Source organism: Streptomyces sp. ADI96-02, assembly GCF_003846185.1.
Classification (GTDB): Bacteria; Actinomycetota; Actinomycetes; order Streptomycetales; family Streptomycetaceae; genus Streptomyces.
Genome location: NZ_ML123034.1, coordinates 2594067 through 2651142, shown reverse-complemented (window position 1 = coordinate 2651142; position 57076 = coordinate 2594067). Strand labels below are relative to the sequence as shown.

The 57076-nt window shown below is 71.9% G+C and carries 46 protein-coding genes and 4 pseudogenes (1 of these 50 running past the window's edge); 34 read left to right on the top strand and 16 right to left on the bottom strand.

Features of this window, described 5'->3' with window-relative positions; genetic code table 11:
• Positions 1-629, top strand: partial view of an exodeoxyribonuclease III gene (locus EES43_RS11440; RefSeq protein ID WP_124268635.1) — the 3' portion only. The gene continues 187 nt to the left of window position 1, outside the view; only the last 629 of its 816 coding nucleotides appear in the window; its start codon lies off the left edge, out of view; its stop codon occupies positions 627-629.
• Between the two features lie 93 nt (positions 630-722).
• Here the strand turns inward: EES43_RS11440 and EES43_RS11435 are convergent, their stop codons facing one another.
• Entirely contained in the window at positions 723-1367 is a 645-nt protein-coding gene (locus tag EES43_RS11435) for a MerR family transcriptional regulator (protein ID WP_124271915.1), read from the bottom strand.
• Positions 1368-1549: 182 nt separating this feature from the next.
• Here EES43_RS11435 and EES43_RS11430 point away from each other — a divergent pair, with 182 nt between their 5' ends.
• From EES43_RS11430 to EES43_RS11415, 4 genes are all read left to right on the top strand, one after another.
• Positions 1550-3175 (top strand): flavin-containing monooxygenase, encoded by a 1626-nt coding sequence (locus EES43_RS11430; RefSeq protein WP_124268634.1) that lies wholly within the window; start codon positions 1550-1552, stop codon positions 3173-3175.
• Positions 3172-4122 carry an alpha/beta fold hydrolase gene (locus EES43_RS11425; protein ID WP_124268633.1) on the top strand — a complete coding sequence of 317 codons (951 nt, stop codon included), beginning with the start codon at positions 3172-3174 and terminating at the stop codon, positions 4120-4122. Before EES43_RS11430 ends, EES43_RS11425 begins: the two co-directional genes overlap by 4 nt.
• Positions 4119-5012: an SDR family oxidoreductase gene (locus EES43_RS11420; protein WP_124268632.1), complete on the top strand. Its 894-nt coding sequence runs from the start codon at positions 4119-4121 to the stop codon at positions 5010-5012. The genes EES43_RS11425 and EES43_RS11420 overlap by 4 nt, the downstream gene beginning before the upstream one ends.
• Before the next feature lie 162 nt (positions 5013-5174).
• Positions 5175-5381 carry a hypothetical protein gene (locus EES43_RS11415; RefSeq protein WP_124268631.1) on the top strand — a complete coding sequence of 69 codons (207 nt, stop codon included), beginning with the start codon at positions 5175-5177 and terminating at the stop codon, positions 5379-5381.
• Between the two features lie 199 nt (positions 5382-5580).
• Here EES43_RS11415 and EES43_RS11410 read toward each other — a convergent pair whose 3' ends face one another.
• A complete protein-coding gene (locus EES43_RS11410) occupies positions 5581-9060 on the bottom strand; it encodes a S41 family peptidase (RefSeq protein WP_124268630.1) in 3480 nt (1159 codons plus the stop codon).
• Between the two features lie 167 nt (positions 9061-9227).
• On the opposite strand from EES43_RS11410, the gene EES43_RS11405 reads away from it, so the two are divergent.
• Entirely contained in the window at positions 9228-9800 is a 573-nt protein-coding gene (locus tag EES43_RS11405) for a TetR/AcrR family transcriptional regulator (RefSeq protein WP_124268629.1), read from the top strand.
• 168 nt (positions 9801-9968) lie between these two features.
• Complete coding sequence (locus EES43_RS11400; protein ID WP_124268628.1) at positions 9969-12200, top strand: MMPL family transporter; 2232 nt, start codon at positions 9969-9971, stop codon at positions 12198-12200.
• A gap of 296 nt (positions 12201-12496) precedes the next feature.
• Here the strand turns inward: EES43_RS11400 and EES43_RS11395 are convergent, their stop codons facing one another.
• Positions 12497-12892 (bottom strand): SsgA family sporulation/cell division regulator, encoded by a 396-nt coding sequence (locus tag EES43_RS11395; protein WP_124268627.1) that lies wholly within the window; start codon positions 12890-12892, stop codon positions 12497-12499.
• 263 nt (positions 12893-13155) lie between these two features.
• Here EES43_RS11395 and EES43_RS11390 point away from each other — a divergent pair, with 263 nt between their 5' ends.
• The 6 genes and pseudogenes from EES43_RS11390 (at position 13156) to hemC (ending at position 18724) form a co-directional block, all read left to right on the top strand.
• A complete protein-coding gene (locus EES43_RS11390; RefSeq protein ID WP_124268626.1) occupies positions 13156-14259 on the top strand; it encodes an energy-coupling factor ABC transporter permease in 1104 nt (367 codons plus the stop codon).
• Between the two features lies 1 nt (position 14260).
• Entirely contained in the window at positions 14261-15022 is a 762-nt protein-coding gene (gene cbiQ, locus EES43_RS11385) for a cobalt ECF transporter T component CbiQ (protein ID WP_124268625.1), read from the top strand.
• Positions 15010-15813 (top strand): energy-coupling factor ABC transporter ATP-binding protein, encoded by an 804-nt coding sequence (locus EES43_RS11380; protein WP_124268624.1) that lies wholly within the window; start codon positions 15010-15012, stop codon positions 15811-15813. The genes cbiQ and EES43_RS11380 overlap by 13 nt, the downstream gene beginning before the upstream one ends.
• A gap of 115 nt (positions 15814-15928) precedes the next feature.
• Positions 15929-17143, top strand: coding sequence for a serine hydrolase domain-containing protein (locus tag EES43_RS11375; protein ID WP_241192378.1), 1215 nt, complete (start codon positions 15929-15931; stop codon positions 17141-17143).
• Positions 17140-17964 carry an SDR family NAD(P)-dependent oxidoreductase gene (locus EES43_RS11370; RefSeq protein ID WP_124268623.1) on the top strand — a complete coding sequence of 275 codons (825 nt, stop codon included), beginning with the start codon at positions 17140-17142 and terminating at the stop codon, positions 17962-17964. The genes EES43_RS11375 and EES43_RS11370 overlap by 4 nt, the downstream gene beginning before the upstream one ends.
• 38 nt (positions 17965-18002) lie before the next feature.
• Positions 18003-18724, top strand: a pseudogene (hemC, locus tag EES43_RS11365) (hydroxymethylbilane synthase).
• Between the two features lie 46 nt (positions 18725-18770).
• Here the strand turns inward: hemC and EES43_RS11360 are convergent.
• The 3 genes from EES43_RS11360 to EES43_RS11350 all read right to left on the bottom strand — a co-directional run bounded on the left by EES43_RS11360 (position 18771) and on the right by EES43_RS11350 (position 21158).
• Positions 18771-19262 (bottom strand): GNAT family N-acetyltransferase, encoded by a 492-nt coding sequence (locus EES43_RS11360; protein ID WP_124268622.1) that lies wholly within the window; start codon positions 19260-19262, stop codon positions 18771-18773.
• A 74-nt stretch (positions 19263-19336) separates the two neighbouring features.
• Entirely contained in the window at positions 19337-20410 is a 1074-nt protein-coding gene (locus EES43_RS11355) for a hypothetical protein (protein ID WP_124268621.1), read from the bottom strand.
• A gap of 313 nt (positions 20411-20723) precedes the next feature.
• A complete protein-coding gene (locus EES43_RS11350; protein WP_124268620.1) occupies positions 20724-21158 on the bottom strand; it encodes an ATP-binding protein in 435 nt (144 codons plus the stop codon).
• Between the two features lie 164 nt (positions 21159-21322).
• On the opposite strand from EES43_RS11350, the gene EES43_RS11345 reads away from it, so the two are divergent.
• Both EES43_RS11345 and EES43_RS11340 read left to right on the top strand, forming a co-directional pair.
• On the top strand, positions 21323-22237 hold the full coding sequence (locus EES43_RS11345; RefSeq protein ID WP_124268619.1) for a helix-turn-helix domain-containing protein: 915 nt from the start codon (positions 21323-21325) through the stop codon (positions 22235-22237).
• Positions 22234-22443 carry a DUF397 domain-containing protein gene (locus EES43_RS11340; protein ID WP_124268618.1) on the top strand — a complete coding sequence of 70 codons (210 nt, stop codon included), beginning with the start codon at positions 22234-22236 and terminating at the stop codon, positions 22441-22443. Before EES43_RS11345 ends, EES43_RS11340 begins: the two co-directional genes overlap by 4 nt.
• 56 nt (positions 22444-22499) lie before the next feature.
• Here EES43_RS11340 and EES43_RS11335 read toward each other — a convergent pair whose 3' ends face one another.
• Entirely contained in the window at positions 22500-23681 is a 1182-nt protein-coding gene (locus EES43_RS11335) for a methyltransferase domain-containing protein (RefSeq protein WP_241192377.1), read from the bottom strand.
• A gap of 542 nt (positions 23682-24223) precedes the next feature.
• Positions 24224-25121 (bottom strand): annotated as a pseudogene (locus tag EES43_RS11330) (IS5 family transposase).
• 154 nt (positions 25122-25275) lie between these two features.
• Between EES43_RS11330 and EES43_RS11325 the strand changes: the two are divergent.
• The 5 genes and pseudogenes from EES43_RS11325 (at position 25276) to EES43_RS11305 (ending at position 28991) form a co-directional block, all read left to right on the top strand.
• Positions 25276-25746: a hypothetical protein gene (locus EES43_RS11325; RefSeq protein WP_241192376.1), complete on the top strand. Its 471-nt coding sequence runs from the start codon at positions 25276-25278 to the stop codon at positions 25744-25746.
• A 204-nt stretch (positions 25747-25950) separates the two neighbouring features.
• Positions 25951-26232: pseudogene (locus tag EES43_RS11320) on the top strand (DUF6879 family protein); the annotation flags it as partial.
• The gene (locus tag EES43_RS11315; protein ID WP_124268617.1) at positions 26229-27095 is read left to right on the top strand and encodes a helix-turn-helix domain-containing protein; all 867 of its coding nucleotides are present in this window, start codon (positions 26229-26231) and stop codon (positions 27093-27095) included. The pseudogene EES43_RS11320 and the gene EES43_RS11315, both read left to right, overlap by 4 nt.
• Before the next feature lie 273 nt (positions 27096-27368).
• The gene (locus EES43_RS11310; protein WP_124268616.1) at positions 27369-28451 is read left to right on the top strand and encodes an ArsR/SmtB family transcription factor; all 1083 of its coding nucleotides are present in this window, start codon (positions 27369-27371) and stop codon (positions 28449-28451) included.
• A 159-nt stretch (positions 28452-28610) separates the two neighbouring features.
• Entirely contained in the window at positions 28611-28991 is a 381-nt protein-coding gene (locus tag EES43_RS11305; RefSeq protein ID WP_124268615.1) for a hypothetical protein, read from the top strand.
• Between the two features lie 178 nt (positions 28992-29169).
• Here EES43_RS11305 and EES43_RS11300 read toward each other — a convergent pair whose 3' ends face one another.
• A complete protein-coding gene (locus EES43_RS11300; RefSeq protein ID WP_124268614.1) occupies positions 29170-30786 on the bottom strand; it encodes a penicillin-binding transpeptidase domain-containing protein in 1617 nt (538 codons plus the stop codon).
• A gap of 973 nt (positions 30787-31759) precedes the next feature.
• Between EES43_RS11300 and EES43_RS11295 the strand changes: the two genes are divergently transcribed.
• The 5 genes from EES43_RS11295 (at position 31760) to EES43_RS11275 (ending at position 38984) form a co-directional block, all read left to right on the top strand.
• Positions 31760-33598 (top strand): 1-deoxy-D-xylulose-5-phosphate synthase, encoded by a 1839-nt coding sequence (locus tag EES43_RS11295; protein WP_241192375.1) that lies wholly within the window; start codon positions 31760-31762, stop codon positions 33596-33598.
• Positions 33595-34746, top strand: a complete 1152-nt coding sequence (ispG, locus tag EES43_RS11290) for a flavodoxin-dependent (E)-4-hydroxy-3-methylbut-2-enyl-diphosphate synthase (protein WP_124268613.1) — start codon at positions 33595-33597, stop codon at positions 34744-34746. The genes EES43_RS11295 and ispG overlap by 4 nt, the downstream gene beginning before the upstream one ends.
• Complete coding sequence (locus tag EES43_RS11285) at positions 34743-35864, top strand: polyprenyl synthetase family protein (RefSeq protein ID WP_241192374.1); 1122 nt, start codon at positions 34743-34745, stop codon at positions 35862-35864. Before ispG ends, EES43_RS11285 begins: the two co-directional genes overlap by 4 nt.
• Complete coding sequence (locus tag EES43_RS11280; RefSeq protein ID WP_124268612.1) at positions 35861-36886, top strand: 4-hydroxy-3-methylbut-2-enyl diphosphate reductase; 1026 nt, start codon at positions 35861-35863, stop codon at positions 36884-36886. Before EES43_RS11285 ends, EES43_RS11280 begins: the two co-directional genes overlap by 4 nt.
• A 334-nt stretch (positions 36887-37220) precedes the next feature.
• Positions 37221-38984: a hypothetical protein gene (locus EES43_RS11275; RefSeq protein WP_124268611.1), complete on the top strand. Its 1764-nt coding sequence runs from the start codon at positions 37221-37223 to the stop codon at positions 38982-38984.
• A 158-nt stretch (positions 38985-39142) separates the two neighbouring features.
• Here EES43_RS11275 and EES43_RS31255 read toward each other — a convergent pair.
• Both EES43_RS31255 and EES43_RS11270 read right to left on the bottom strand, forming a co-directional pair.
• A pseudogene (locus EES43_RS31255) lies at positions 39143-39271 on the bottom strand (IS3 family transposase); the annotation flags it as partial.
• A gap of 48 nt (positions 39272-39319) precedes the next feature.
• A complete protein-coding gene (locus EES43_RS11270; protein WP_124268610.1) occupies positions 39320-41086 on the bottom strand; it encodes a dolichyl-phosphate-mannose--protein mannosyltransferase in 1767 nt (588 codons plus the stop codon).
• Positions 41087-41139: 53 nt separating this feature from the next.
• Between EES43_RS11270 and rsmI the strand changes: the two genes are divergently transcribed.
• Positions 41140-42024 carry a 16S rRNA (cytidine(1402)-2'-O)-methyltransferase gene (rsmI, locus tag EES43_RS11265; protein ID WP_206430033.1) on the top strand — a complete coding sequence of 295 codons (885 nt, stop codon included), beginning with the start codon at positions 41140-41142 and terminating at the stop codon, positions 42022-42024.
• A gap of 203 nt (positions 42025-42227) precedes the next feature.
• Here the strand turns inward: rsmI and EES43_RS11260 are convergent, their stop codons facing one another.
• From EES43_RS11260 to EES43_RS30600, 5 genes are all read right to left on the bottom strand, one after another.
• Positions 42228-43253 (bottom strand): serine hydrolase domain-containing protein, encoded by a 1026-nt coding sequence (locus EES43_RS11260; protein ID WP_164493334.1) that lies wholly within the window; start codon positions 43251-43253, stop codon positions 42228-42230.
• 134 nt (positions 43254-43387) lie between these two features.
• Positions 43388-44311 carry a DUF6895 family protein gene (locus EES43_RS11255; RefSeq protein ID WP_124268608.1) on the bottom strand — a complete coding sequence of 308 codons (924 nt, stop codon included), beginning with the start codon at positions 44309-44311 and terminating at the stop codon, positions 43388-43390.
• Positions 44308-45411 carry a DUF6895 family protein gene (locus EES43_RS11250; RefSeq protein ID WP_241192373.1) on the bottom strand — a complete coding sequence of 368 codons (1104 nt, stop codon included), beginning with the start codon at positions 45409-45411 and terminating at the stop codon, positions 44308-44310. Before EES43_RS11250 ends, EES43_RS11255 begins: the two co-directional genes overlap by 4 nt.
• Positions 45408-46184: a hypothetical protein gene (locus EES43_RS11245; RefSeq protein WP_124268607.1), complete on the bottom strand. Its 777-nt coding sequence runs from the start codon at positions 46182-46184 to the stop codon at positions 45408-45410. The genes EES43_RS11250 and EES43_RS11245 overlap by 4 nt, the downstream gene beginning before the upstream one ends.
• 10 nt (positions 46185-46194) lie before the next feature.
• A complete protein-coding gene (locus tag EES43_RS30600) occupies positions 46195-46371 on the bottom strand; it encodes a hypothetical protein (RefSeq protein ID WP_164493156.1) in 177 nt (58 codons plus the stop codon).
• Between the two features lie 438 nt (positions 46372-46809).
• On the opposite strand from EES43_RS30600, the gene EES43_RS11240 reads away from it, so the two are divergent.
• The 8 genes from EES43_RS11240 to EES43_RS11205 form a co-directional block, all read left to right on the top strand.
• The gene (locus EES43_RS11240) at positions 46810-47181 is read left to right on the top strand and encodes a hypothetical protein (protein ID WP_124268606.1); all 372 of its coding nucleotides are present in this window, start codon (positions 46810-46812) and stop codon (positions 47179-47181) included.
• A 233-nt stretch (positions 47182-47414) separates the two neighbouring features.
• Positions 47415-48281, top strand: a complete 867-nt coding sequence (locus EES43_RS11235) for a TatD family hydrolase (RefSeq protein WP_124268605.1) — start codon at positions 47415-47417, stop codon at positions 48279-48281.
• A gap of 120 nt (positions 48282-48401) precedes the next feature.
• Complete coding sequence (rsmA, locus tag EES43_RS11230; protein ID WP_124268604.1) at positions 48402-49304, top strand: 16S rRNA (adenine(1518)-N(6)/adenine(1519)-N(6))-dimethyltransferase RsmA; 903 nt, start codon at positions 48402-48404, stop codon at positions 49302-49304.
• Positions 49301-50194, top strand: coding sequence for a 4-(cytidine 5'-diphospho)-2-C-methyl-D-erythritol kinase (locus EES43_RS11225; RefSeq protein ID WP_124268603.1), 894 nt, complete (start codon positions 49301-49303; stop codon positions 50192-50194). Before rsmA ends, EES43_RS11225 begins: the two co-directional genes overlap by 4 nt.
• 104 nt (positions 50195-50298) lie before the next feature.
• Positions 50299-52122, top strand: a complete 1824-nt coding sequence (locus EES43_RS11220; RefSeq protein ID WP_124268602.1) for an ABC-F family ATP-binding cassette domain-containing protein — start codon at positions 50299-50301, stop codon at positions 52120-52122.
• Between the two features lie 351 nt (positions 52123-52473).
• Positions 52474-54201, top strand: coding sequence for an outer membrane protein assembly factor BamB family protein (locus EES43_RS11215; RefSeq protein ID WP_124268601.1), 1728 nt, complete (start codon positions 52474-52476; stop codon positions 54199-54201).
• Positions 54202-54286: 85 nt separating this feature from the next.
• On the top strand, positions 54287-56179 hold the full coding sequence (locus tag EES43_RS11210; RefSeq protein WP_124268600.1) for an outer membrane protein assembly factor BamB family protein: 1893 nt from the start codon (positions 54287-54289) through the stop codon (positions 56177-56179).
• A 211-nt stretch (positions 56180-56390) separates the two neighbouring features.
• Positions 56391-57076: helix-turn-helix transcriptional regulator (locus EES43_RS11205; protein WP_164493155.1), on the top strand; the 686-nt coding region annotated here is incomplete at its 3' end.

Here is a 57076-nt window from a genome sequence, read left to right as displayed (position 1 = left end):
CCAAGGGGCGCGCCGGGGTCGCGCTCTACTCGCGGCAGGCGCCGGAGCGCGTCCAGGTCGGCTTCGGCGGCTTCGGTGCGCCCGGCGCGGAGGAGTTCGACACGAGCGGCCGGTACGTGGAGATCGACCTGCCCGGCGTCACCGTCGCGAGCCTGTACCTGCCCTCCGGCGAGGTCGGCACGGAGCGGCAGGACGAGAAGGAGCGCTTCATGGCGGCTTTCCTGCCCTACCTCCAGGGGCTGAAGGAGCGGGCGGCGGCCGGCGGGCGCGAGGTCGTGGTCTGTGGTGACTGGAACATCGCCCACCGCGAGGCCGACCTCAAGAACTGGAAGGCCAACCGCAAGAGCTCCGGCTTCCTGCCCGAGGAGCGGGCCTGGCTGGGCCGGGTCTTCGAGGAGGCCGCGTACGTGGACGTGGTGCGCGCGCTCCACCCGGACGTCGAGGGGCCGTACTCGTGGTGGTCCTACCGGGGGCGGGCCTTCGACAACGACGCCGGGTGGCGCATCGACTACCAGATCGCGACGCCGGGGCTCGCCGCCCGCGCGGTCAAGGCGTGGGTGGAGCGCGCCGCTACGCACGGCGAGCGCTGGAGCGACCACGCGCCGGTGACCGCCGTCTACGAGCGCTGACGCGACCCTCCCGGCCGCCCCGGCCGCCCCGCTCCCGTGCCCTCGGCTGCCCGGCCGCCCCGACCGCCCCGCCCCAGGCCCCCGGGGCGGCCGTCAGTCGGACTTCGGGGGCTGGGTGCCGTCCGCGCGGCGCAGGCGGCGGTCGAGCGCCATGGAGAGTTCCGCGTCCACCACCGCGCGCGCCAGCGGCCTCAGTTGGGCGGGTTCGGTCTCCGCCGTGTGGGCATGCAGTACGCGTACGAAGATTTCGGCGAGCGCGTCCGCGTGCTCGCGGACGCGGCGGCCCGAGGAGAGCACCGTGGACAGCGGCACCCCTTCCCGTACGAGCTCCGCCGACACCTCCAGGAGACGTCGGCTGATGTGCACGATCTCCTCCCCGTCGGTGGCGAGATAACCCAGATCGAGCGCGGTGGCGAGGTTCTCCGGGGTGACCTCGCCCTCGAAGTGGTCCGCGAGCTGTTCCGGCGTGAGGCGGACCGGGGTCTCCTCGGTCGGCTCGCCCAGTCCCAGCACCTCCGCGACGTCGCGCCCGCTCTCGAAGGTGGCGACCAGGTCCGCGACGCCGTTGAGGGTGTGGCCGCGTTCCAGCAGGCCCGTGATGGTCCGCAGTCGGGCCAGATGGCGGTCGTCGTACCAGGCGATGCGGCCCTCGCGGCGAGGCGGCGGGATCAGACCGCGCTCCCGGTAGAAGCGCAGGGTCCGCACGGTGATGCCCGCCTCGGCGGCCAGTTCCTCCATGCGGTATTCGCGGTGCTCGCGTCCTTCAGCCACAGGGGCACCCTATGTGGTGCCACCGATGTTGTACCGCCGGTAACTTTCCTCGGTCCGCCCCCTACCCATCAGTACGAGCCTGCTCTACTCTCCGAACAATGCCAGTGATTGCTGGCAGAGTCGTGTGACGTACCGCGGGAGGCGGCAGCATGGCCCAGCAGGAGCACGTACGCGTGGCGGTGATCGGATCCGGATTCGGGGGCCTGGGGGCCGCCGTCCGGCTGCGCCGCGAAGGCATCACCGATTTCGTCGTGCTGGAGCGGGCGGACTCGGTCGGCGGCACCTGGCGCGACAACGACTACCCGGGCTGCGCCTGCGACGTACCGTCCCATCTGTACTCGTTCTCCTTCGCGCCCAACCCCGACTGGCCCCGTACCTTCTCCGGGCAGCGCCACATCCGGGCCTACCTGGAGGGCGTCGCCGACACCTTCGGACTGCGCCCCCACATCAGGCTGAACCACGAGGTCACGCTGATGCGTTGGGACAAGGAGGAGCTGTACTGGGTGATAGAGGCGGCGAACGGGACCACGATCCGCGCCGACGTCGTCGTCTCGGCGACCGGGCCGCTCTCCGACCCCAGGACGCCCGACATACCCGGCCTCGACTCCTTCCCCGGCAAGGTCTTCCACTCCGCCCGCTGGGACCACGACTACGATCTGACCGGCAAGCGCGTCGCCATGATCGGCACCGGGGCCTCCGCCATCCAGATCGTCCCCGCCATCCAGCCGAAGGCCGGACGCGTCACGCTCTTCCAGCGGACTCCGCCCTGGGTCATGCCGCGCATGGACCGCACGATCAGCGCCGCCGAACGCGCGCTGCACCGGGCCGTACCCGCCACCGGCACCGTCCGGCGCGGACTCCTGTGGGGCATGAGGGAGTTGCAGGTGAGCGCCTTCACCAAGCACCCCGAACAGCTCGGCCTGGTCGAGAAGATAGCCACGTCCAACATGGCGCGGGCGATCAAGGACCCGGCCCTGCGGGCCAAGCTGACCCCCTCCTACCGCATCGGCTGCAAGCGCATCCTGCTCTCCAACGCCTACTACCCGGCGCTCGCCCAGCCCAACGTCGACGTCGTCGCCTCGGGGCTGAGCGAGATACGCGGCTCCACGGTGGTGGCCGCCGACGGCAGCGAGGCCGAGGTCGACGCCATCGTCTTCGGCACCGGCTTCCACGTGACCGACATGCCGATCGCGGAACGGGTGGTGGGCGAGGCGGGCGTCACGCTCGCCGAGTCCTGGAAGGACGGGATGAGCTCGCTGCGCGGCGCGACGGCCGCCGGGTATCCCAACTGGATGACGATCATCGGCCCGAACACCGGGCTCGGCAACTCCTCCATGATCCTCATGATCGAGTCCCAGCTGAACTACATGGCCGACTACCTGCGCCAGCTCCGCGTACTCGGCGGCCGGGCCGCACTCGGCGCCCGCTCCTCCGCCGTCACCGCGTGGAACCACCGCGTCCAGGAGCGCATGAGGCGCACCGTGTGGAACACCGGCGGCTGCACCAGCTGGTATCTGGACGCCGAAGGGCGCAACACCACGGTCTGGCCCGGTACGACCGCCGAGTTCCGGCGCGAGACGCGATCGGTGGACCTCGCGGAGTACGACGTCATACGGGCCGGGAGGCCCGGCGGGGCGCGACCGGCCGACGATACGGGGCTGGCCGGCGATAGGCAGCTGTCCGGCGGGACCGGGCTGTGCGGCGGGACCGGGCGGGTGCCCGAACAGCCGGGCCGGGCCGACCGCGAGACCGTCGCCGAGGAGGCCGCGCGATGAGCCGCCTCCTGCACCGCGCCGCCGCCGCGCCGGTGCCCGCCGAAGAACTGACCGTGCGCTCCGCCGACGGGGCCCGCGTCCACGTAGAGCTTTACGGGCCCGAGGACGCCCCGGCGGTGGTGCTGGCCCACGGCTGGACCTGCAACATCCGCTTCTGGGACGCGCAGATCCGCGACCTCGCCGCCGACCACCGGGTCATCGCCTACGACCAGCGCGGCCACGGGCTCAGCCCGGAGCCGGGCCCCGGCGGCTACGGCACCGAAGCCCTCGCCGACGACCTCGAAGCGGTGCTCGCCGCGACCCTCGCCCCGGGCCGCCGGGCGGTGCTCGCCGGGCACTCCATGGGCGGGATGACGCTGATGGCCGCGGCCCGCCGCCCCGGCCTGCGCGACCACGCCGCCGCCGTGCTGCTGTGCTCCACCGGCAGTACGCGGCTGACCGCCGAGGCCACGGTCGTGCCGATCCGGGCGGGCGCGCTGCGCACCCGGCTCACCCGCATGATCCTTGGCGCGAAAGCGCCCCTGGGGCCGGTCACACCGGTTTCCCGGAAGCTGCTCAAGTACGCCACGATGGGACCGGGTTCGGCCCCGGACCGGGTCCGGACCTGCGCCCGGATCGTGCACGCCTGCCCGCGCCGCGCGAGAGTGGAGTGGGGCCGTGTCCTCGCCGACCTGGATCTGGCGGCGGGCGTACGCGAACTGCGGACGCCGACCGCGGTGATCGCCGGCACCGCCGACCGGCTGACTCCGCCGCTCCACGCGCGGGCCGTCGCGGCGGCGCTGCCGCTGGGGCTCGGGCTGACCGAGCTGGCGGGTATGGGCCACATGACGCCGTTGGAGGCGCCGGAGGCCGTCACGGCGAAGCTCCGGGAGCTCGCCGCCCGGTACGTCGCCGAGGGCGCGGTGACGGCACAGGCCGCCGCGGCCGACAAGGAGGATGTCGCATGAGCAGCAGTCGGAGTCTCGAAGGACAGGTCGTCGTCGTCACCGGCGCGGCCCGCGGCGTCGGCGAACTGCTGGCCCGCAAACTCTCCGCGCGCGGCGCGACGCTGGCACTGGTCGGCCTGGAGCCGGACGAGCTGAAGCGGGTCTCCGAGCGGCTGCACGGCGAGAGCGGCCACTGGTTCGCCGACGTCACCGACCACGAGGCGATGGCCCGGGTCGCCGCCGAGGTCAAGGAGCGCTTCGGCAAGGTCGACGTGGTCGTCGCCAACGCGGGCGTCGCCTCGGGCGGCCCGTTCGCCGACTCGGACCCGGACGCCTGGCGCCGGGTCATCGAGGTGAACCTGATCGGCGGCGCGGTCACCGGGCGGGCGTTCCTGCCGGTGCTGATGGAGAGCCGCGGCTACTTCCTCCAGATCGCGTCCCTGGCCGCGATCACCCCGGCCCCGATGATGACCGCGTACTGCGCCTCGAAGTCGGGGGTCGAGGCGTTCGCGCACAGCCTGCGGGCCGAGGTCGGCTACAAGGGCGTGCGGGTCGGCGTCGGCTACCTCTCCTGGACCGACACCGACATGGTGCGCGGCGCGGACCAGGACGACGTGATGCGCGAGCTGCGCGCGCGGCTGCCGTGGCCGGCGAACCGCACCTACCCGCTGGGCCCGGCCGTCGAGCGGATCGTGGCCGGGATCGAGCGGCGCTCCTCGCACGTGTACGCGCAGTGGTGGCTGCGCGGCATGCAGTCGGTGCGGGGCTACCTGCCCTCGCTCATCGGGGTGGTCGGGCAGCGCGAGATGCGGCGGTTCGAGCCGAGGCTGCGGAGCATGCCCAAGGGCCTGGTGGGCGCCGGGGGAGCGGCGGACCAGGACGCCCGCGCGGAGCGCGCTGACCGAACGTAACGCTCCGAAATGCGGTGCGTGTGGGTGCGTGCGAGGCTGAGCGGGGCCACGGGGTCACGGCGAGGGGCCGGTTCGCCTCTCCTCCCCTCGGTTCCACCTGGTTCCCCTCGGTTTTACGACGACACCGGCATCGGCACCGGCATCCCGACAGGAGTGAACAGCATGGGCATCGCAGACCAGTTCAGGGACAAGGCGCGTCAGCTCGCCGACCGGGCCGAGAAGAGGAGGGGCGAGGGCGAGGACCGGGCCCGGGACCGCGCGCCGGACGCCGGCGACCGGGAGCCGGAGCACGGCCCCGACGCCTCGACCCGCCTGCGGGACCGGTCCCGGGACGTGACGGAGCAGACGCGCGAGCGTTTCGACCGTTGACGGCCGGTTGGTGAGGTGGGACGCGTGCGCGCTGCGGTTCGGGCGTGCGCGTCGCGTCAGGAGGCGCACCCGGGACCGGGTGCGCCTCGTCCTCGTGCCGGGGGTCGGCCCGGTCGGCCGGGCCGGCGGTTCTTCCTGTTCTTCGGCTCGAACCTTGGAGCTCGTGTCCCGGGGCTCGGCCTCCGGCCTCCGCCCCGGGTCAGCGCGGCGGTAGCGGCGGGCGGCTCAGGTCCGGGGCGGTCTCGTAGCCCGGCGGAGTCGACGCGGGGGCTTGCGCCAGCAGGTCCAGTGCCACCCGCACCGCGTCGTCCAGGACCGCGTACCGCCCCTCCGCCCAGTCCAGCGGGGTGCGCAGGGCCTCCACGTCCGGTTCCACGCCGTGGTTCTCCACCGACCAGCCGTACGCGTCGAACCAGGCCGCGTTCATCGGCACCGTGATCACCGTGCCGTCGCCCAGCCGGTGCCGCCCGGTCATGCCGACCACGCCGCCCCAGGTGCGCCGGCCCACCACCGGGCCCAGCCCCAGCAGCCGGAACGCCGCGGTGATCATGTCCCCGTCGGAGGAGGTCGCCTCGTCGGCCAGGGCGACCACCGGGCCGCGCGGCGCGTTGGACGCGTAACTGACCGCCTGCGCGTTGCGGGTGAGGTCCCAGCCGAGGATCTTCCGCGTCAGCTTCTCCACCACCAGCTCGCTGATGTGGCCGCCCGCGTTGCCGCGCACGTCCACGATCAGCGCGGGCCGCGCCACCTCCAGCCGCAGGTCCCGGTTGAACTGGGCCCAGCCCGAGCCGCCCAGGTCCGGGATGTGCAGGTAGCCGCACTTGCCGCCGCTCAACTCCCGTACGACGTCCCGGCGTTTGGCGACCCAGTCCTGGTAGCGCAGCGGGCGTTCGTCGATCAGCGGCATGATCGCCACCCGCCGCGAGGGCCCGCCGCCCTCCGGGGCGAAGGTCAGCTCCACCGTGGTGCCGCCCGCCGCCGTCAGCAGCGGATACGGTCCGGCCACCGGATCCACGGGCCGCCCGTCCACGTGGGTGAGCACCGCGCCCTCCCTGATCCCGGTACCGGCCAGCGGCGAGCGTGCCTTGGAGTCGGAGGAGTCGCCGGGCAGGATGCGCCGGAGCGTCCACGCGCCGTCCCGGCAGACCAGGTTGGCGCCGAGCAGCCCGATCGCCCGCTGGTAGTGCGGCGGGCCCTCGTTGCGGCGGGCGGGGGAGACGTACGCGTGCGAGGTGCCCAGCTCGCCCAGCACCTCGCGCAGCAGATCGGCGAACTCGTCGGGGGAGGAGACCCGTTCGAGCAGCGGGCGGTACTGGTCCAGCACCCCGTCCCAGTCGATGCCGCACATGTCCGGCTCCCAGAAGTAGGAGCGGATGATCCGGCCCGCCTCGCCGTACGCCTGCCGCCACTCCGCCGCCGGGTCCACGTCGTGCAGGATGCGGCGCAGGTCCAGGTAGACGGTGGAGTCGCTGTCGCCGCTCTCCGTCGCCGGTACGGCGCGCAGTTCGCCGTCGTCCATCACCACCAGGCGGGTCGCGTCCCCGCTGACCGCGAACCAGTCGAGGTGGTCGACGAGTTCGGTACGGCGGGCCTTGGCGATGTTGAAGTGCTCCAGGGTGGGGCGGCCCGACGTGTCGGCCGGGTTGGCGAACGTCTCGCCCAGCGCTCCGGAGATCGGCCAGCGCAGCCAGACCAGGCCGCCGCCGCTGACCGGGCGCAGCGCGGAGTACTTCGAGGCGGGGACCGGGAACGGTGTGACCCGGCTCTCCAGCCCCTCGAACTCGACCATGACCGTGGACCCTTCGGCCGCACCCGCCCCGGGCACGTCCACCGGATCCAGGCCGCCCGCCGCCGGACGTCCGTCGGGTGACAGCGCGAAGGGCGACGGGGTGGCCGAGGAGAGCGGCACCAGGTAGGGGCGGCAGCCCAGCGGGAAGGAGAGGTCGCCGGTGTGGACGTCGTAGACCGGGTCGAAGCCGCGCCAGGACAGGAACGCGAGGTAGCGGCCGTCCTCGGTGAAGACCGGGTTCTCGTCCTCGAAGCGGCCGTTGGTGACGTCGACGATCACCGGCGCGCCGGGGCCGGAGATCCGGGCCAGTTTGATCTGCCGCAGCGATCGGCCGACGCCGGGGTGCGACCAGGTCAGCCAGTCTCCGTCGGGGGAGAACGCCAGGTCGCGGACGGGGCCGTTGACCGACCGGATCAGCTCGGTGGCCTCGGGCCGGTCGCCGCCGGGCACGGCCGCGCCGGTCGCGGCGTACAGGTCGGCGCGGGTGGAGCCGCGCGGGGAGTCACGGGTGGAGCCGCGCGGGGAGTCACGGGTGGACTCCGCGTCCGCCGTGCCCGGCTCGTCCGCCGCCTCTGCCTCCGCCGCCGTTGCGGTAGCCCCGTCCGCTGCCTCCGCTGCCTCCGCTGCCTCCGCTGAGGCCGGTTCGGCCGTGTCCAGCAGGAGCAGGCGGCCGTCGTGGGAGGCGATGGCGAGGCGTTCGCCCTCGGGGTCGGAGATCATCTCGTGCACCCGGCCCAGCTGCCCGGAGGCCAGTCGGCGCGGCGCGCGGTCGCCGCTGGCCCGGGGCAGGTACGCGATCTCGACGGCGTCCTCGCCGTCCGCGTCGGTGACGTAGGCGACCCGGCCGCCGCTGCCCAGCATCTCCGGCTGCCGCACCCGGACGCCGGGGGTGTCCGCGATGGTGCGGGCGGGGCCGTCGCGGTGGGTGAGCCAGTAGAGGCTGCCGCGCACGGTGACGGCGCTGGCCCTGCCCGTCTCGTCGACCGAGAGCGAGTCGACGTTGGTGGCGGCGGGCACCTGGTGGACGCGGCGGCCGGTGCGCTGCCCGCCGAGCCGCACCTCCAGCAGGCGCGGGACGGCGCCCGGCGACTCCAGGTCCTCCGCCAGCCAGAGCTCGCCGCCGCACTGGTACACCACGCGGTGTCCGTCGCTGGAGGCGTGCCGGGCGTAGAAGGCGTCGTGGTCGGTGTGGCGGCGCAGGTCGGTACCGTCCATCAGGCACGAGTAGAGGTTGCCGACGCCTTCGTGGTCGGAGAGGAACGCGATACGGCGGCCGACGAACATCGGCGAGGCCAGGTGGCCGCCGATGTCCGGCAGCAGGCGCTCGCCGTGCAGCCACAGGCGTCCCGTCGCGCCGCCCCGGTAGCGCTTCCAGGCGGCCGGTTCGTGCGGGGGCGTGCCGGTCAGCAGCAGGGTGCGGCGCTCGCCGTCGATGTCCGCGACCGCGATGTCGGAGACCGGGCCCCACGGCAGCCTGCCGCCCGGACCGCCGTCGGTGGGCACGCTGTAGGCCCAGGAGAAGTACGAGAACGGCTGGTTGTGCGAGGAGACGGCGAGGATCTGCGCCGAGTCGTCCGGATCGGGGCTCCAGCCGCAGACCCGGGCGTCGGTCGAGCCCCAGTAGGTGAGCCGGCGGGCCGGGCCGCCCTCGACGGGGGCGAGGTGGATCTCGGGGTCCAGGGAGCGCCAGGTCGTGTACGCGATGGAGCCGCCGTCGGGCGAGAAGCGCGGCGGGCCGACCCGGGTCCGGTCGACCGTCACCCGCCAGGCGCGTCCGGGGCGGTGCCCGGCCGGGACGAGGGGCGAGACCCACAGGTCGTCCTCGGCCACGAAGCAGAGCAAGTCCTGATGGAGGTGCGGGAACCGGAGATACGCGACGTCGTCACTCACGCCTCCATGCTTTCCGCGCGGGGGGTCCCGGGCAACTTGTGGTGCAGCACACAAGCGAAACGGTTCCGTTTCGCTTGGCGCCGGAGGTACGGTCTGGTGTACGAAACAGTTTCGTTCGAATCCGGACGGAGCTCCGGGAGCGCGGACGGATCCGAGGAGGCCGGCTGATGGCACGCACCAGGCTCACCCCTGAGCGCGAGGGCGAGATGTACGGCGCCGTCCTGGACCTGCTCCGCGAGGTCGGCTACGACGCCCTGACGATGGACGCCGTCGCCGCCCGTACCCGGTCGAGCAAGGCCACCCTGTACCGCCAGTGGGGCAGCAAGCCCGAGCTGGTCGTGAAGGCGCTGCGGCACAACAAGCCGGTGAGCCTGACCGAGATCGACACCGGGTCGCTGCGCGGCGACATCCACGCCGTGCTGACCCGGACCGACGACTGCCAGATGGAGAAGGACGCCGCACTGCTGCGGGGTCTGAGCCATGCCGTCCACGAGAGCCCCGAACTGCACCAGGCGCTGCGCGAGCTGCTGATCGAGCCGGAGATGACCGGTCTCGACGAGCTGCTGCGCCGGGCCGTGGCCCGGGGCGAGGTGGCGCCGGACAATCCGGCGCTGAAGTACATCCCGCACCTGGTGGTCGGCGCGCTGGCCACCCGGCAGCTGATCGAGAACCGTCCTGTCGACCAGGCGTTCCTCATCGACTACGTGGACTCCGTGGTTCTCCCCGCCCTCGGCGCCTGACGTACCCGTCGCGGAAGGGCACGCCCTTCCCTGACGCCCCCGTACCGCCCCCGCCCCACCACACGTACCGCCCTCTCCCCGCCGCTCCACCTGACACGCCGCTCTCGTCGTCGGGCCGGCACCTCACGCCCTCTTCCACGCACACGACCTGACCGGGAGTACGCCCCCGTGGCCACATTCCTCTACAAACTCGGACGGCTCGCCTTCCGTCGCCGCCGCTTCGTCGCCCTGATCTGGGTGGCGCTGCTGGCGGTCGCCGGAGTCGGTATGGCCACCGCGTCCACCGCCACCTCCAGTTCCTTCTCGATTCCCGGTACGGAGGCGCAACGCGCCTTCGACCTGCTGGAACAGCGCAACCCCGGCATCAGTGCCGACGGCGCGACCGCACGTGTCGTCTTCAAGGCGCCCGAGGGCGAGAAGGTGACCGCGCCCGCCAACAAGGGCGAGATCACCGGAATCGTCAAGGAACTGCGGTCCGGATCGGACCAGATAGCCTCGGTCGCCGACCCGTTCCAGACGCGGGCCGTGAGCCAGAACGGCTCGACGGCGTACATCTCGGTCTCCTACGAGGTCAGCTCCATGGAGCTGACCAAGAAGACCACGGACGCCCTGAAGGACGCGGCCGAGGACGCGCAGAACAGCGGAATGAAGGTGGAGGTCGGCGGTGACGCCCTCCAGGTCATGCCGCAGACCGGGACCGCCGAAGTCATCGGCGTGGCCATCGCCGCCGTCGTCCTGTTCATCACCTTCGGTTCGCTGGTGGCCGCCGGACTCTCGCTGCTGACCGCGATCGTCGGGGTCGCGATCGGGGTCGCGACGATCACCGCGCTGGCCAACGTGCTGGACCTGGGCTCCACCACCGCGACCCTCGCCACGATGATCGGACTGGCGGTCGGCATCGACTACGCCCTCTTCATCGTCTCCCGCTACCGCGCCGAACTGGCCGAGGGCCGGGAGGGCGAGGAGGCCGCCGGGCGGGCCGTCGGCACCGCCGGATCCGCGGTGGTCTTCGCCGGCCTGACCGTGATCATCGCCCTGGTCGGCCTCTCCGTCGTCAACATCCCGATGCTGACGAAGATGGGCCTGGCCGCCGCCGGGACCGTCGCCATCGCCGTGCTCATCGCGCTCACCCTCGTCCCGGCCGCCCTCGGCTTCGCGGGCAAGCGGGTCATGGGCCGCAAGGCGCGCAAGGCCGCCGAGGCGGAGAACAGCCCCGACGCCAAGCCGAACATGGGCACCCGCTGGGCGCGGTTCGTGCTGCGCAAGCCGGTCTGGGTCATGCTGGCCGGAGTCCTCGGCCTCGGCGTCATCGCCGTACCGGCCGCCTCGCTGGAGATGGGCCTGCCCGACGACGGCGCGCAGCCGAAGTCGACCACGCAGCGTCAGGCGTACGACATGCTCTCGGACGGCTTCGGCCCCGGGTTCAACGGGCCGCTGCTGGTCGTCGTCGACACGGCGAACAGCTCCGACGGCAAGGCCGCCGCCGCGCGGGTCTCCGAGGAGATCGAGTCCATCGGCGTCAGCGCGGTCACCCCGGCCGCCTTCAACAAGGCCGGCGACACCGCCACGATCACGGTCATCCCCAAGGACCGGCCCAGCTCCGTCGAGACGGAGAACGTCGTCCACTCCATCCGCGACTCGGGTGCGGACATCACATCCGACACCGGGGCCGAGGTGCTGGTCACCGGCGCCACCGCGATGAACATCGACTTCTCGCAGAAGATGAACGACGCGCTGCTGCCCTACCTGGCGCTCGTCGTCGGCCTGGCGTTCCTGCTGCTGATGCTGGTCTTCCGCTCGATCCTCGTCCCGCTGAAGGCGGCCCTGGGCTTCCTGCTCTCGGTGGTCGCGGCCCTCGGCGCGGTCGTCGCGGTCTTCCAGTGGGGCTGGCTCGGCTCGCTCTTCGGAGTCGAGCAGACCGGTCCGATCATGAGCCTGATGCCGATCTTCATGGTCGGTGTGGTCTTCGGACTCGCGATGGACTACGAGGTCTTCCTCGTCACCCGGATGCGCGAGGCGTACGTCCACGGCGAGAGCCCGGGTCAGGCCATCGTGACGGGCTTCAAGCACGGCGCCCGGGTGGTCACGGCGGCTGCGGTGATCATGATGGCGGTCTTCGCCGGCTTCATCGGCTCCGCCGAGCAGATGGTCAAGATGATCGGCTTCTCGCTGGCCGTCGCCGTCCTCTTCGACGCCTTCGTGGTGCGGATGGCCATCGTGCCCGCCGTGCTGGCCCTGCTCGGCAAGCGGGCCTGGTGGCTGCCGCGCTGGCTGGACCGGGCGCTGCCCGATGTGGACGTGGAGGGCGAGAAGCTGCGGAAGCGGCTGACCGACGAACCGCGCGCGGAGCAGGGGCCGGGCGAGGGCGGCGACGGGCAGCGGGAGCTGGCCCGCGTCTGACCCTTCGGGCCGGGGCGGTGTCGGACCACCCTTCTTACGGTCCGGCCTTCCCACGGTCCGGCCTTCCCACGGTCCGGCCCTCTTACGGTCCGACCGCTCTCTTACGGTCCCCGGGGCCGCGGCTGAGTGGATCGCGGCCCCGGAAAGCGCCGGCCGACCTGTGGGGACGGGGAGGCCGAGGCGCAGGCAGCCCCCGTGCGGTGAGCACGGGGGCTTCCGGCGTATCCGGATGCGTATGCGGCGGGGTGCTGGGGCGGGGCCGGTCTGCCGTGCCCAGCCACCGTCCTCTGCCGTCCTCAGCCGCGCGAGGCGGACGGCGCGCCCGTGGCCGGCCGCGCCTTTCCGAGCGGTTCGGCGGAGTCCGGGGCCTGGCCCCGCGTGCGGGCCAGGAAGCGGATGAGCGTGGCGATGTCGAACTGGAACACCTCGACGCCGTCCGCCGAATGCAGCTCCACGATCAGCTGCGCCCGGCCGCACGGCCAGACCGATACCGCGCCGCGCTCGATCGGGGTGCGCAGACCGCGCTCCAGCAGATCGCGGCCCATCGCCCAGTCCGCTCCGCCGGGCAGCCTGATGTGCACCGTGCGCGGGTCGTCGGCCGCGTCGTACCGCAGCTCGACGGGGACCGGGCGGGTCAGAGGGCCGTCCGTGATGAGCCGGGCGCGGGCATGTTCTTCAATCACAGGGGACATGAGCCGGCTCCTCAGATATGTAAGACTTTGCCCTCATATCTCTCATATTCCATGTCTGCAGCGGGACGGGCGAACGCAGGCAGGTCGGCCACCTGCGGATCGGCGCCCGGGAAGGCGTCCATCGATGCCGAGCAGGTGCGAACTTCCTGCTCTTGCGCTCTGTTCGCAAGAGGGCACAGTATTGACGGGTTCATGACCTCGCCCCCTGGACCGAGTCCGCGCGGGCGCGGAACCCGCGCGGAACCGCAGGAGCGGAGCCTCCCATGCATGTACCCGATGGATTCATCGACGCACCTGTCTCGGTGGCCGCCGGGGTGGTCGCCGCCGGAGCCGTCGCCGTCAGCCTCCGCGGCGCCCGGCGTGAACTCGACGAACGCATCGCCCCGCTCGCCGGTCTGGTCGCCGCCTTCATCTTCGCGGTCCAGATGCTGAACTTCCCGGTGGCCGCGGGCACCAGCGGCCACCTCCTGGGAGGGGCGCTCGCCGCGATCCTGGTCGGGCCGTACACCGGAGTGCTCTGCATCGCGGTGGTCCTCCTGATGCAGGGCGTCTTCTTCGCCGACGGCGGCCTCACCGCCCTCGGCGTCAACATCACCGTCATGGGCGTGGTCACCGTCGTCGTCGCGTACGGGCTGTTCCGGCTGCTCAGCCGTGTGCTCCCGCGCACCCGGGGCGCGGCCACCGCCTCCGCCTTCGTCGCCGCCCTGGTCTCCGTACCGGCTGCCGCCGCCGCGTTCACCCTCCTCTACGGCATCGGCGGCACCACCGACATCCCGATCGGCAAGGTCCTCACGGCCATGGTCGGCGTCCACGTCCTGATCGGTATCGGCGAGGGCGTCATCACCGCGCTGACCGTGGGCGCGGTCCTCGCGGTCCGCCCCGACCTCGTCCACGGCGTCCGGGGACGCACCGCCCCGCTCAAGCTCCGGGTCGACGGCGAACTGGTCGACGCCCCGGCCGCCACCCGCGACCCCGGCCCCGTGCCCGGCCCCGACTCCGGCCCCGGCCCCGAGCCCGTCCGCTCCGCCCGCGGCGTCTGGGCCACCGGCCTCGTGGCCGCCCTCGTCCTCGCCGGCTTCGTCTCCTTCTACGCCTCCGCGAACCCCGACGGCCTGGAGAAGGTCGCCGCCGACCAGGGCATCGACGAGAAGACCGAGGAACACGGCGCGGCCGGCTCCCCGCTCGCCGACTACGGGGTCGCCGACATCGCGAACGCCCGGATCTCCGGCGGCCTCGCCGGAGTGATCGGCGTCAGCGCCACCGTCGTCGTCGGCACCGGGATCTTCTGGACCGTGCGCCGCCGCCGCACCGGCGATCCCGGCACGGGCGGACCGCGAACCGGCCCGCGCGACCACGAGAACGCCTGACATGGGTGCGGGCCACGCCCACAAGCTCTACCGGCACGGACACTCGCCGGTCCACCGGCTGCCCCCGCACTGCAAGCTCGCCGCCGTCTTCTGCTTCGTCCTCGTGGTCGTCTCCACCCCGCGCGAGGCGATGTGGGCCTTCGCCCTCTACGCGCTGCTCCTCGCCGCCGTCGCGGGTCTGGCCCGCATCCCGGCCCGGTTCCTGCTGGGGCGGCTCGTCATCGAGGTGCCGTTCGTCGCGTTCGCGCTGCTCATGCCCTTCGTGGTGCCGGGCGAGCAGACCGAGGTGCTGGGCCTCTCCGTCAGCGTTCCCGGCCTCTGGGGCGCCTGGAACGTCCTGGCCAAGGCCACCCTCGGCGTCGCCGCCTCGGTGATCCTGGCCTCCACCACCGAACTGCGCTCCGTCCTCCTCGGCCTCCAGCGGCTGAGGCTGCCCCCGCTGCTCGTCCAGATCGCGTCCTTCATGATCCGCTATGGGGACGTGATCGCCGACGAGATGCGGCGGATGTCGATCGCCCGCCGCTCCCGGGGCTTCGAGGCGCGCGGCGTACGCCACTGGCGCGTCCTGGCCACCTCGGCCGGCGCGCTGTTCATCCGCTCCTACGAACGCGGCGAACGCGTCCACCTCGCCATGGTCAGCCGCGGCTACACCGGCAGCATGCCGGTCGTCGACGAGGCGAGCGCCACCCGCACCCAGTGGGCCGCCGCCGCGGCCCTCCCCGCCCTCGCCCTCGCCGTCTGCCTGCTGGGATGGACCCTGTGACCCTCTCCTCCACCACCGCCCCGGACACCGTCCCGGACGCCGCCCCGTCGCTCGACGTCAGCGGCCTCGCCTACGCCTACCCCGACGGCCACCAGGCCCTGTTCGGCGTCGACCTCACGGTCGGGCGCGGCGAACGCGTCGCCGTCCTCGGCCCCAACGGCGCGGGCAAGACCACCCTGGTCCTCCACCTCAACGGCATCCTCGACGCGGGCTCCGGCACGGTCCGCGTCGCCGGACTCCCGGTCGCCGCGCGCAACCTGGCCGAGATCCGCCGCCGCGTCGGCATCGTCTTCCAGGACCCGGACGACCAGCTCTTCATGCCGACCGTCCGCGAGGACGTCGCCTTCGGACCGTCCTGCGCCGGACTGCGCGGCCCCGAACTGGAGGACCGCGTCCAGCGCGCCCTGGGACAGGTCGGCATGCGGGAGTACGCGGCCCGCCCGCCGCACCACCTCTCCTTCGGCCAGCGCCGCCGCGTCGCCGTGGCCACCGTCCTCGCGATGGAGCCGGAGATCCTGGTCCTGGACGAGCCCTCGTCGAACCTGGACCCGGCCTCCCGCCGCGAACTCGCCGACATCCTGCGCTCCTTGGACGTCACCGTCCTCATGGTCACGCACGACCTCCCGTACGCCCTGGAGCTGTGCCCGCGCGCGGTGATCCTCAGCGAGGGCGTCATCGCCGCCGACGGTCGTACCCAGGAACTCCTGTGCGACGAGGAGTTGATGGGCGCGCACCGGCTGGAACTCCCGTTCGGCTTCGACCCGCGATCGGTCACGGCTCCCGCGCGGTGAACGGGCCGCGACGCTGTGAACCGGACGCGCGGCGGGAGGCGGAACGCGGCGTGCCGGTGTGAACAGGGCATGACCCGGCACCCGCGCGACCCGCCCGGACGTGCACCATGGGGGGATGAGCGGGAGCGCGGGAGCGAGCGCGGAAGCAGGCACGGGAGCAGGCGTGGACGTACGGGGCACGGTGGCGCCCGGATTCGAACCGGTCGCGGACGCCTTCGTCCGCAACTTCGAACAGCGGGGCGAGCGCGGCGCGGCCGTCGCCGTCTACCGCGACGGGCGCAAGGTCGTCGACCTCTGGGCCGGTACGAGAGACGTGGACGGGACCGAGCCCTGGGCCGTCGACACCGTCCAGATCGTCCGCTCGGCCGGCAAGGGCGTCGCCGCCGCGGTTCCGCTGCTGCTGCACCAGCGCGGGCAGGTCGACCTGGACGCCCCGGTCTCCACCTACTGGCCGGAGTTCAAGGCGAACGGCAAGGAACGCGTCCTGGTCCGCGACCTCCTCGCCCACCGGGCCGGAGTCCCCGCCCTGGACCGCCCCCTGACCCCCGCCGAGGCCGCCGACGGCACCTCCGGACCGGCCGCCGTCGCCGCCCAGCGCCCCGCGTGGGAGCCGGGGACCGACCACGGCTACCACGCCCAGACCTACAGCTGGCTCGTCGGCGAACTGGTCCGCCGCGCCACCGGACGCACCATCGGCCGCTGGATCGCCGAGGAGATCGCCCGCCCGCTCGGCCTCGACTTCTGGTTCGGGCTGCCCGCCGACGAGGCCCACCGCGTCGGCCGCGTCGGCCCGGTGGAGGCCCCGGCGGCGGAGGGCGCTTCCGGCACCCTGCGCGTACGCCCCAAACGCTCCGTCGTCGACGCCTACCGAGACCCGGAATCCCTCACCCGGCGCGCCTTCGGCGCGATCGACCCGTTCCCCGACGAGAACGACGACGCCTACCGCACCGCCGAACTCCCGGCCTCCAACGGCATCGCCACCGCCCGCGGGCTGGCCCGCTGCTACGCCGCGATGATCGGCCCGGTCGACGGCCACCGCCGCCTCTTCGCGCCCGCCACCCTGACCCTGGCCCGCACCGAGGAGTCCGCCGGGCCGGACCGGGTGCTGGTCGTCAACACCCGTTTCGGCCTGGGCTACATGCTGCACGGCCCGGCGGCCCCGCTGCTCGGTCCGGGCTCCTTCGGCCACCCCGGCCGCGGCGGCTCCCTCGGCTTCGCGGACCCCGAGTCGGGCATCGCCCTCGGCTACGTGACCAACGGCCTCCAGAAGGGAGTGACCGCCGACCCCCGTGCCCAGGCCCTGGTCAGGGCAGTACGGTCGGCGCTATGACACCCGCGACACCCACGACGCCTGCCCCGCCCGCGACGCCTGCGCGCTTCGACGGCCACAGCGTCCTGATCACCGCCGCCGGACAGGGCATCGGCGCGGCGACGGCCCACCGCCTGGCGGCGGAAGGGGCGTCGGTCCTCGTCACCGACCTGGACGCGGAACGCGCACAGGACACGGCGGCGGCGATACGCGAGGCGGGCGGCGCCGCCGAATCCCTGGCCTGCGACGTGGCCGACCGGGCGGCGGTGGAGGCCGCCGTCGTCCACGCGGTCGCCGTCTTCGGCGGACTCGACGTACTCGTCAACAACGCCTACGCGGCGGGGCAGGACGCCCCGCTCTTCGAGGACGAGACGGACGACGTCTGGCAGCGCGACCTCGACATCACCCTCTCCGGCCCGTTCCGCTGCGCCCGCGCCGCCCTGCCGCACCTGGCGGCCTCCGGCCGGGGCGCGATCGTCACCATCGGCTCGGTCAACGGCGAACAGGACTTCGGCGGCCACGCCTACAGCGCCGCGAAGGCGGGCCTGGCCAGCCTGACCCGCACCCTGGCCGGCCACGCCGGACCGCGCGGCGTACGCGTCAACCTGGTCGCCCCCGGCACCGTCCGCACCGACGCCTGGTCGGGCCGCGACGCCGAACTGGAACGGCTCGCGGCGCTCTACCCGCTCGGCCGCGTCGGCACACCGGAGGACATCGCCGCCGCCGTGGCGTTCCTGGCCTCATCGGACGCCGCCTGGATCACCGGGACGACGCTGCGGGTGGACGGCGGAATCCTCGCGGTGAACACCGGCTTCCGGCGGGCGATGGAGGGGCGGGGATGAGCGTCGGAACTCATACCTGACGGCCTATCGTGAACGGCATGCCCGCTGACCTGATCCGTATCGTGTCCCGCGACTCGCCCATGGCACTCGCCCAGGTGGAACGCGTCCGCGCCGAGCTGGCCGCACTCCACCCCGGCACCCGGACCGAAGTCGTCCCGGTCAGGACGACGGGCGACAAGTGGATGGGCGACCTCAGCGCGGTGGAGGGCAAGGGCGCGTTCACCAAGGAGGTGGACGCCGCCCTCCTGGCCGGGGAAGCGGACCTCGCGGTGCACTGCGTGAAGGACATTCCGGCGGACAGGCCGCTCCCCGCCGGCACGGCGTTCGCCGCCTTCCTCGAACGCGACGACATCCGTGACGTGCTCATCCACCCCGGCAACCTCCACCTCGACGAGCTTCCCGCAGGGACGCGTATCGGCACGTCGTCCGTCCGCCGCACCGCCCAGCTCGCCGCATCGCACCCGCACCTCGTCTGCGTACCGATGCGCGGCAACGCCGACAGGCGTCTGGAGAAACTGCCCGCAGGCGAGGCCGACATGTCCTTCAGGGGCACTGCGACAGTCCCATCGCCGGTTACGCCCAAGCGGAACGGAACGGCGACCTGTCGCTCCGGGCCAAGGTCTTCACCCCCGACGGCAAGGTCGTCCTCAACGCCCACGAATGGGCCGGAGCGCTCGACCCGGCCACCCTGGGCACGTCGGTCGCCGTCAGCCTGCTGCGCCAGGGGGCCAGGGAGCTGATCGACGGCATCGCCCACTGACGGTCCGCTCGGCAGGCGGGCCGCGCGGTGCGCGGGCCATGGGCGTCTACGGTGTCGGGCCCAGGACCATCAGCATCTCGGGATCGGATACGGGGACGAAACCGACCCTGGCGTACAGCTCGTGGGCGTCGAGCGTGGCGAGGGGGACCCGCTTGAGTCCGTACGGGCCGAGGTGGTCGCGTACGGCGGTCGCCAGCCGTACGCCGAGGCCCCGGCCACGGTGGGCGGGAGCCACGTAGACATCGCAGAGCCAGGCGAAGGTCGCCCGGTCCGTGACGACGCGGGCGTACGCGACCTGCGCCCCGTCGGGCTCGTACACGCCGAAGTTGAGCGACCCCTGTACGGCCCGCTCGACGGTGTCGCGGGTGCGGCCGAGCGCCCAGAAGGCATCGGTGGAGAGCCAGTGGTGCACCAGGCCGATGTCGAGACGGCCGGGATCGGTGTCGATCCGGTACCCGTCGCTGTCCCTGTACTCGTAACCGCTCTCCTTCTCGTTCCCGTGGGCGTCTTCGTCGTCGCTGCGCGCGGTAGTGGTCATGGGCCCGGATGGTAGTCGCGACGGGCTCGGAGACCATCTGCCTTTGGCTGGCTGCCTTTTCGACCGGCCCTGGGTCAGGCGGCTGTCCGCGCCGATGCGGTTCGGCAGTCGCGGCAGTGGCCGGGCGCGGTCGAGCGGAAGGCACGGTCGCAGCCCTCGCAGGTCTGGAACGGGGTGACGGTGACGCGGCGGGCGGGCGCTGCGAGGTCGTGGGCGAGGGGGAGCGGGGGTGGCAGGAGGGCGGTCAGCCGGTGTTTGACGAGTTTCGCGGGGTGCCTGAGGGGGTGCGGTGGGTCGTCGGTGAGCGCGTGGCGGATGGCGTCGGGTCGGGCGTCGCGTTCGAGCCAGGCGGCGACGCCGGGGACGAGGTGGCTGACGTCGCTCTCGGACAGTACGAACTGCGGTGCGTGGCGGCGCAGGTCGCTGAGGAGCGCGGCGGCGGCGCGCTGGAGGTCCGGGGTGAGTTGGCGGGGCTGGGGGAGGGGCCGGGGCGCGGGCCTGGACGCGGTCGGCGGCGGTACGACCGGGACGAGTGGTACGGGCGTTACGGGCGTCTGCGGGGTGCGCTGCTCCGGCACGGCAGTGGCCGTGGCCGTGTCCGTGGCAACGGGTGTGGCTGGGGCAGGTGTTGGGACAACGGTCACTGGTGACTGGGGCGTCGGCGCGGGAGCGGCTGCGGGTGGCGGAACCGCCGGAGCCGCTGGAACCGATGCGACCGACGCGACTGGCCGGACTGACGGTGCCGACGCGGTTGACGGGCCCGCCGCGCGAGGCCGTAATAGCGCTGCGGGCTGGTTGCAGAACACCGTACGGGTGACGATCCTGCCGCTCGCCAGCCGCGTACGGTCCCGTTGCAGGTAACCGTGGGCCTCCAGCTCGCGCAGGGCGGCGGCGATGCGCTTCTCGCCTTCGGGGAAGCGGGCGGCCAGCGCCTTGATGCCCACCTCGGCCCCTCGGGGCAGGGACTGGATGCGGACGGCGAGGCCCACGGCGGTGGAGCTGAGACCGGGGTGCTGGGCGAGGTCGTTGCCGACGACGGTGAAGCGGCTGGTGTGCGGGATGGCGATGTGGATCACGCCGGAGGAGGGAAGAGGTCCGGGAACCTCCGCCAAGGCGCGAGCGAGCGCAGTATTCTGCTGGGTATCCATCGGGAAGCCTTTTTCTTCCTCGGTGGTCAGGCCCTCGATCGGGATTGGGAGTCCCGGCCGGGGGCCGACGCATGTCTGGTGGTGTGGCGTGAGCATATGCCTGGCAACCAGCCCAAAAGCCAGCCGAGTCGACAAAACTCACTCATGCGGGTGACGAGCCCCTGGGGTGCGTCAGGTGGACGCCGGGTCGGGTCGGGTGGGGTTGTTTCCCCTGGTTCTTTGAGTAGTTGACGTCGTGGGCCACCGCGTCGCGGTCGGGCGCGATCCGGTCGGGTCCACCGGGTCGCGCTCGCGCACGACCCGGCAGAGGCCGTCACCGTCCGAGGCTGATTTCGGCCCACACGGTCTTGCGCGGGACGGGCCCGGGGACGATGCCCCAGCGGTCGGCCAGCGCCTCCACGATGAGCAGACCGCGCCCGGACTCCGCGCCGTCCTCGGGCACTTCGACAGCCCCCGGGCCGGGCGGAACGCTGTCGCCCCGGGTGTCGGTGACCTCGATCCGCAGCGACCCTCCGCCGACGGCCAGGCTGAGGCGGAAGTCCCGACCCCGCACGCGGCCGTGCACCACGGCGTTCGCGGCCAGCTCCGCGACGATGTGCGCCGCCGACTCCGACGGCAGCCCCCATGCGCCGAGATGGGCCACGGTGAGCAGCCGGGCGAGCCGGGCCCCGCGTCGGGTGGGCGTGAGCAGCACGGTGAAAGCCCGCTGTGTCGTTGGACGTTGGGCGCGGACGATTTCTTGGTTCATGTCACTCAGCGTGGCCGCCTCTGCGTACCGTGCCCAGTGACAGAGCCCTTGCGTACGGTGATTGTCCGGGGCTTGTCCGGTGTTGTCCCGGCCGTCCGGAGTGACGCGTGGGGAACGGACGTGGTTGGGAAAAGAACGGCAAGCGCGTCGGAAGTGGGGCTCGCATGAGCGTGGTTGGCGACGGTACGGAGCATGGGGTCGGTACGGAGCATGGGGTCGGTACGGAGCGTGGCGACGGCGGGGCGGACGAGCCCGGCTGGGACGTCGATCCGGACGACGAGTCGGGCGTGGCGGTGGTCGCCGCCGTGGGCCGACAGATCAAGGCGTGGCGGGAAGCGGCGGGCATGCGGGCGGGCGAGCTGGGGGCGGTGATGGGGTACGGGGAGGATCTCGTCTACAAGGTGGAGGGCGGCCGGCGCATCCCCCGGCCGGAGTTCATGGACGGCGCGGACGCGGCGCTGGGGGCGGGCGGGAAGCTCGCGGCGATGAAGCGGGACCTCGCGGAGGTCCGGTACCCGAAGAAAGTGCGAGACCTGGCGAAGCTGGAGGCCAAGGCCGTAGAGCTTGCCGCGTACGGCAGCCACAACCTGCACGGCCTGTTGCAGACGGAGGAGTACGCCAGGGCGCTGCTCGGCACGCGACGCCCTGTCCTGTCGCGGGACGAACTGGAGCGTGCTGTGGCAGGACGCATGGCCCGGCACTCCATCTTCGATCGAGCGCCCGCCCCCGAGATCAGCTGTGTGCAGGAAGAGGCGTCACTGCGTCGTCCCATCGGAGGCGTCGCAGTGTGGCGGCGACAGCTTGAGAACCTACTTCGGGTAGGAGAACTGCCGTTCGTCGAGATTCAGGTGATGCCGACTCTCCGGTGGGATCACCCGGGAACGGGCGGGCGGATTCAGGTGTTGAAATTCGCGGACGGTTCGGCCGTCGGACGGGCCGACGACGAGTTCGCCGGCAGGCCCATCTCTCACCCGAAGCAACTCCGTATCCTTGAACTTCGGTATGGCATCATCCGGGCTCGGGCTCTCACGCCGGGGGAGTCCCTGGCCTTCATCGAGCAAGTGCTGGGAGAGACATGACCTACAGGCCCTCTGCCTGGGACGCTTCCGAGCTGCGGTGGTTCAAGAGCAGCTACAGCGACAGCAGTAACCCCAGTGACTGCATCGAGGTCGCGACCGCCCCGGACGCCGTGCACGTCCGCGACTCCAAGAACGTCCAGGGCCCCCGCCTCGCCGTCACGCCCGCCGCGTGGGCGGGCTTCGTCGCGTACGCCGCGGGGCGCTGACCCGAAGCCCCGCCCCTCCACCACGGCGGCAGCGCACAGACGGGGCGGGTGGTCGGTCAGTCCGTCGTGGGGACCGGCCGGCCGGGGTGGTCCAGCCACGGAATCTCACCCTCGACCGTCACGGTCAGCCCGAACCGTTCGGGCCCGGGACAGTCGTGCAGCGTCCACCACGCGTACGCGGCTTCCGCTTCATTCCAGAGACGACGTGGTCCGTGTTGCCAGACAGCGAACCGGTCGTCCGACTTCCCGTCCCAGTCCACGGCTGCCCACGATGTGGTGTCGGTCGTGGCGAGCCACAGTCGGGATGCCACACCTTCCACGTCCGGGTTGTCGTGCCATGTCCACCAGACGTCACGGAGCTGTAGCCCCATGGCGAACTGCGCGGCGAGATCGTCTCCGGTCACTCGCCACGGCGGCAGGGCGGTGGCGGACTCGTCGGGCTGGTGGTCGTCGCGTACCACGTCCCGGAAGATCCGTAGGGCGGTCCGCTGTTGTCTCATGAGCATGAACGCGGAGTGGGGCGCGAACCGGCCCGAAGCAGTCCCGCTGTCGTCCACGGTCATGTGGAGCAGCCCGTAGCAGATCCAGGGGCTTTCCCACGGGGTGAGGATGACGCCTCCGGGCTTGACCTGTTCGAGCCATGAGCGGGGGACGGAGCGCACGGAGCAGGTGGCGAGGAGCCGGTCATAGGGAGCGTTGCCCGGGTACCCCTCCGCCCCGTCGCCGGTCACCACGTGCGCGGTGATCCCTTCCTTCCGTAGACGTTCGCCGGCTTCGGCCGCCAAGGCGGGGTCCACTTCGACGGTCGTCACGTTCCCCGGGCCGACGACGTGCGCCAGCAGACCTGCGTTCCATCCGGTGCCGGTGCCGATCTCCAGGATCTTCTGGTCGTTGTGCACGTCAAGCATGTCCAGCATGCGGAAGACGATCGATGGGGCGGAAGCGGAGGACGACGCCCAACGCTCCTCGTCGTCCAGGTCCGATCCGTCATTGACCTGAGTCACGACGCTGTCATCGGCGTAGACCGCCCGCAGCCAGGTTTCCTGAGCGCCGGCGCGGTTGCAGGGCTCCAACTGCTCTCCGACGTACACGCGGTCGGGAACGAAGGCGGACCGGGGGACGGCCCATGCCGCTCGCTCCCACTCGGGGCCCAACGGCCTGTCCAGACTGTTGTTCACTGCGCCGAGCAGGTCGCGGATGGCGATCTGCTCGGGCGCTGCGATATGCGGTGTGGTCACCGGCGCTAGTCCTTCTTGTGCTTCGGCGGGTCCTTCGGCTTGGCCGTGTCGCTCGACGGCTTGGACGTGCCCGGGTCCTTGTTCCCCGAATGCTTTCCGTCGCCTCCGCCTGCGCCCTTACCCGTTCCCCAACCCATATTTCTCTCCTCTCGGGTGCTGTGTTCCGTGGAACCCGCCCCGTGGCCTTCTCTCCCCACGGAGAGATCACCGGGCGGGCGTGCTGCCCCCGGACGCGAGAGTCTGAGTCGGACAGGGCGCGTCCGGGGTGTTCGGTTCCGAGCCCCCGGCGTACCGGCTCAAACGTCCTGATCGCCTATACGCACAGCAGGAGCGTCGCGCTCGACGGGGCAGGAACGCCGTACTCGTGGTCGCTCGCGGCAGTGTCGATGACGCCGGCCATCGATGCCGTCCTCTCGGTTTCGGCGATGCGTGTCGAGGCTAGTCGGAGGCCGCTCCGGGGGCCTACGTGCTTGCACGAGTTTGCACACCGATTTCCCCTGGCTGATTGTGGTGTTGACGCTGTAACCACTGCTCAGCGAGGCTCATGCAAGCCCCAGCAAGCCCCAGCAAGCGCTTAGGGCGTCCGCCAGTAGGTCATCGGATGCGTTTCGAGGGCGGGTGTTCCAGCGGTAGAGGGTCCAGGCGCGTCGGATAAGACAGCGGACCGTGATGACGGTGGCGGCCAGGGCGAGGAAGAACTCGACGGCCTTTTTCCGGCGTTCGGTGCAGCGTCGGAGCTTGCCGAAGTTGTTCATCCAGGAGTTCGTGCGCTCGACGACCCACCGGCCGCCGGTCTGGATCGGGGTCTTCGCGCCGCGCGGGGCGATACGGGCATCGATCCCGCGGCTGGCCAGGTCGTCGTGGACGATCCGGTAGTCGTAGCCGGCGTCCCGCGAGATGTGGATGCTCCGGCAGCGGCCCGAGGGCCTGTTCGAGGGCGGTGAAGCGGTCGAGGGTGGCGGGCAGCAGGGTGTGGTCGCGGACGTTGGCCGATGCTGGCTCGGTGACCAGGGGTATGCCGGTGCCGTCGGTCAACTGCGAGCGTTTCAGACCGAGTTTGGCACGGTCGACCGGGCTCTTCCCGGCGCATTCACCGCCGGAGGGCGCCTTGGTGATGCAGCCGTCGGCGCTCAGGTGGTCGAGTTCGAGGCCGATCATGCGGTCGTAGGCGGCGAGCGCGAGCAGCCGCAGGCTCTCCATCACGCCTTCGGAGATCCACTCGTCGCGGCGTCGGCGCAAGGTGGTGGCCGAGCAGTGTTCGTCGGCGGCGCGTTCGTATCCGCAGCCGAAGACCAGGACCCGCACCAGCCGGTCGAATACGACGGCGTCGCTGATCCGGGGGTTGTGACAGCCCAGCGGGTGCCGGTCCTCGCGCACGGGCAGGAGCGCGAGGAACTGGTCGCGGATCGGGTCGAGAATGCATGATGGGACGGCAGGCACGGATCCCTCGGTGATCATGAAGCGTAGAGAACTCCATGATCGGGTGAACCGTGCTTGCCCTGCTGCCAGCACCTACTGCCGGACGCTCGTACAATCGCGCGGAGTGCGAAGCACCCGGCCGAGATTCCGGCACCGGCGTGAGGGAGGGGTCAGGATGTTCGGTTCGAAGAAGAAGCTCACCATCAACATGTTCAGTTCGCAGAAGAAGCTCAACGATGTGATGGCGCAGCTCAGGCCCGACCTGAGTCGGGAATCGCTCGGTGTCGGGCCCGATTTCCCGGGCGTCGCCCCGAACCCGTTCCTGAGCAGTGATGCACGGCAGCGCAATGCGGAACTGCGTACGGGGGCGCTTGCGCTCGGCATTCTCGTCGACTGGCGGGAGGTCAACAGCAACCCGCGCGTGGTCTTGATGTTCGACGTGGAGACCGTCGGCGGCCGCTCGTTCCGCGGTATCGCAGACGAAGACCTCACGATCACCGAGCTCACCCGACTCGCCCCAGGACAGACGTTGCCCGTGCGCTACCGGCCGGCCGTCAGGGACCACTACGTCGCCCTTGCCCGGGACGCGGACCCCGTCCACGTGCAGCGGCTCTCCGAGGAGATCGCGAGCCGCAAGCGGACCTGACCCGAAGCCATTGGCCGGATCCCTGCACCGTCATCACGGTCCGCTGCCTGATCCGACGCGCCTGGACCCTCTACCGCTGGAACACCCGCCCTCGAAACTCACGCATCCGATGACCTACTGGCGGACGCCCTTAGATCAGGGAGCGAGCCATGGCCGTGGAGTTCGTCGGCATCGACCCGAACACCGACCGGGACCACTGTCCGGGTGACGCAGTACATTCGCTGGGAGCACTACGTGACGCACGCGAACGTCACGGCGGGAGAAGAGGTCCGCTGGCTACCAAGGCGACTGGCCACGGACATTCCCCTCCCGGGAAACGACTTCTGGCTCTTCGACGGCGCGCTCCTGCGAGTGCACCACTTCTCAGGGGACGGCGCAGTGGTCGAGGATGAGATCACCTCGGACGCGGAGACCGTGAAACTCTGCTCGTCGGCCTTCGAAGCAGTCTGGGAGAGAGCAGTTCCGCACCGCCTGTACGCGATCTGACGAAAGCCGGCTCCACGCCCTCGCACCCCTCGTCGAGCGTTCAGCAAGCCCGAGAAGAACTGGCGGGCCGGCTGCGCGATCTCCGCAGGGACGCCGGAATCAGCGGGCGGGAGCTGGCCGTCAGGTGCGGCTGGTCGGATGCGAAGGCGTCGCGTATCGGAAACGCCAGGACGCCACCGTCCGACGCGGACATCCAGGCGTGGTGCCGAGCCTGCGATGCCGCCGACAGGGCGCCGGACCTGATCGCGGCAAGCAGGCAATCCGCGGACGCCCACGTCCAGTGGAGACGACTCCAGCGAACCGGCCTCCGTCGTGTGCAGGAGTCCACCGAGAGCCTGTACCAGCGAACTCGTGTGTTCCGGGTCTACGTCTCCGACGTGATCCCCGGCTTCCTCCAGACGCCCGGGTACGCCACCGCGCTTCTGTCGTCCATCGCGGAGTTCCGAGGCACACCCGATGACGTGACCGATGCCGTCGAGGTCCGCATGAGGCGCAACGCGGTGCTGACCAACGGCGCACACCGGTTCTCGTTCGTTCTGGAGGAATCGGTCCTGCGCCATCGGCTGTGCACGGTCGAGACCATGGCCGCGCAGCTGGGCCACCTCTTGGGGGTCATGAATCTCCAGAACGTGGCCGTGGGAATCGTGCCGTTCTCAGCGCGACGGACCATGTGGTCCATGCCGACGTTCACGATGTTCGACGATGCCAGGGTGCACGCGGATACTTTGGACGCCGCATCCACCCTCGTACAGCCAAGCCAAGTGGATCTGTACAGGCGAGCCTTTGGCCGCCTCTCCCAGGAATCGGTGCGGGGAGCCGCCGCACGTTCTCTCGTGGCATCCGCCCTGGCTTCGCTCGGGTGATCGCGTGTTCAGCTGTGGAGGCATCAGAAGCCCCCCGCACGTGCGGTCCACGAGTGCGGCGCTCACGGCCGCACCTCAGCCGTAGGTGGCGCAGGGGGCACGCGCGACGTTCCGGAAGGGAGCCCCGCGACCCTCATCGCGCGCTCCCGCGCCCTTTCGCCAGGTCATCCGGCCAATCCCTGGCCGGAAAGGGTGTGTTCTGATCGCGCCTTCCCCTTCCCGCGCCACAGTGATAGGGCGGCATAGAGGGGAAAGGGCGACAAGGGGGAAATAGTGTTGCGCATCCACTTCACCGCCCAGGATCTGGAGTACGTCCGCATCGCGCCGCGCCCCGATCCGCTCTGGGAGATCCTGTCGAGCGTCTGCCGGCTCCAGACCGACGAGGGCCGGATCGCGTTCGGGCCGTGGCGGCGCGCCGTGGCGCCCCAGCTTCGGGGGGCCGGTGGCGGGACGGACCGGGCGATCGCGCTCGCGCTGCGCAGCCTGGTGCCGTTCGGCCCGTACATCCCCGACTTCCTGACCCCCGCCGTGGACGGCGGCAACGTCGACCTGCGCCAGGGCGTGGACCGGGTGCTGTCGACACCTCGGAGCCGCCTGCGCCACGAGATCACGCTGCTCGCGCAGTCCGAGCCACGGATGCGGCCGTTCGCGGCGGAGCAGCTCGCCGTGGGCGACGCGGCGGCGCTCCGGGCGCTCGGCGGCCTGCTCACCGCGTACGACGCGGCGTTCGTCGCCCCGTACCGGCCGTGGATCGACGCGGCGGTGGCCTCCGACGTCGCCTGGCGCTCGCGCCGACTCGCGGCGGGCGGCACCCGGGCGCTGTTGGAGACCTTCCGCCCGATGGCCCGGTGGAGCCCGCCCGTGCTGGAAGTGACGTACCCGGTCGAGCGGGACATGCACCTGGCGGGGCGCGGCCTGCTGCTGGTGCCGTCGTACTTCTGCTGGCGCAAGCCGATCACCCTGGTCGACGAGGCGTTGCTGCCGGTGCTGGTCTACCCGGTCGCGAAGCCGATCCACCCGCCGGCCGTCCCGGGCGGCTCCGCCGCCGTCACCTCGCTGGCCCGGCTGCTGGGCCCGACGCGTGCCGCGCTCCTGTACGAGATGGCCGTACGCGGCTGCGCCACGACCTCCGAGCTGGCGGACGCGGTGGGCTGCTCGCTGCCCAACACCAGCCAGCAGCTGGCGATCCTGCGGGAGGCGGGCCTCGCCGCCGGCCGGAAGGAAGGACGGTACGTGCTGCACCAGCCGTCGCCGCTCGGGCGGCGACTGCTGGAGACGACGACCGGGGGCCGATTGCCGGGAGGGGCCGTGGACGCATGGCTGCCGAGGCCCGAACCGGCGACGGTTTCACCCTGATGAAAGGGTGCGGCGCGCGGAGCGGGTCCCTGCCACGCTTCTTCCATCCGGACGGCCGGGCCGCGAAGGGAACGACGCGGAACGGACGACCGGACGACCGGAACCAACCATCCCACAGGGGAGCGCCGGGTCCAGGGGCCCGACGCAGGGAGGAACGACATGCGCAATCTCGTACGAGCGGCAGTGGCGCTCACGTTCACGGCCGGAGCCGTGCTGGCGACGGGAGCGGGGGCCCAGGCCGGCGCTCCCGACACCAGGGACGCCCAGGACGCCTACGCCGGATGCCAGTCGGGGTACGTCTGCATCTACCCGGGCGCGTCCTGGAACGGCAACCGGCCCGAAGCGACGTACTACCAGTACGGCGTCTACAACCTCAGCAACCAGACGGGCACCCACCGGGTGTTCAACAATCAGACCGGCGGGGCGTCCGTGCAGCTGTGCACGGGGTACAACGGAGTGGGCTGCGGCGCGAAGATGCCCACCTGGACCTACTGGGACGTGGACCTGACCCCGATCAACTCGATCAAGCTCTCGGCGTAGCCGGAGACGGGCACGGGCCAGGGCGTGAGAGCAGGCGGCTGACCCGCGTGACCTGGGGCGGGGATGCCGATGACCTGGGGCGGGGGTGCTTGTGCCCCCGCCCCAGGTCAGCTTCTGCCCTCGCCCCGGGAGCTTCCCTCACCCCGGGGTCCCCCTCACGAGCCTGCGCGATCCCGATTCAGCTGCCCGCGCGCAGGACCTCGGCGACGATCGGGCCCGCCGCGTCGCCGCCGTGGCCGCCGGTCTGGACGACCGCCGCCGCGGCGAGGTCGTCGCTGAACCCGGTGAACCAACTGTTCGACGTGGCTTGCCCGTCGACCTCCGCCGAACCGGTCTTGGCCCCCTTGTCGCCGCCCACCGAGGCCATCGCCTTGGCACCCGTGCCCCAGGCGGCCGTGGCCCGCATCATCGTGGTGAGCTGCCGTCTGGCCGACGGCGACAGCGAGCGTTCGGTGACGGCCAGCTTCCGGTCGTCCAGGGACTGCGGGACGAGCACGGGCTGACGGAACGTACCGGTGCGGGCGGTCGCGGTGACGGACGCCATGTTGAGGGCGTTCATCTGGACCGTGCCCTGACCGATGTACTGGGCCGCGGCCACGCCGCCCGCCTCCTCCGGCACGCTGCCGTCGGTGGAGACGACGCCGGTCTTCCAGTCCAGGCCGAGCCCGAAGACGTCCCGGGCCTCCTTGGCGAGCGCGGAGTCGTCCTTCACGTCGTCTATCAGCTTGATGAAGGCGGTGTTGCACGACCGGGCGAAGCTCTGCGTGAACGTGCTGCCGTCCGGCAGGTCGAAGCGGTCCAGGTTGTGGAACTTCGCGCCCTGGTACACGACTTCCTTCGGGCACTCCGCCGCCCCGTTCGCCGTGACGAGCCCCTTCTCCAGAAGCAGCGCGGCGGTCACGATCTTCATCGTGGAGCCGGGCGCCTGCTGGCCCTGCATGGCGGCGTTGAAGCCGGTCGCGGGGTTGTTGGCGACCGCCTGGATCGCGCCGGTGGAGGGCTGCACCGCGACGACCGACGCCTGCTGGTACTTCCGCACCGCCCGCTCGGCGGCGGCCTGGGCACCCGCGTCCAGCGTCGTCTGCACCGTGCCGGGCTTGCCCTTGGCGAGGGTCAACAGGGTGGTGCCGGGCCGCTTTTCGTCGGCGGGCTCGACCCAGGTCTCGATACCGGGCGTACCGCCGGCCGTGGCGCCGTACTTCTGGCGCAGGCTGTCCAGGATCGGGCCGAGCGACGGGTACTTCTCCTTGGTGAGCACCACGCCGTCGCGGTCGACGGCCTCGATCTGCGGCGACTCGGCCTCGCCCGTGCGCAGCGTGGCCCCCTCGGACAGCCGGGGGTGCACGACGCCGGGCACCCAGTCGACGAGGGCCTTGCCGGTCGTGCGACCGCGCACGATGCTCAACTCGGACTCGTACGCGAGGGGTTGGGACTTGCCCCGGTACGAGACGGTGGCCTCGACGGTGTAGGGAACCTTCGCGCCGACCGCCGCGCCGGGGGTTATCCTCACCTTGCCGATGTGAGCGGTCTTGCCGTACGAGGTGAGGACCGGTTCGGCTGCGGTCTCGTTGTCGGTGAGCCGCGCCGCACCGGCCGCGTCCCCGGCCGCCCACGCCTTGAAGAAGGCCGCCGAGGCATCCGCTGTCTCGGCGGCACTGGGCGGCCCCGTCTTCACCGGGGCGGAGGCGAACCCCCCGCCCTCGCCCCCAAGCACGGCGTACGCCCCGTATCCGAGTCCGCCGGCCACGAGGACGAACACGCCGCCGATGACGACGACCTTCGCTCCACTGCGCATTCCTGTTGTCCGCCTCCCCAGGAGAGTCCCTTGAACGCGTTCAAGGCATCACTGCCATCAAGACTAGGGCGTGCGGCCGGGACTTGAGGCGCTTGTTACAGGACCGGAACACGCCACTTGTAAGCGCTCTCTGTCGAGCTTCCTTCCGTGAGGGCGAGGAGTGGACAGGGTGAAGCCGCGGACCCGCCTGCGGTGTGAGGCTCCCTCACTTCGGCCTGGGCCGGCATCTCATGGGCCTGGCTCGCCGCCGTTCGCCAGAACGAACTGGAGGACCCAGGTGGGCCGATGACCGCCCTGATGCCCGGACCGACCGACACCGGCTTCTTCGCCCGCGCCCAGGTGGGACAAGATCGTCGCCGGGTCGAATGAACACACGCCCCCACAGACCATCAGCCCGCCGCCCGTCCAACGGACCGGCCAGGTCCGTAACCGCCCCCGCCCCCGCCCGGGGAACGACACGGACTCCGGCAGATGTACCGGATGGGACGGCGGTCCGCGCAACGGCCCCGGAGGGTGCCTTGTGTCTGCGGGACGGCGACAATCGCCGGTCAGTCGAGGTGGGCTCGGGCAGCGAGTGCGTCATACGCGATGGAGGACGTGGCTGAGGCGGGCGTTGTCGGCCGGCGCGGCCGAGGCGCCGCGGCAGCGGGTTTCCCACCCGTGAGACAGAAGGACGTGGCTCGGGGCGGCCGGGGGCAGGGCGTGGTTCCGGGCGCTTGGTAAAGCCGGATGACGACCGTCGTTTGTGAACGTCCTCACAAGCGTTCAACGCGTGCACGGATCGGTCTTCTCCCCCGGGTCCCGTCGCGGCACCGGGTCTGCCTCACTGGAGGTGGGCCCGTTGTGTCGTGGCTGGTCTCCGCGGCTGGCTACGGTCCGGCGGTCTTCAGAGCCGCACTCCGTCTGAATCCGGAAGATCACCGGCCTCCCGGGCTGTCTCTTCCCTGACCTCTTGAGGATGTGGGCACCTCCCATGACGATGCGAACCAGTCTTCTGTCGGGAACGACGGCCGAAGCGGGAGGAGCGCTGCGGGCTCTGGCTGCTGAGCAGTTACCGGTGCTGGCGGCGGAGATCAGGGAGTTCCTGGTCGAGAAGGTGTGTGCGTCGGGCGGGCATCTGGGTCCGAATCTGGGGATGGTGGAGCTGACGCTCGCCCTGCACCGGGTATTCGAGTCTCCGCGGGATGCGCTGGTGTTCGACATCGGTCATCAGGCGTATGTGCACAAATTGCTGACCGGCCGCCGTGAGGCGTTCGACTCGCTGCGGCAGGCCGGAGGGCTGACGGGGTATCCCTCCCGTTCGGAGTCGGTGCACGATCTGGTGGAGAACTCGCACGCTTCCACCGCGCTGTCGTACGCGGACGGTCTGGCCAAGGCCCGCCAGCTCGCCGGTGAGAGTGACCGTGCGGTGGTGGCGGTCATCGGCGACGGCGCGATGACCGGCGGCCTGGCGTGGGAAGCGCTGAACAACCTCGGCGCCGCGAAGGACCGGCCCGTCATCATCGTCCTCAACGACAACGGCCGCTCCTACGCCCCTACCACCGGAGCCCTCGCCGAGCACCTGAACGTGCTGAAATCCGGCGGCGCGGAAGCGTGCCGCAACCTGTTCACCGACCTCGGCTTCACCTACTTCGGGCCCGTCGACGGACACCACACCGGGGAGATCGACCAAGTGTTACGACGGGCCCGCGCCCTGTCCCGGCCGGCGGTCGTGCATGTGATGACGGTCAAGGGCAAGGGCTACCGGCCCGCCGAGACGGACGAGGCGGACTGCCTGCACGCGGTGGGCACTGTCGACCCGGCCACCGGACGCCCCATCCCCGCCCGCACGGCCGAGGCCCCGTCGTGGACCAGCGTCTTCGGCCAGGAACTCTGCCGGATCGCCGCTGCGCACCCCGAGGTGGTGGCAATCACCGCCTCCATGCTGAGCCCGACTGGCCTGCTCCCCATGCAACAGACCTTCCCGGAGCGGGTATTCGACGTCGGAATCGCCGAGCAGCACGCCGTCACCAGTGCGGCCGGGCTGGCCATGGGCGGCTACCACCCCGTCGTCGCGATCTACGCCACCTTCCTGAACCGGGCCTTCGACCAGGTCCTCATGGACGTGGCCCTACACCAGCTGCCAGTCACGTTCGTTCTGGACCGGGCCGGTATCACCGGCCCGGACGGACCGAGTCATCACGGCATGTGGGACCTCGCCGTCCTCTCCACGATCCCCGGCCTGCGCATCGCCGCACCCAGAGACGCCACGCGGCTGCGTGAAATGCTGCGCGAGGCCACCACCGTCCAGGGCGGGCCCACTGTGCTGCGGCTGCCCAAAGCCACCGTGGGCTCCGACATCGAGGCGCTCACCCGCATGGACGGCCTGGACATCCTGCACCGCACCCACCGCGGCCCCCTGGATGTGCTGCTCGTCCCCACCGGCCCGCTCGCCGCGGCTGCCCTGGACGCCGCCGTGCTGCTCGAAGAACAGGGGCTCGGGGTCACGGTCGCCGATCCGGGCTGGGTGCTGCCCGTCAACCCCGCCCTGCCCGCCCTGGCCGCCCGCCACCGTGTGACCGTCACGGTCGAGGACGGACTGCGCACCGGAGGCTTCGGCACCGCCCTGGCCCAGGCGTGTACCGATACGGCCGTCGCCGCCCCGGTGATCAGTTGCGGTCTGCCGACCGCCTTCATCCCCCACGCGCCTCGCACCCACCTGCTCACCCAGGCAGGACTCGACGGCACCGGCCTCTTCACCGCAGCCATGGCCCACCTGCGCCCAGACCCGACAGAGCACGCGCCGGCACCCACCCCCAGGAGCGCTCGATGACCTCGATCGACCTCGGCCCGCCCACCCCGCGCCCCGCGCCCCTGACCACGCGGACTCCGGCGCGCCGCCGCCCGACCCGACAACTGAACGTCGGCACGGTGCCCGTGGGCGGCGGCGCCCCGATCTCCGTGCAGACCATGACCACGACCTCGACCGCCGACGTCGACGCCACGCTGCGGCAGATCGCCGAAGTCACCGCCGCCGGCTGCGACATCATCCGCGTCGCCGTCCCCTCCCAGGACGACGCCGACGTCCTGCCCGCCATCGTGGCCAAGTCCCCGATCCCGGTGATCGCCGACATCCACTTCCAGCCCCGCTACGTCTTCCAAGCCATCGATGCCGGCTGCGCCGCCGTCCGCGTCAACCCCGGCAACATCAAGAAGTTCGACGACAAGGTGGGCGAGATCGCCCAAGCCGCCACGGCGGCCGCGGTGCCCATCCGCATCGGTGTCAACGCCGGCTCCCTCGACCCACGCCTCCTCGCCAAACACGGCTCCGCCACCCCCGAAGCCCTCGTGGAGTCCGCGCTGTGGGAGTGCTCCCTGTTCCAGGAACACGGCTTCAGGGACCTGAAGATCGCGGTCAAGCACCACGACCCCATGACGATGATCGCCGCGAACCGGCTGCTCGCCGCACAATGCGACTACCCCCTCCACCTCGGAGTCACCGAAGCCGGACCCGCCTTCCAAGGAGCCATCAAGTCCGCCGTCGCCTTCGGCATCCTCCTCGGCGAGGGCATCGGAGACACCATCCGCGTCTCCCTCTCCGACGACCCGGTGCAGCAGGTCAAGGCCGGCTGCCACATCCTCGCCTCTCTCGGCCTGCGCCCCCGCAGACTCGAAATCGTCTCCTGCCCCGGCTGCGGCCGCCTCCAGGTCGACATCCACAAACTCGCCGGCCGAGTCGAGGCGGCCTTCGACGGCTTCCCCCACCCCTTGCGCATTGCCGTCATGGGCTGCGTCGTCAACGGACCCGGCGAATCCCGCGAAGCCGACCTCGGCGTCTCCTGCGGCAATGGCAAGGGCCAGATCTACCGACAGGGCCAGGTCCTGCGCACCGTACCGGAATCGAAGATCGTCGAGGCATTGATGGACGAAGCTCTCGCTCTCACCGCCCGCTGCGATGACGAAGCAGGTGATCAGCCGTGACCGATTCCACCGGTTTCCACACCGCCCCCGCGTACTCCGCGCACGCCTCGGCCGCATTCCAGGGAGGCGAGGTGCGCCAACGCGTCTCGCAGATCCTGGACGACTTCGTCGAAGGCAAGATCACCGCGGCCAGGACCGGCGCCCTCCCTGAGGAAGTCGCCGAGTACGTCGGAGATTTCCTCAACGCCGGCGGCAAGCGCATCCGCCCGCTGCTCTGCGTGCTGGGGTGGCATGCCGCGGGGGGCGCAGGCGGTGTGGATCAGGCGGCACGGGTCGGCGCCGCACTGGAGATGTTCCACGCCTTCTGCCTGATCCATGACGATGTGATGGACCACTCCGCGACCCGGCGCGGCCGGCCTGCCATGCACCGTGCCCTGGCCGCCCACCACAGCAAGGACCGCACCCGGCAGGCGGCCACCGACATCGGCACCGCGGCCGCCATCCTGATGGGCGACCTCGCCCTCATCTGGTCCGACGAACTCCTGCACGCCTCCGAGACAGCCCTGGACGCGCGGCAACGCACCCGAGTACTCCCCTTGATCGACACCATGCGCAACGAGGTGCTGTACGGCCAGTACCTCGATCTGACCGCCACCAGCCAACCCACCCCCGACGTCGGCCTCGCCCTGCGCGTCATCCGGTACAAGACCGCCAAATACACCATCGAACGCCCCCTGCACATCGGGGCCGCCCTCGCCGGAGCCCCCGACACACTCCTCGCCCAACTCAGCTCGTTCGCCGTTCCGTTGGGAGAAGCCTTCCAACTGCGCGACGATCTCCTCGGGGTCTTCGGCCATCCGGTCGAGACCGGGAAACCGGCCCTGGACGACCTGCGCGAGGGCAAGCACACCTGTCTGATCGCACTCACCCTGCGCAACGCCCCCCGCGCGCAGGCCGATCAGCTGCGCCTGCTCGTGGGATGCCCCACCCTCACCGAAGATCAAGCACACATCGCACGGAGCATCATCACCGCCTCCGGGGCCCCGGACACGGTCGAGGAGATGATCCGCGATCGGTACGCGCGCGCATCGTCCGCCCTGGCCGCTGCCCCTGTCCCCGCCGATATCCGCGCCAGCCTCCAAGACATGGCCCACCAGGCCGTATGGAGGACCACATGAACACCGCCACCCCGCACCAGGCCCACCCGGCCCGCCCCACCCCGGCCACGAAGCGGGTACTGCTCGCATCACCGCGAGGCTGGTGTGCCGGCGTGGACCGCGCCGTGGCCGTCGTCGAGAAGGCCCTGGAGCTGTACGGGGACCCGATTTATGTCCGCCACGAGATCGTCCACAACAAGTACGTCGTGCAGACCCTGGAACGCAAGGGCGTGATCTTCGTCGAGCGGACGGAGGAGGTCCCCGAGGGCTCCATTGTCGTGTTCTCGGCGCACGGCGTGGCCCCGGCCGTGCACGCGGAGGCAGCCGAGCGGAAGCTCGCCACGATCGACGCGACCTGCCCACTGGTGACCAAGGTCCACAAGGAAGCGATCCGGTACGCGAACGAGGACTACGACATCCTCCTGATCGGCCACGAGGGCCATGAGGAGGTCATCGGCACCACCGGTGAGGCCCCGGACCGCATCACGCTGGTCGACGGCCCCGTGGACGTTGCCCATGTCGAGGTCCGTGACGAGTCGAAGGTCGTCTGGCTCTCCCAGACCACCCTCTCCGTGGACGAGACGATGGAAACGGTCGACGCGCTGAAGACCAGGTTCCCCAACCTGCTCTCGCCGCCCAGCGACGACATCTGCTACGCCACGCAGAACCGCCAGATCGCGGTCAAGAAGCTCGCCGAAGACGCCCAGCTGGTCATCGTGGTCGGCTCCCGCAACTCCTCGAACTCCCAGCGCATGGTCGAGGCCGCCCTCCGCGCCGGCGCGGACACCGCCTACCTGGTGGACTTCGCCGACGAGATTGACGAAGCCTGGCTTCAGGGCGTCACCACGGTCGGCCTGACCTCCGGCGCCTCGGTCCCCGACGTGCTCGTCGACAGCGTCCTCAAGTGGCTGGCCGAGCGCGGCTACACGGACGTGGAGACGGTCAGGACCGCCGACGAGTCCATCACCTTCTCGCTGCCCAAGGAACTCCGCCGCAACCTGCGCACGCAGCCGGTAGACGACCCGACGGCGAGTCCGTCGTAACGACTCGCGACGCCGCGGGCCTGTTTCAGCAGGCCGATCCGGCACTGGGTCTGCTGAGGACGCAAGGCTCACTGCCCTGACACCGAATCATCCAGTCGATCATCGAGGAAGGAAGTACAGCATGTCTTCGGAATCACCGTCGGTGACGGTCCCCGGCCCTGCGCACGTACGCGACCTGCGGGCTCAGGGGGAGCGCATCACGGATGGGTGGGACGCCGCCGCCTGCGGACTCACAGCCGGTCGTGGATGTGCCGAGCGCCTCACTCGGATGGAAGCGGCCCTGCACCGTGAGCCAGATGGGGCGCCCCGGATGCGGTGCGCCGATGAACTCCCCATGTACATGGTCCAAGAGCCGGTCTACGAGCCCTACCGGTCAGCGGAGATTCCACGCTACGAGGCAGGGGAGCGTGCAGCCCGTCACATCTTGAGCGCGGCCTTCGCCCCCGAGGTCATCCAGAGCGTGATGCAGAGCCCCCTTCTGGCAACGGCTCAGGTCACATCCGCACAGATCCAGGCCGGGCTGTGGACAGCGCGGAAGGACAGCCTGGCGCCCCTGATAGAAGCAGTCCCCAGGAAAGGCGGCGAAGTGGACAGGATCCTTGGCGAATACTGTCTACGCCATGCCAAAAGTCCCCTCCACGCCGTGCCGATGGCCATGCGCGACTTCATCCTGCTGTGGTTTGCCGCCGCCTTTATCCGCGTAGACGGCCGGATGCTCGACCTGTGCGGTTCGACGTCCTGCCTCATGATGGCCGTCGACTACGTCGCCGCTCGGGACGACGCCGGAGGCGGCGGCCACGCCGCCTACGCGACAGCGGCCAGTGAGGGACTTGCTTGCCTCGGAGGGACATCCGTCACCCAAGCCCTGCGGGACACGGTGGTCGTGGACGCCGTCCTCAGGGCCCGGGACATCACGACCACAGCGACCAGTCGCATCACGGACCCGAACGGATTCGTCGACGCCGCGGGCGGACCGGTGACACCCAAGGAGTACATGCGGGCACGCTGGTGGGACGCCGCCATGGTCCCCTACCACCGCCTGCCCATGAGCACACCTGGATACCGGCACGTCACCGACGAACTGGGCACCTTCACCGCGGCCGACCGCTGTGGGGCGATCAAGCGCGCCATCGACTGTGCCATCCGCTACAACGAGATCGTCGACATCGTGCCGGACTGCGCCAACGGAGAGTCCTTCAACGAGGTACTCCTCGCGCTGGCGTCCAGGGGAGGACATGCCGTGTACGGCTACGCGGACGCCCTCGCACGAGTTACCGATGACGTTCTCCGATGCGATTGCGGTGCGAGCGGACACGAGGAGGCAGCCGAAATCGCCATGGGCGACTGCCTCTTCTACCTGCTGACCACTCGCTACCAGATGCGGAAGCAACTGCAATGCCTGTCGGCCGCGGGCGGCGCAATCCAGCGGGCCTATGCGCAGCGGCCACCAGGCGCAAGGCTGGAAGCCGTGGCCTCCACCACGCTGCGGCCAGGAAACCTCCTGCACTCCGACGCCTGGGAACCCCTCTGGAAGCCGGTCGAAGCAGCACACCGCATGCCCGGGAGGTGGGCGAACCACCTCGCCCGGCGCGCGGCACGGCGCAGCCTTCCCGCCGACACGGCCGCGTGTGACCGCGACCGGTGCGAAACCGTCATCACGTCGCTCTTGGTCGACTGCGACAACGCTCCCAACCACTCTCTGCCCACCCTCGCGAAGCGGTGGGGTGACGTCTTCGACGGTGTTCTCACGGCGGCGGTGGCGGACCACGCGCTATTACGCCAACACTCCCTTGCGTTGAGGGAACTCATCGAACGAATCTGGCTGCACTGCGTAGTGGATGGCGACGACGGTACGCCGCACCCGGCGGAACGGGCTGACGAGCAGCTGGCCATGGACACCACCCAGGCTCTTTTCGCCACCTACGGGCTCCCTCCGACCGAGGGCTGGGCCATCAGGCGAGCCTTCAGCGGCGTGGCTACCAGCGCTGTCGAGCTGAGCGGCCTCAGCCCCTACAGCCGCATGACCGACGGCATCAGCCGGATCCTGCTGGACACAACCCGCACCAGGCGTGGAGAGGTTGGTGATCGTGGTCGGTGAGATGATCCGCGGGGTTGATCGTCTTGGGGAGGCTGTCAGCGGCGACGGCTGCTGCCGGCGTCCCGTAGTACCGGGGATTCCGGTTCCCGCCGGAGGTGATCGCGCACGCCCTCCGGCTCTGCCGCCGCTTCCCGCTCAGCCTCCGCGACGTGAAGGAGGGCCGCGTTGTCCGCGCTGGCGCCGACCGCTCCGCGCAAACGGATCACGCCGAATCGGCCGGGCACCGTCGCGAACTCCTTCGACGCGTACCGCGCTCCGTCGTCACTGGGGAAGACCGCCCCGTCGAGGCTGCCGCCCCGAGTGCGGGCGGCGGCTACGCGCACGCCGTCTCCCCTCTACACCCACGTGTCCAGCCACATCCGGTCCCGCCACAGGTCCTCCGGGATCGACGTCCCCGTGAACAGCGGCCAGAAGTAGACGAAGTTCCAGATGATCAGCAGCACCAGCACGCCCGCCGCGATCGCGCCCAGTGTGCGGCGGCGTTCGCCCGTCGGGTCGGGTGGCGTCAGGCCCAGTTCGGCGCGGGTCCCCGTGCCGGCCGCCGGGCCCAGTAGCGCGCCGATCAGCATCGTGACGGCCAGGCAGAGGAAGGGGACGAACACCACCGCGTAGAAGAGGAAGATCGTCCGCTCCTGGTAGAGGAACCAGGGCAGCCAGCCCGCCGCCACGCCGCAGGCGATGGCCCCCGCCCGCCAGTCGCGGCGGAAGAACCAGCGCCACAGGACGTACGCCAGTGCCACGCACGCCGCCCACCACAGCAGCGGGGTGCCGATCGCGAGGACCTCGCTGGCGCACTTGCCGGTCGACGATTCCTTGCAGCCCGTCTGCTCCTCGTAGAAGTAGGAGACCGGCCGGCCCAGGACGATCCAGCTCCACGGGTTCGACTCGTAGGTGTGGCCCGAGGTCAGGCCGACGTGGAAGTCGTACACCTGGGTCTCGTAGTGCCACAGGCTCCGCAGCCAGTCGGGCAGCAAGCTCCACGCGCCGCCCCGGCCCTCGGTCGCCGCCCAGTCGCGGTAGTACCCCTTGTCCGTGACGATCCAGCCGGTCCACGACGCGACGTACGTGACGACGGCGACCGGCACCGTGGAGACGAACGCCGGCACCAGGTCCCGCCGGGCCACCGCCGCGTACGGGCGTACCGCCCCCGCCGTCCGCCGCGCCCCGACGTCCCACAGCACCGCCATCACGCCGAACGCGGCCAGCACGTAGAGGCCGTTCCACTTCGTGGCGAAGGCCAGGCCCAGCATCACGCCCGCCGCGATCCGCCACGGCCGCCACCCCAGCCGCAGGCTCTCCGCGATCCCGGCGTCCGGGCGCAGCACGCCCTCCGCGTCCACCGGCAGCGCGGCGGCCAGCTTCCGGCGGGCCTGGTCCCGGTCCGCCAGCAGGCAGCCGAAGGCGGCCAGCACGAAGAACATGAGGATCAGGTCGAGCAGCGCGGTCCGGCTCATCACGAAGTGCAGCCCGTCCACCGTGAGCAGCACGCCGGCCAGGCACCCCAGGAACGTCGAGCGGAACAGCCGCCGACCGATCCGGCACAGCAGCAGCACCGACACCGTGCCGAGCACCGCGACCATGAACCGCCAGCCGAACGGTGTGAAGCCGAACATCTGCTCGCCCAGCCCGATGATCCACTTGCCCATCGGCGGGTGCACCACATAGCCCGGATCGGTGGGGATCGGCACCGCGTCCGGGTTCTTGAGGATCAGCTTGTCGACGTCCTTGGGCCAGGCGCCCTCGTACCCCTGGTTGACCAGCGCCCACGCGTCCTTCGCGTAATACGTCTCATCGAATATCAGGGCGTGCGGCTGGTCCAGCTTCCAGAAGCGCAGCACGCCCGCGACCAGCGCCACCAGCAGCGGACCGCCCCAGGCGGACCACCGCACCAGCCGGTCGGCGAGCCCCGGCCCGACCCCGAGCACCGACCAGAACGGCCGCCCCGGCCGGGTGTACGGCGGGTCCAGCCGGTCGCGGAGCGGCAGCTCCGGCCGGGGAACATGGCCGAATCGGCGCAGCCGCCGCTGCCAGGGGGCCGGCTGTTCGCCGTACGGGTTCCCGGCGTCCTGGCCGCGCTGCGCTTCGGGTGCGGTACTCGTCACCGCGCCATCGTAGGGAACGCATCTGTGCGAAGGGCGCCGCACGTGCTGGGAGGATGGCTGATGTGACTGGAACGACTGGAACGCTCGTGCTCGCAGGGACCCCCATCGGCGACGTGGCGGACGCCCCGCCCCGCCTCGCCGCCGAACTGGAGCGGGCCGACGTCGTCGCCGCCGAGGACACCCGGCGGCTGCGCCGGCTCACCCAGGCGCTCGGCATCCACACCTCGGGGCGTGTCGTCTCCTACTTCGAGGGCAACGAGTCGGCCCGCACGCCGGAACTCGTCGAGGCCCTGACCGGCGGCGCGCGCGTCCTGCTCGTCACGGACGCCGGCATGCCCTCGGTGTCCGACCCCGGCTACCGGCTGGTCGCCGCCGCCGTGGAGAAGGACATCCGCGTCACCGCCGTGCCCGGACCCAGCGCGGTGCTCACCGCCCTCGCGCTCTCCGCGCTGCCGGTGGACCGGTTCTGCTTCGAGGGGTTCCTGCCCCGCAAGGCGGGCGAACGGCTCGGCAAGCTGCGCGAGGTCGCGGACGAGCGCCGCACCATGGTCTTCTTCGAGGCCCCGCACCGGCTGGACGACACCCTCGCCGCGATGGCCGAGGTCTTCGGCGCCGACCGCCGGGCCGCCGTCTGCCGGGAGCTGACCAAGACGTACGAGGAGGTGAAGCGCGGTCCGCTGGGCGAGCTGGCCGTGTGGGCGGCCGACGGCGTACGCGGGGAGATCACCGTCGTCGTCGAGGGCGCGGCCGACTCCGGCGCGGAGGAGCTGGACGCCGAGGAGCTGGTGCGACGGGTGCGGGTGCGCGAGGAGGCCGGGGAGCGGCGCAAGGAGGCCATCGCGGCCGTCGCCGCCGCGGCCGGGCTGCCGAAGCGGGACGTGTTCGACGCGGTGGTCGCGGCGAAGAACGCCGAGCGGGCCGCGCCGAAGAAGCCGTAGGGGGTGGGGCGTGGGGGCGTGGGCCGATGGCGTGGGCGCGGGGCGATGCCGTGGGCGTGGGGCTTTGAGTCGTAGGCCGTTGGGCCCCGTGCGCCCCGTTCGGCGGTAGCCCGGTAGCCGGTGGCCGGTGGCCGGTGGCCGGTGGCCGGTGCGCCGAAGTCCTGGAGTCCCGCGTCCCCGCCCGGCCGCCCGGCCGCCCCGCGTCAGAGCGTTTCCGTCAGCAGTCCGTACGCCGTCGCCACGAACGGAACGCCCCGCCGCACCCGGCGTGTCGCCGTCGCCGCGATCGCCAGGCCCGACTCCGGGCGGAACCCCAGGAACACCTGCTGGCCCAGGGTCGCACCCGCGTGGAAGAGGACCGGGCCGTACGGGGACGGGTGCCGGAACCAGGTCAGCGTGTGCGTGTGCCCGTGCCGCCACCCGCGCCGCAGCACCGGCCGGACCACCTCCGCCAGCGCGGCGGCCAGGGTCTGGTCCGCCGGAGCCGCCGGGTCCGCCGGAGCGGGGCCCGGGGGCCGGGCAAGGTGCGCCTCCAGGAAGGTCAGCAGGTCCAACGGGGTCGAGCGCACCGCCCCGGCCGCCGTGAAGCCGCCGGGGTCGAGCGCGGGCACCGGGCTGCCGTCGCGCCGGTGGCCCGTGGCGTCCGTGTCCGCCGGGCCCGGTCGCAGCAGGGTCGCGGCCAGGCCCAGCGGGCCCAGCACCTGCTGGTGCAGCAGGATCTCCCACGGCGTGCCGGTGGCCGCCGCCAGGGTATGGCCGAGGACGGAGACGCCGAAGTTCGAGTAGTGCCAGCGGGTGCCCGGCCGGTGGCGCGGGCGGGCCCGCAGGAAGGCCCGGACGACCCGGTCGGCCGGGTAACCGCGGTACGGGTCCGTGGACCAGCGCGGCACGGCCTGCGGGTAGAAGTCGGCGGGCAGGGCCGGGAGCCCCGAGGTGTGGGTCATCAGATGGCGCAGGGTGATCGCGCGCACGGCGGGGTGCACCGGGTGGCCCGGGGCCAGCAGGTCCGCCGCCCGGTCCTCGTACCGCACCCGGTCCTGGGCGACCAGCCGCGCCAGCAGCAGCCCGGCGAACGGTTTCGACGCCGAGCCCAGCTCGTAGCGCAGCAGCTCGCGCGGGACCGGCCCGGCGGGCGCGACGCCGCCCCGGTGGACCGTGCGCTCCCCGTACCGGCTGACCGCGATCACCACGTCCGGCGCGTCGACGGTACGCGCCGCGTCGGCGAGCAGACGGGCGGTGGCCGGGTCGCCGGGCGCGTCGGGCGCGTCGAGCGTGGGGCCGGTGCGGTGGGCGGCCCGCGACGCGCCCGTAGGCCCCGGCCCGGAGGGCCCCGCCCCGGACAGCCCCGCCTCGGTGGGCCCGTTCACGCCGGGGCCGGGGAGGTGAGGTCGGACAGGGCGCGGGACAGCGCGAGCGCCGACGCGAAGGCCGCCACGAGCGTCGGGTGGTAGACGAGGTCGAAGACCTCCTCCTCGTCGCCCTCCGGCATGTCGCCCGCCACCGGCATCGCCCCGTCCGGCTGCTGGGCCTGCGCGAACCCCTGCCAGGCCGCCGCGTCCAGCGTCGGTTCGGGCAGGCAGGCGTCGACCACCAGCAGCTCGCCCAGCAGGTCCCAGCGGCCCAGGTCCAGCCAGTCGTCCAGCCACGCCGGCAGCCACAGCGCCAGGTAGTCCGCCACGTCGACGGGCAGGCCCGCGGGCTTCTCGCCCCAGTCGGTCAGATGGAAGACGGTGTGCGTGACGTCGTAGGCGATGTGGCCCTCGACGGTCCAGGGCTCCGGCCGCCGGGCCAGCCAGGTGTGGGCGAGCGCCGCGGTCTCCGGCGTGTTCGGCTCCACACCGAAGCGCCGCTCGATCGCGCTGAGGCCCAGCCGCCGCACCGGCAGCACCTCCAGCGCCGCCGAACTGCTCAGCCGGTGGTTGAGCCGGAGCGCCACCTCCAGCTCGGGGTGGCGGAAACCCAGCTCGCGGAAGGGTACGTAGACCTCCAGCGGGATGGGCGAGAGCGGTTCGTGGCGCTGGCCGGTCAGCAGCCGCTCACCGGAGTCGAGCAGCCGGTGCCAGGCGTGGTCGAGGAGCTGGTGCGACAGCGCGGACTGCTGGGAGCCCGCCACGCCCTCGCGGAAGATGACCTTGCAGATCAGGGCCAGTTCGCCCAGCGGCTTGAAGCGGTCGAGGTAGCCGGTCTCCGGATCGGGGTCGTCCTCCAGCCGGAAGCCGTCCCGGTGCTCGTGCAGCCAGCCCAGGGCCTTCGCGCCGACGTCGTGGATCTGCTGGATGCCGCTCATGCGGTCTGCCTTTCCCGGCCCTGGGCGCCTGCGGACCGTAGTGACGGCGGCGACCGCAGGGCCCGCAGGGACAGGGCCGCGGCGAAGGCCGTCACGAGCGTCGAGTGGTAGCAGTCGTAGAAGGGGTACGGATCAGACGCCCCGGCGACCGGTGAGGTTGCCCCGGCGACCGGTGAGGTTGCCCCGGCGACCGGCGAGGTCGTCCCGCCTCCCGGTGCGGACGACGTCCCGTTCCTCCGCGCCGGCGGACCGGTCTCGGGGATCGAGCCGCCCGCGTCCTGAACGTCGGCGAGCACCGGCCAGGCCGTGTCCAGCAGGGCCGGTGCGGGCGGGCCCGGCAGGACGGCCGCGACCGCGAGCAGTTCGCCGGCGAGGTCCCAGTGGCCGCTCTCCAGGCAGCCGTCCGTCCAGGCCGGCAGCCAGGTCCGCAGATAGGCGGCCAGGCTCTCCGGGAGCCGGTCGGGCGCGCCGCCCCAGTCGGTGAGGTGGAAGACGGTGTGGGTCAGGGCGTAGCCCGAGGGGCCCTCGAACATCCACGGTTCCGCGAGCCCGCCCAGCCAGGTCCGGGACAGGACGGTCCCGGAGTCGGCGTGGGCCACCGTGCCGACCCGCCGCTCGGAGTTGACCAGGCCGAGCTGGCGGTTGGGGTGCTGCTCGATATGGGCCCAGGAGCGGGTCGCGCCGAGCGTGTGCGCCAGCCGCTCGAAGCCCTCGTGGCGCAGGCCCTCGGCGGCGAAGGCGGCGTAGATCTCGTAGGGGTAGGAGGCGAACGGTTCGGCGCGCAGCAGCTCCAGCAGCAGTGCGCCGCGCTCGACCTGCTCCCAGGCGAACGCGACGAGGCCGTCGGCCGCCGTGTGCTCCGGGGTGCCCGGTTCGGTATCGCGGCGGATGGTCACGCACAGCTGCGCCAGCTCGCCCAGCGGCTTGAACGTGGCGTTGACGTCGGTGTGCGCGTCCAGGGCGTCGGCGGGCAGCGCGAACTCCGCGCGGTGCGCGTTCGTCCAGTCCAGCGCGGTGCGCAGGACTTCGGGCAGGACGTGGAGAGCGGTGGCGGCCGGGGCCCGCTCCCGTCCGGAGCCCTCGGTCGCGGTCGCCGTCACCGCCGTGCCGCCTCGGCCATCAGGCGCGCGGCCCGCACGTGCAGGGCCACCCGGGGATCGTGGCCGCCCATCAGCTCGACGAAGTCGAGGCCGCGGGCCAGCCCCAGCGTCGCCGGCTCGGAGCCGATCGCCGTGAGCCAGCGCCCGGCTCCGGCCGCCTGGAGCCAGTCGCGCCTGCGGACCGCGCGGACGAAGCCGCGTGACAGGTCGACCGTCCGGCCGGCCGCGGCCCGCTGCACGGCCGAGGGGACGGCCGGGACGGCGAGGGGGGCGAGGATCGAGAGCTGGTGCGTGAGCGCCTGCCAGGGGGCGTCCTCCAGCCAGGCGGCGTCGGGTTCCTGGTGCGGTCGGCCGGCCCGGACCTCGCTCTGCGGTCCGGTGGCGCCGAGGCCGCTGGGTGATCCGGTGGGGCCGAGGTCGCTGTGCGGCCCGGTGGTCCCGGGGGCCGCCATGCGCTGGAGGGTGGAGATCATGTGCCAGTGGCTCCAGGCGGTGGCCGCCGGGGCGTCGGGCTTGGGCGGGAATTCCCGCACCGCCCGGTCGAGTACGGCGACGTCTCCCGGGTGCGGATGGCGTCCGTGGAGAATGCTCGGCAGAAGCAGATCCGCTCCGATGACCCGCACGGCCGCAATTCCGGTTCTGTTGTCCTCGTCGATTCCCGCGGCGCCGCATACCGTGGCGAGGTGGTCCCCGCTCCGAAGAGCGAGAACCACCTCTGTCGCCAGGTCATGCACGGCGCCCGCCAGAGGGGACGACGCATGATTCTGGTCCATGTGCCGGCGACTAGCCCTTCTTGGGGCGGGGGGTCGGGGGCGAGAGGAGCAGGCCGCCGGCGCCGCCGATGAGCACCAGTGCGGCGCACTCGCGGGTGTCCCGGTAGAAGCCTTCGAGCTCGCCCGGGTTGAGAGCCGCGTCGAGATCCATCTCGATGTCGGTGGCAGTGGTGTCCGTGATGTACATGAGTGTTTTCCCGTTCTGTGGAAATCGGGTTGACATCACGAGTCAAAAGGAAGGATGCGACCTCCGCAAATCGAAATCCATCGGCAGTGGAAATTACTTGTTCAATTGAATGATGAATTCGTTGTGGCGACCGCCGTGGATCGCTGCTGTCGCGGGGAATTTCGAGGTGCGACGAAGGGAGCGTGCGCGGGCGCACTCACGGCCCGAAGGGGCGCGTGAAGGGGAGCACGGTGCTTCACCGGTCACGGTCTGTCCTCTCGCGCGCCATGCGGCGGCAAAGGGCGGCAAAAGGAGTCCAAGAACGCACCAACATTGCCTCTGAGCTGGTGCGTTCGTATGTCCACAGGTGTCCACTGGTGGAGGACGGATCTCCTCCCCGATCCCTCGGAGGGGCGGTCTTCCCCGGAGCACGTGTCCGGCGGACGAAGAGGAGCAGGCATGAGTGAGATTGCAGCGGCCACTGTCCACGAGGCGTACGCCTTCGCCTGCATGGGGTGTGGGTACGGCTGGGAGCAGTCCTACGAGATACAGCACCACATAGACCTCGAAGGTCATGAGTTCGTCGTCTACACCGCCGACGGCCAGCGCGTGCCGTCCCCGCTGTCGACCCCCACGTGCGCCAACTGCGGCGGGCACGTGGTGCGCATCATGCGGTCCGGCCGTGTGGCCGGCGTCCAGCAGCAGCTCCACCGCAGCCCCTCGACCAAGGCGGCGAAGCGCCCGGAGGGCGACGCCGTCGCCCCGGCCGTGGCCGACCCGGACCGGCACTGGCACCTGTCCGACCTGCTCCACCCCTTCCACCGCAAGTGAGCCGCCGCTTCCACCGCACGTGAGCACCGTCGCCACGGCAGGGGGGGACAAGTCGGCCACGGCCTCCACCGCAGGGTGAGCCACATCCTGGACCGCGCGTGAGCCACCGCCTCCACCGCACGTGAGCGAGCCACCGGCCCCGGCGCACGTGGGCCGACAGGGCGCGGGCGAGGCCCGCCGACGGAATCCACCGCCGGTGAGGCGCCGCCCGCGCCCCTCGTACGATCGACGGCATGAGCCGCACCGAAGCCCCGCCGCTGCCCGAACCCCTCAGGGTCCCGGTCGCCGACGCGCACACCCATCTCGACATGCAGGACGCCACCGTCGAGGAGGCCCTGGCCAGGGCCGCAGCCGTGAACGTGACGACGGTGATCCAGGTCGGCTGCGACGTGGCGGGGTCCCGCTGGGCCGCCGAGACCGCCGCGGCCCACGCCGCCGTCCACGCCTCGGTCGCCCTGCACCCCAACGAGGCGCCGCGCATCGTCCACGGGGACCCCGAGGGCACCGCACGGCAGGGCGCGCGCCCGGCCGGCGGGAAGGCGGCCCTCGACGAGGCGCTTGCCGAGATCGACGCGCTGGCCGCCCTGGACCACGTGCGTGGCGTCGGCGAGACCGGCCTGGACTTCTACCGCACCGGCCCGGAAGGCGTCGCCGCCCAGGAGGAGTCCTTCCGGGCCCATATCGAGATCGCCAAGCGGCACGGCAAGGCCCTGGTCATCCACGACCGCGAGGCCCACGCGGACGTGCTGCGCGTCCTCGCGGAGGCGGGCGCGCCCGAGCGGACCGTGTTCCACTGCTACTCCGGCGACGCCGACATGGCCCGCATCTGCGCAGCGGCGGGCTACTACATGTCCTTCGCCGGCAACGTGACCTTCAAGAACGCCCAACCGCTGCGCGACGCGCTCGCCGTCGCCCCCACGGAACTGGTCCTGGTCGAGACCGACGCGCCCTTCCTCACCCCGGCCCCCTACCGCGGGCGGCCCAACGCGCCCTACCTCATCCCCGTCACCCTGCGCGCCATGGCCGAGGTCAAGGGCCTGGACGAGGACGTGCTGGCCGCCGCGATCCAGGACAACACGGCCCGCGCCTTCGACTACTGAGCACCCCGCCCGACGGGGAGCCGGGCAGGCCCCCGCCCCGAGCCGAGCGCCCCGGGCCCGGACGCCCGCCGTCCGGCGGGGGGCGGCCGGGCGGCCCTGGGGCCGCCGTAGGCTTACCGGGTGAGCAGCACAGAGCCCGACGCCCTCCTGGGCCCCGCAGACATCCGCGACCTGGCCGCCAAGCTGGGCGTACGCCCCACCAAGCAGCGCGGTCAGAACTTCGTCATCGACGCCAACACGGTCCGCCGGATCGTACGCACCGCGGAGGTCCGCCCGGACGACGTCGTCGTCGAGGTCGGCCCCGGGCTCGGCTCGCTGACCCTGGCCCTGCTGGAGGCGGCGGACCGGGTCGTCGCCGTCGAGATCGACGACGTGCTCGCGGGCGCCCTGCCCGCCACCGTGAACGCCCGGATGCCGGAGCGCGCCGAGCGCTTCGCCCTGGTCCACTCCGACGCGATGCTCGTCACCGAACTGCCCGGCCCCGCGCCCACCGCCCTGGTCGCGAACCTGCCGTACAACGTGGCCGTGCCCGTGCTGCTCACGATGCTGGAGCGGTTCCCGAGCATCGAGCGCACCCTCGTCATGGTGCAGTCCGAGGTCGCCGACCGGCTCGCCGCCCGCCCCGGCAACAAGGTCTACGGCGTCCCGTCGGTGAAGGCCAACTGGTACGCGGACGTCAAGCGCGCCGGGGCGATCGGCCGCACGGTCTTCTGGCCCGCCCCGAACGTCGACTCCGGGCTCGTCTCCCTCGTCCGCCGCACCGAACCCGTCTCCACCACCGCGAGCCGCGCCGAGGTCTTCGCCGTCGTGGACGCCGCCTTCGCGCAGCGCCGCAAGACGCTGCGCGCGGCACTCGCCGGCTGGGCCGGGTCCGCGCCCGCCGCCGAGGCCGCCCTCGTCGCCGCCGGGATCTCGCCCCAGGCGCGCGGCGAGGCGCTGACCGTCGAGGAGTTCGCCGCCATCGCCGAGCACAAGCCGTCCGGGCAGCAGCCCGCCGCACCGACTTCCGGGAGCAGTGAGTGAGCGTCACCGTCCGCGTCCCCGCCAAGGTCAACGTCCAGCTCGCCGTCGGCGCCGCCCGGCCCGACGGCTTCCACGACCTGGCGAACGTCTTCCTCGCCGTCGGCCTGTACGACGAGGTCACCGCCGCCCCGGCCGACACCCTCACGATCACGTGCGCCGGGCCGGACGCCGAGCAGGTGCCGCTCGACGCGAGCAACCTCGCCGCCCGCGCCGCGCTCGCGCTGGCCCGGCGCCACGGCATCGAGCCCGCCGTCCACCTGCACATCGCCAAGGACATCCCCGTCGCCGGCGGCATGGCGGGCGGCAGCGCCGACGGGGCCGCCGCCCTGCTGGCCTGCGACGCGCTGTGGGGCACCGGGGCGAGCCGGGAGGAACTGCTGGAGATCTGCGCCGAACTGGGCAGCGACGTCCCCTTCAGCCTGGTCGGCGGAGCCGCCCTCGGCGTCGGGCGCGGCGAGCGGCTGACGCCGATCGAGGTCGGCGGCGCCTTCCACTGGGTCTTCGCCGTCGCCGACGGCGGACTCTCCACCCCGGCGGTCTACGGCGCGTTCGACCGGCTCACCGCCGGCACGCCCGTCCCCGCCCCGGCCGCCTCGCCCGCGCTCCTGGACGCCCTGCGCTCCGGCGACCCCGAGGCGCTCGCCGCCGCCGTGGGCAACGACCTCCAGCCCGCCGCACTCGCGCTGCGCCCCTCCCTCGCCGACACCCTCGCCGCCGGTACGGACGCGGGGGCCCTGGCCGCCCTGGTCTCCGGCTCGGGGCCCACGACCGCGTTCCTCGTCGCGGACGAGGGGTCCGCGCGGAAGGTCGCCGACGCCCTGACCGCCTCCGGGACCTGCCGCAACACCCGGATCGCCGCGTCCCCGGCCCCCGGCGCCCACGTGATCTGAACGCCCCCGCCACCGCTGCTCCCGCTGCCGAGGCCGCACCGCCGAGCCCCGTGCCGCCGCGCCGTACCCTGGGAAGGTCGATCGATCCACCGGACAGGAGTGAAATGGCCGTCAATCTGGTCAATGTCGAGCAGGTCAGCAAGGTGTACGGCACCCGTGCCCTGCTCGACGGTGTATCCCTCGGGGTGTCCGAGGGCGACCGGATCGGTGTCGTGGGCCGCAACGGCGACGGCAAGACCACCCTCATCCGGATGCTCGCCAAGCTGGAGGACGCGGACTCCGGCCGCGTCACGCACAACGGAGGGCTGCGCCTGGGCGTCCTCACCCAGCACGACTCCCTCGACCCGAAGGCGACCGTCCGCCAGGAGGTCATCGGCGATCTCGCCGACCACGAGTGGGCCGGCAGCGCCAAGATCCGCGACGTGCTCACCGGGCTCTTCGGCGGACTCGCCCTGCCCGGCTTCGAGCACGGCCTCGACACCGTCATCGCCCCGCTCTCCGGCGGCGAACGGCGGCGCATCGCGCTCGCCAAGCTCCTCATCGCGGAACCGGACCTGATCGTCCTCGACGAGCCCACCAACCACCTCGACGTCGAAGGCATCTCCTGGCTCGCCGGCCACCTGCGGGCCCGCCGCTCCGCCCTCGTCTGCGTCACCCACGACCGGTGGTTCCTCGACCAGGTCTGCACCCGCATGTGGGACGTCCAGCGCGGTGCCGTCCACGAGTACGAGGGCGGCTACAGCGACTACGTGTTCGCCCGCGCCGAGCGCGAACGGATCGCCGCCACCGAGGAGTCCAAGCGGCAGAACCTGATGCGCAAGGAGCTGGCCTGGCTGCGCCGCGGCGCACCCGCCCGCACCTCCAAGCCGCGCTACCGCATCGAGGCGGCCAACGAGCTGATCGCCGACGTGCCGCCGCCGCGCGACACCAGCGAGCTGATGAAGTTCGCCAACGCCCGCCTCGGCAAGACCGTGTTCGACCTGGAGGACGTCACCGTCCAGGCCGGTCCCAAGACGCTGCTCACCCACCTCACCTGGCAGCTCGGCCCCGGCGACCGGATCGGTCTGGTCGGCGTCAACGGCGCGGGCAAGACCTCCCTGCTCCGCGCGCTCGCCGAGGCCGCCCGCACCCAGGGCGAGGAGCAGCCCGCGGCGGGGAAGGTCGTCGTCGGCAAGACCGTCAGGCTCGCCTACCTCTCCCAGGAGGTCTCCGAGCTGAACCCGAACCTCCGGGTCCTGGAGGCCGTCCAGCAGGTCCGCGACCGGGTCGACCTCGGCAAGGGCCGCGAGATGACCGCGGGTCAGCTCTGCGAACAGTTCGGCTTCACCAAGGAGAAGCAGTGGACGCCGGTCGGCGACCTCTCCGGCGGCGAGCGCCGCCGGCTCCAGATCCTGCGCCTGCTGATGGACGAGCCCAACGTCCTCTTCCTCGACGAGCCCACCAACGACCTCGACATCGAGACCCTCACCCAGCTGGAGGACCTCCTCGACGGCTGGCCCGGATCGATGATCGTGATCTCCCACGACCGGTTCTTCATCGAGCGCACCACCGACCGGGTGATGGCCCTCCTCGGCGACCGCGCCCTGCGGATGCTGCCGCGCGGGATCGACGAGTACCTGGAGCGCAGGCGGCGGATCGAGGAGGAGACCACGCCCTCCGCCGCCCCCGCGCCCGCCCGCGACCGGTCCGCCGCCCCGGCGGCCCCGGCCGTGTCGGCGCAGGCGGCCCGCGCCGCGAAGAAGGAGCTCCAGAAGGTCGAGCGCCAGCTCGACAAGCTCTCCACCCGCGAGACCTCGCTGCACAAGCAGATCGCCGAGCACGCCACCGACTTCGAGAAGGTGGCCGGGCTCGACGCCGAGCTGCGCGAACTCGTCGCGGAGCGCGACGAGCTGGAGATGCGCTGGCTGGAACTGGCCGAGGACGCCTGACCCGTCGGGCCCGGACACCTGACGAGTCCGGTCCGTACAGGAGTGCCGACGGCTCCGCACGGGGGCGTCGACGGCTCCGTACGGGAGCGCTGATCGGCCCTCCCGGATGACGGCCGATCAGCTGCGAGCACGGCATAACGAGGGCATCACAAGGCGGTTCTCCCTTGAGAACAGGGCCCGTTCGGACCCCTGTTCGACGTGGTGCGGGTGGTACAAAGAAGCCCCGCCCGACTGTCGTGACATCGCGGGAACCATGCCCGATCCGCTCCTTTCCAGGGGGAGATCCAGCCTCCCGGAATCGCGGGGGAGACCGGATCGGGCACCGGTCCGCACGAAGGGGGACGTGCTGAGATGAGCCAGCCGCCCGACCAGCAACCAGCACAGGGGGGCTACGCGCAGGCCCCGGGCCCGTACGGTCAGCAGCCCCCGGGCCCGTACACCGGACAGCCCGGCCCGTACGGTCAGCAGGCTCCCGGTCCGTACGATCAGCAAGCTCCGGGCCCGTACGGACAGGCCCCCGGCCCCTACGGCGGGCAGCCCGGCCCCTACGGCGCGCCGACGCAGCCCGGTTACGGCTACCCGCACCAGCATCCCGGCGCTCCGGCCCCCGGCGGGCCCGGCGGGAGCTCCGGCGGCGGCCCCCTCAAGGGGAGGACCGGCATCGTGGTCGCGGCGGCGCTCGCCGTCGTCCTGGCCGTCGGCGCCGGCGTCTGGTTCGCGGTGGGCGACGGCGGCGGCAAGCAGCCCGTCGCGGGCCCGAACGACGACGCCAAGGCCCCCGGCAGCTCGCCCACGGTGGACCAGGGCGACGGAAACGGCGACGGACGGCCGGCCGTCGACGACCTCAACGCCGGGCGCAAGCCGGGCGAGGCCGAGGTCGCCTGGCTCCAGACCAACGACGTCGACCTGCCGCGCGGCGGAGCCGAGATCCGCGGCCCCTGGTTCGTCGGCGACACCGTCGTCACCGCCGTCTACCGCGAGATCTCCGGCTACGCGGTCGCCGATGGCAGGCAGAAGTGGACCCTTCCGCTCCCTGCCGACGTGTGCGCCGTGCCCCACTCCGCCACCCCGGACGGGAAGATCGTCATCGGGATCGAGAGCGGCACCACCGACCGGGCCGACTGCTCCGTCCTCCAGATGATCGACCTCAACACCGGCAAGGCGGGCTGGAAGAAGACGGTCCAGAAGAACGGCACCTGGGACCTGCTGTCGGACATCGGGCTGGCGATCAGCCAGGACACCGTCACCGTCGGCCGCACCGGCAACTCCGGCGCCTACCGGGTCAGCGACGGCAAGGCGCTGTTCGGCAACCCCGCGGGCATCTGCAAGCCCTTCGCCTTCGCGGGCGGGGCCAAGCTGATCGCCGCGGTCAACTGCCGCACCGACGACGTCGAGAACCCGCAGCACCAGGTCCAGGAGCTCGACCCGGTCACCGGCAAGGCCAAGTGGACGTACCGGCCCGAGCGCGGCTGGGAGATCGACCGCGTCTACTCCGTCACCCCGCTCGTCATCTCGCTCACCGACGAGAAGACCAAGAAGTGGTCCCTGCTCTCCCTGAAGGAGAACGGCGCCCTCCGCTCCAGCCTGATCAGCGACAAGGGCGACGCGTTCGCCCCGAGCTGCCCCCGCGGCGGGATCTTCGGCAAGCAGCTCGAAGGCTGCGCCGGCGTCGCCGCCGACGCCGAGACCTTCTACCTGGCGACCCGGCCGGACGGCAAGGGGACCGCCCGCACCAACAAGGTCGTCGCCTTCGACCTCGACACCGGCCGGACGAAGTGGAAGGCCGACGCCCCGGCCGGGCGGCAGGTGGAGCCGCTGGGCATGGAAGCCGGCAACGTGCTGCTCTACATCCGGCCCACCTACGAGAAGGGCGGCGCGATGGCCACGCTCCCGCCGACCGGCGGAGCGTCGAGCGTCGTGCTCCAGCACCCCGACTCCACCAGCCGGATCGAGAACAGCTTCTTCGGCTCCACCGTCTCCTACGCGGGCGGACGCTCCTTCATCCTCAGCGGTCGCGTCGGCGCGTTCGACGACAAGGAGGAGCTGGAGCAGAAGACGCTGATGGTGTTCGGCAAGTGACGGCCCACCACGGCCTCCGCAGGCGACCGGCCCGCCGCGGGCCGACGCACCCCCACCCGCACTCGTCCTCCGAGGAACGCACCGCATGAGCCAGCCGCCCCAGCCACCGCAGCAGCCCCAACCACCGCAGCAGCCGCCCAACGAGCCGCCGTCCGGTGAGCCCTCCGGCCCCGCGAGCACCCCGCCCGCCGGCGGGTTCGGCGCGCCGCAGGATCCGCCGCCCGGCGGGTTCGGCGCGCCCGTACCGCCGCCCGCCGACCCCTTCGGCAAGCAGCCGCCGTCCGGCCCGCCGGTCCCGCCCGCCGGAGGCTACGGCGTACCGCCGCACCCGGGCGCCTACCCCACCCCGCCCGCACCGCAGCCCAACGGTTACGGCTACGGCTACCCGCAGGCCCCGCAGCCCGGCTACGGCTACCCGCAGGGCCCGCCCGGCCAACCCAGCGCGACGCACCAGGGATACGGCTATCCGACCCAGCCGGCGCACCCGCGGTACGGGGGCCCGCAGCCGGACGGGGGAGGCGGCCGGAAGCTCGGCGCCCAGGCGCGGATCATCATCGCCGCGGCCGTCGCCGTGGTGCTCATCATCGGAGCCGGAGTCATCTACGCCTCGTCCGGCGACGACGGCACGCGCGGCGCGGAGGCGTCCTCCGCCGGAACCACCGGCTCCGGGAACAAGGGCGGCGAGGGCGGCGGCCTCGACGGAGGCGAAGAGGAGGCCCCGGTCAACGCCAGGTCCAAGGTCGCCTTCCAACTCCCGCAGCCCGAGGTCGACGACGTCACCTCCGTGGCCGGATCGTGGCTCACCGACAAGGCGTACGTGAAGACGGGCGTCGACGAGATCGTCGCCCACGACCTGGACAAGGGCACGAAGCTCTGGTCCGTACCGCTGGCCGGCGAGGTCTGCGCCGCGTCCCGGCACATGAGCGCGGACTACCGCACGGCCATCCTCTTCGAGGAGTCCAAGCCGACCAAGCAGAAGAAGTACCCCTCCTGCAACCAGGTCGGCGTGGTCGACCTGAACACCGGAAAGCTGCTCTGGAGCAAGTCCGTCACCGCCGCCACCGGCGGCGACGAGCCCATCCGCTTCGAGGAGGTCACGCTCAGCGGCGGCACCGTCGCCGCGGGCGGCACCCGGGGCGGGGCCGCCTTCAGACTGGAGGACGGCGCCGAACTCTGGAAGCCGAAGGTCGGCACGGACGGCTGCTACGACCTGGGCTACGCGGGCGGCGAAGCGCTCGCCGTGGTTCGCAAGTGCGGCTCCTACGACGACCCGAAGCTCAGCATCCAGGCGCTCGACCCGGCCACCGGCGCACCGCTGTCGTCCTACCGGATGCCGCCCGGCGTCGCGTACGCGTCCATCGTCTCCACCAAGCCGCTGGTGGCCGCCGCCGACGTCGGCGACACCGCCGGCGACGGCAGCGCCGTCTCCGACTTCTTCTCCATCGACGCGGCGACCGGCAAGCTGATCGTGCGCATCTCCGCCGACGCCGAGAAGTACGCGGCGCGCTGCGGCTCCACCGACGTCGAGCGGTGCCGGTACGCCGTCGTCGGCGGCAACCGGCTCTACCTGCCGACCGAGAGCCACGACGGCACCGGCGAGTACGGCGACACCAACGAGATCGTCGCCTTCGACCTGACCACCGGCAAGCTCCTCGGCGGCCGGGCGGACGCGGGCGACCGCTACAACCTGCTCCCGCTGCGCATGGACGGCACGAACGTCATCGCGTACAAGGAACCGCCGTACGACAAGGGCGGTCAGGTCGTCTCCGTCGACGGCCGGAGCTTCGAGCAGACGCTGCTGATGGAGAACCCGGGCGACCGGTCCGTACGGGAGGCGGAGACCCGGTTCTCCACCGACCACTCCGAACTCCTCTACTCCGACGGCCGGTTCTTCCTGTCCAAGGAGATGATCAGCGAGCGCCGCGACAGCCAGGCCGACGAGAAGCTGTACCTGGCGCTCGCCTACCGCACCGACTGAGCACGACCGGCCGCCGCGCCCCGGCCGCCGCGCCCGACTGCCGGGCCCGGCAGCCACCGCCCCTCCCGGCCGTCCGGCTCCACCGGATTCCGCAATCCGGGGGCTTCTCCGGCGGAAGCCCCGCGCGGCGTCGAACAAGCGTGTAGCTTGCCGGGGCAGGAGGCCGGGGGGCCGGTATCCGGGGCGTACAGGGCACTGGGGGGCTTGTTCGATGGGCGTGCGGCTCATGGTGGTCGACGATCACCGCCTGCTCGCCGAGGCACTGGCCTCGGCACTGAAACTGCGCGGCCACCGGGTGCTCGCGGCGGCGGCCCCGACGTCCGGTGCGGCGGAGCTGGTGGTCGCCAGAGCGCCGGACGTCTGCCTGTTCGGTACGGCCTCGCCCGCCGCGCCGGGAGCCTTCGACCCGATCGCGCGCATCGCCCGGGACCGCCCGCAGGTGGCGGTCGTCGTGCTCGGGCCGGTGCCCAGTCCGCGCGGGATCGCCGCCGCGTTCGCCGCCGGGGCCGCCGGGTACGTCCGGCACGACGAGCGCATCGACGGGGTGGAGCGGGCGATGCTCAAGGCGCGGTCGGGGGAGAGCGCCGTCGCGCCGCAACTGCTGCGGGGCGCGTTCGCCGAACTCCTCAACCCGTCGGTCCAGCCCGACGACGAGGGGCGGCGGCTGCTGCGGATGCTCACCCCGCGCGAGGTCGAGGTGCTGGTCCGGGTCGCGGAGGGCGAGGACACCCGGCTGATCGCGGCCGGGATGCGGATCGCGCCGAGCACCGCGCGCACCCACGTCCAGCGGGTCCTGATGAAGCTCGGGGTCGGTTCCCGGCTGGAGGCCGCCGCGCTCGCCGCCCGCACGGGCCTGCTGGACCGGGCGGCGACCGGCATCACGACGCGGGGGCCGGA

Excerpts from the sequence above, each read along its gene's own strand:
- EES43_RS11435 (WP_124271915.1), bottom strand. The coding sequence starts at position 1,367 with ATGGAGGAACTGGCCGCCGAGGCGGGCATCACCGTGCGGACCCTGCGC.
- EES43_RS11430 (WP_124268634.1), top strand. The coding sequence starts at position 1,550 with ATGGCCCAGCAGGAGCACGTACGCGTGGCGGTGATCGGATCCGGATTC.
- EES43_RS11425 (WP_124268633.1), top strand. The coding sequence starts at position 3,172 with ATGAGCCGCCTCCTGCACCGCGCCGCCGCCGCGCCGGTGCCCGCCGAA.
- EES43_RS11420 (WP_124268632.1), top strand. The coding sequence starts at position 4,119 with ATGAGCAGCAGTCGGAGTCTCGAAGGACAGGTCGTCGTCGTCACCGGC.
- EES43_RS11415 (WP_124268631.1), top strand. The coding sequence starts at position 5,175 with ATGGGCATCGCAGACCAGTTCAGGGACAAGGCGCGTCAGCTCGCCGAC.
- EES43_RS11405 (WP_124268629.1), top strand. The coding sequence starts at position 9,228 with ATGGCACGCACCAGGCTCACCCCTGAGCGCGAGGGCGAGATGTACGGC.
- EES43_RS11395 (WP_124268627.1), bottom strand. The coding sequence starts at position 12,892 with ATGTCCCCTGTGATTGAAGAACATGCCCGCGCCCGGCTCATCACGGAC.
- EES43_RS11390 (WP_124268626.1), top strand. The coding sequence starts at position 13,156 with ATGCATGTACCCGATGGATTCATCGACGCACCTGTCTCGGTGGCCGCC.
- cbiQ (WP_124268625.1), top strand. The coding sequence starts at position 14,261 with ATGGGTGCGGGCCACGCCCACAAGCTCTACCGGCACGGACACTCGCCG.
- EES43_RS11380 (WP_124268624.1), top strand. The coding sequence starts at position 15,010 with ATGGACCCTGTGACCCTCTCCTCCACCACCGCCCCGGACACCGTCCCG.
- EES43_RS11375 (WP_241192378.1), top strand. The coding sequence starts at position 15,929 with ATGAGCGGGAGCGCGGGAGCGAGCGCGGAAGCAGGCACGGGAGCAGGC.
- EES43_RS11370 (WP_124268623.1), top strand. The coding sequence starts at position 17,140 with ATGACACCCGCGACACCCACGACGCCTGCCCCGCCCGCGACGCCTGCG.
- EES43_RS11360 (WP_124268622.1), bottom strand. The coding sequence starts at position 19,262 with ATGACCACTACCGCGCGCAGCGACGACGAAGACGCCCACGGGAACGAG.
- EES43_RS11355 (WP_124268621.1), bottom strand. The coding sequence starts at position 20,410 with ATGGATACCCAGCAGAATACTGCGCTCGCTCGCGCCTTGGCGGAGGTT.
- EES43_RS11350 (WP_124268620.1), bottom strand. The coding sequence starts at position 21,158 with ATGAACCAAGAAATCGTCCGCGCCCAACGTCCAACGACACAGCGGGCT.
- EES43_RS11345 (WP_124268619.1), top strand. The coding sequence starts at position 21,323 with ATGAGCGTGGTTGGCGACGGTACGGAGCATGGGGTCGGTACGGAGCAT.
- EES43_RS11340 (WP_124268618.1), top strand. The coding sequence starts at position 22,234 with ATGACCTACAGGCCCTCTGCCTGGGACGCTTCCGAGCTGCGGTGGTTC.
- EES43_RS11325 (WP_241192376.1), top strand. The coding sequence starts at position 25,276 with ATGTTCGGTTCGAAGAAGAAGCTCACCATCAACATGTTCAGTTCGCAG.
- EES43_RS11305 (WP_124268615.1), top strand. The coding sequence starts at position 28,611 with ATGCGCAATCTCGTACGAGCGGCAGTGGCGCTCACGTTCACGGCCGGA.
- EES43_RS11300 (WP_124268614.1), bottom strand. The coding sequence starts at position 30,786 with ATGCGCAGTGGAGCGAAGGTCGTCGTCATCGGCGGCGTGTTCGTCCTC.
- EES43_RS11295 (WP_241192375.1), top strand. The coding sequence starts at position 31,760 with ATGACGATGCGAACCAGTCTTCTGTCGGGAACGACGGCCGAAGCGGGA.
- ispG (WP_124268613.1), top strand. The coding sequence starts at position 33,595 with ATGACCTCGATCGACCTCGGCCCGCCCACCCCGCGCCCCGCGCCCCTG.
- EES43_RS11280 (WP_124268612.1), top strand. The coding sequence starts at position 35,861 with ATGAACACCGCCACCCCGCACCAGGCCCACCCGGCCCGCCCCACCCCG.
- EES43_RS11275 (WP_124268611.1), top strand. The coding sequence starts at position 37,221 with ATGTACATGGTCCAAGAGCCGGTCTACGAGCCCTACCGGTCAGCGGAG.
- rsmI (WP_206430033.1), top strand. The coding sequence starts at position 41,140 with ATGGCTGATGTGACTGGAACGACTGGAACGCTCGTGCTCGCAGGGACC.
- EES43_RS11255 (WP_124268608.1), bottom strand. The coding sequence starts at position 44,311 with ATGAGCGGCATCCAGCAGATCCACGACGTCGGCGCGAAGGCCCTGGGC.
- EES43_RS11245 (WP_124268607.1), bottom strand. The coding sequence starts at position 46,184 with ATGGACCAGAATCATGCGTCGTCCCCTCTGGCGGGCGCCGTGCATGAC.
- EES43_RS30600 (WP_164493156.1), bottom strand. The coding sequence starts at position 46,371 with ATGTACATCACGGACACCACTGCCACCGACATCGAGATGGATCTCGAC.
- EES43_RS11240 (WP_124268606.1), top strand. The coding sequence starts at position 46,810 with ATGAGTGAGATTGCAGCGGCCACTGTCCACGAGGCGTACGCCTTCGCC.
- EES43_RS11235 (WP_124268605.1), top strand. The coding sequence starts at position 47,415 with ATGAGCCGCACCGAAGCCCCGCCGCTGCCCGAACCCCTCAGGGTCCCG.
- EES43_RS11220 (WP_124268602.1), top strand. The coding sequence starts at position 50,299 with ATGGCCGTCAATCTGGTCAATGTCGAGCAGGTCAGCAAGGTGTACGGC.
- EES43_RS11215 (WP_124268601.1), top strand. The coding sequence starts at position 52,474 with ATGAGCCAGCCGCCCGACCAGCAACCAGCACAGGGGGGCTACGCGCAG.
- EES43_RS11210 (WP_124268600.1), top strand. The coding sequence starts at position 54,287 with ATGAGCCAGCCGCCCCAGCCACCGCAGCAGCCCCAACCACCGCAGCAG.